Here is a 57,671-nt window from a genome sequence, read left to right on the forward strand (position 1 = left end):
TGCTGCGGTAAAATTCAAAGTTGAAGGTGACCCTTTAGTAGAGCAAATCGACGAAATTTTACCGCAAACACAATGTGGTCAATGTGGGTATCCCGGCTGTAAACCATATGCTGAAGCCATTGCCAATGGCGACGATATTAATAAATGTCCTCCTGGCGGCGATGCTACCATTAAAAAATTAGCCGATTTAATGGGTGTAGAAGCTACCTCCCTTGATTCTGCTCATGGTCAAGAAGAAGGCAAAAAAGTAGCCTACATTCGTGAAGCCGAATGCATTGGTTGCACCAAATGTATCCAAGCCTGTCCGGTAGACGCCATTATAGGGGCGGCCAAACAAATGCATACCGTTATAACCGACGAATGTACCGGATGCGACTTATGTGTAGAGCCTTGTCCAGTAGATTGCATTGATATGCTGCCCGTTGCCACTAACACCAGCTCTTGGCAATGGAAGTTAGAACCCATAGCAATAAAACAAGTGAATTAGCAGACCTTATGCAAACTAACTTCGACGATATCATTCAAAAAATAGACAGTGAGCAGCTATGGGATTTTACTGGTGGAATTCACCCTAAAGGGCATAAACAACTCTCTAATCGACAACCTATTGCGCCATTACCAATTGCAGATCATCTGTATGTCCCGATAAAACAGCACATAGGTGTTGAAGGGCATATTATTGTAAAAGTTGGTCAGCACGTGTTAAAAGGTCAGCCCCTAACACAAAGTAGTAATCCCTATGCTGTGCCTATCCATGCACCTACGTCGGGTACCATTAGCGCAATTGATGATCATGTATCTTCTCACCCTTCTGGTTTACCTGAAGTCACTATTAAGATAGACACCGACCAAAAAGACACCTGGATAGAATTAACACCTCTTGTTGATTATCAGAATCACCCGAAAATGGATGTTCTCAGTAAGATATGTGACGCCGGTATTAGCGGTATGGGCGGAGCTGGGTTTCCCTCACATATAAAATTGTCGACCCATAAAGAAGTCGAGTTTTTAATTATTAACGGAGTCGAGTGCGAACCTTATATAACTGCTGATGATAGACTGATGCGTGAACATGCATGGCAAATACGTCAAGGTATTGATGTATTAACCCATCTACTTTCGCCGAAAAAAGTCATTATTGCCATTGAAGATAATAAACCTGAAGCCATCGAGGCTATGCAGATAGCCTGTCGCGAAAACTCTCTTTACAGTGTATGTCAGGTCCCTACGAAATATCCTTCAGGCGGCGAGAAGCAACTCATTCAAATTCTGACCAACCGCGAAGTCCCGGCCAAAGGATTACCTATTGATATTGGCGTAATTAGCCAAAATGTCGGCACCTGTTATGCGATATCCGACGCCATATTTTCAGGAAAGCCACTAATTCAAAGAGTGGTCACCGTCACTGGGCAAGCCGTCAATACGACGGGCAATTATTGGACTTTACTTGGTACTCCAATCAAACATTTGTTACAGCACTGTAATTATCAAAAAGATAAACAAAAACAAGCAAATGTGATTATGGGCGGGCCAATGATGGGCTTTACCGTGACCAGTGATTTAGTGCCTGTCGTAAAAATCACTAACTGTATTTTGGTTCCCACCCATAAAGAAATAGCCGAAACCCAAGAGCAAGCTTGTATTCGCTGCGGTGCCTGTGCTGATGTATGCCCAGCCAGTTTATTACCGCAGCAAATGTTTTGGCATGCGAAGGCCAAAGAGTTAGACAAAGTACAAGAATACAATTTATTTGATTGTATTGAATGTGGCGCTTGCGCTTATGTATGCCCCAGTGAAATTCCACTGGTTCATTACTATCGTGTGGCTAAAGCAGAGATAAAAGCAGAGAAACAAGAGAAACAATTAGCAGATAAGGCACGTGAACGCTTTGAAAAACGCGCAGCTAGGCTCGAAGCCGATCAAAAAGCCCGTGATGAAAAACATCGCTTAGCCGCTGAAGCTCGCAAGCAAGCTATGGCATCAAAGGGCAATGACGCAAAAGATAAAATAGCGGCGGCACTCGCCCGGGCTAAAGCTAAGAAAGAACAACTCGCCTCTAACAATCAAGCTACATCACCAGCACCGAATGAAGCGGCAAAGCCCGAGCAAGCCTCAGCCTCTGCAAATAATCAAGCACCAGAGGCAACACAGAAATCAGCGAGTTCTAATCAACGGGTTCAAGCTGCCATTGCCCGAGCCAAAGCTAAAAAAGCCGCCGCTCAGGCCAAAGCAGAACAAAATAGCCAAGATAAGCTCGATGACAGCAGCCAAAATCCAGTGCTCCAGGCCAATGCAACGCCAGAGAACAAACCGTCTGAGGTAGATACAAGCCAACCTGTCAGTGATGTTAGCGATTCAAAAGATGAGCACCATGCAGCGCAGAATACGGCTCTAGGCAATCAGCCTACAGCGGACAACGCTTCCCCCATTTCTGCTAAGATCCACGACGCCGACAACCTTGAAGGTAACAATAGCGAGCATGATTTAGCTAAACAAGCCGAACTCAAAGAGCAAGCCAAAAAGGCCCGCATTGCTTCAGCAGTAGCCAAAGCAAAAGCCAAACGAGACGCGCAAAAAAATGCTAAAGAGAACAGCTCAGCTGAGCGACAAGTACCTGCAGTTACCGAAGCCTTAAGCGAAAACGAACAAATAGAAAACAAAAAGCGCAGAATAGCCGCTGCAGTCGCCAAAGCTAAGGCCAAAAAATTGGCTGAAAAAACAAACGAAGACAATAGCGAAAATAACTCATGAATTTTAAATTAGCCAGCTCACCTCACCAACATGCAAGGCGGAATACGGGCCAAGTCATGAGATTGGTCATTCTGGCGCTAGTCCGGTATACTAATGCAAACTTGGTTCTTTGGATGGGGCACACTGATCCAAATAATGTTAGCAGTCATCACCGCCACCATTACCGAGGCGGCGATGCTCGAATTGCGTAAGCGTGACTTTGAACGAGCCTTAAAAGACTACAGTGCAATCGTCACTGCAATATTATTAGCAATTAGTATCCCGTCTTTTGCCCCTTGGTGGGTAGTAGTGATAGGCACCATCTTTGCCATAGGAATAGTCAAACAGCTTTATGGCGGACTAGGCTTTAATATCTTTAACCCCGCAATGGCCGCCTATGTGATGCTACTGGTGTCATTTCCTGTACATATGACCCAATGGCTACCACCCGCAAGTTTAGCCCAGTATTCCCACGGATTTATAGATGCTGTCTATGCCATATTTACCGATTATAGCCGTGAAGGTTTTAGCCTAGCGCAGTTGCGAACAGACTTCGACGGCGTCACCATGGCCACACCTATCGACACCGTCAAAACAGGGTTGCTGCAGGGCTTCACTTATTCTGAAGGGCTCGAACATAGCATTTTCAATAGTGTGATTAGTGGTGTTGGCGTTGCTTCAAGCTGGGTGAGTTTAGCTTACTTAGCCGGAGGGCTATTTTTAATCAAACAAAAAGTAATTAATTGGCATATTCCCGCCAGTATGATTGCTGGTTTGGTTATTTGCGCTCTATTTATGTCGCTGATTGACGGCGATCGATATCCTTCTTTTGTATTTCATTTGCTAAATGGCAGCATAATAGTCGGCGCATTTTTTATCGCCACCGATCCAGTGTCAGCTTCTACGACCAACAAAGGTCGGTTAATATTTGGCGCTGCTATTGGTATCTGGGTTTATATTATTCGTACTTGGGGCGGCTATCCCGACGCTATCGCTTTTGCTGTGGTCATTATGAATATGGCAGTACCTTTAATTGACTACTATACGCGACCTCGCACATACGGCCACACGGCTACACAATCCAAAAAGGGCCCATAACCCATGACCCAAACTATACAAAACAACATGCTCAAGAATGGACTTGTTCTAGCCGTTTTTGCTGTGGTTACCACCGGCCTTATTGCCCTAACCTACTTTGGTACCAAAGACCAAATAGAGCGTCAGCAACAACTAAAGCTACAATCAATTTTGCATGCTATTGTTGATGAATCTAGCTTCGACAACGAAATTCAGTTCGATTGCGCAATCGTCACCGAACCTGATTTATTGGGCAACAAAGCACCGCAGAAGGTGTACCGCGCCACCAAACAAGGCGAAGCGATTGCCGTAGCAATCGAAACCACCGCACCTGATGGTTATAGCGGTAAAATTCATTTAGTTGTTGGCATGTATTCCCCTGCTCCTGACAATGTCGTGGTGTCGGGTGTACGTGTTCTTCAGCACAAAGAAACACCCGGCCTAGGTGATAAAATCGAGCTCAGGATCAGTGATTGGGTGTTAGACTTTGAACAACAAAAATACCATCCAGATATCAGTGATATGTGGACAGTCAAAAAAGATGGTGGCAAGTTTGATCAATTTACCGGCGCCACCATTACCCCAAGAGCGGTAGTCAAAGCAGTTAGAAAAAGTATCGAGTACTACTTGGCCAATCAACAAAGCATTTTTACTGCAGACAATGCTTGCCAGCTTGATAGCGCAAACCAGTGAGCCAAATAAATGAATGACTTTAAAGAACTAACCTTGGCAAGGATTGTGGAAAAACAACCCTGCTTTAATCCAATTATTAGGCTTATGTCCATTACTTGCCGTTACTCAAACCTTAACAAACGGACTAGGTTTAGGTATAGCAACCACACTTGTACTGATTGGCTCAAACGCTACAGTCTCGTTAATTCGCAATTTGATCCCCAATGAAATTCGCATTCCAATTTTTGTGATGATCATTGCCGCTTTTGTGACCATTATTCAACTTTTAATGAATGCCTATACCTTCAAGCTATATCAAGCCCTAGGCATATTTATCCCACTGATTGTGACCAATTGCGCCATTATTGGCCGTGCCGAAGCATACGCCTCAAAAAACAGCTTAGGTAAATCGGCATTCGATGGCTTAATGATGGGACTGGGGTTTACCCTCGTATTGGTTCTTCTCGGCGCATTACGCGAACTGCTAGGCAACGGCACCTTATTCGACGGCGCAAACTTGCTAATGGGCAACTGGGCCACAGTATTAAAAATCACCGTATTTGAAACAGATAGTCCGTTTTTATTAGCAATTTTACCCCACAGGAGCCTTTATCTTTATGGGCTTTATTATTGCTTTTAAAAATATACTCGACGCCCATATGGAAAGCATATTTGCCGAGAAAAAGAACAAAAAATCGTGCAAAGAGCGCGAGTAACGAATGAAAGCTAGAGCTGTTAAGCGCTAACTTCTAAAACAATAAAACGATAGCAAAATGAATAAATCCAAACGTTTAGAAATATTAACTCGCTTACGAGATGACAATCCCCATCCCACTACCGAGCTTAATTTTAGTTCACCATTTGAGTTATTGATCGCTGTTTTACTATCCGCTCAAGCAACAGACGTAGGCGTAAATAAAGCCACAGCGAAACTTTACCCAGTGGCTAACACCCCCAAGCAATATTAGATTTAGGCTTAGAAGGGTTAAAATCATATATCAAAACCATAGGTTTATTTAACACCAAAGCCATCAACACCATGAAAACCTGCCAAATGTTGGTGGACTTACATGGTGGCGAAGTACCAGAAAATAGAGCCGCATTAGAAGCTTTACCTGTAGCGTTGGCCGTAAAACCGCTAACGTGGTGCTAAATACCGCTTTTGGCTGGCCCACCATAGCGGTAGACACCCATATATTCAGAGTGTCGAACCGCACCAAACTGGCCATGGGCAAGAATGTTGATTTAGTTGAACAAAAACTACTTAAAGTAGTACCGGCTGAATTTAAAGTGGATGTACACCATTGGTTAATTTTACATGGTCGTTACACCTGCGTGGCTCGTAAGCCACGTTGCGGTTCTTGTATTATTGAAGATTTATGTGAGTTTAAAGAAAAAACTGATTAAGTATCACACAAACGTTTGTTAGTGCTTAAATTCCCCTTGTTTTAAAAAGTGAATAGTTTGTTCTGCAACCTCCAAATCGTATCGCATTTGCGTATGAGTGACTTCTATCTCGATAAAGTCACTCATACTTTTTAGCTTTGTTGATTCTACCGACACCAATCCGTCATTTGGTCCGATAAAATATTCACTGGTTAGGCTAGAGGCTTTATTCCCTGCAATAATGCCTAAGTTGACGTCTATCTCTTCAAGGTGACTGCCTAAACTATTTTTACCTGTCATTAATGCAGTGCTTATTTCACCGCCTATTTTCATTAACCAAGAATCACTTATGTAATCAGCAAACTCGCTACCTGTATTGGGAGTTCCCATCAGTACAATTTCACCGATATTTTGATTAATTAGACTGTCTTTGTTTTTCATGCAAATAAGATCTAATTACCAATCCACCAAGAGAGTGTACAAAAAGCGCTTATCAGGACAGCCATGTTAATTTTAAACCGACAATGATACTTAGTTTTGAACATACCTGTTCCGCTGGGTTTACAATTGCCGTCAACGCTTGTCGTTCCCGCAAGCTGTTAGCAGGGATCCAGCATTTATCTCCCAAAAATATGAACAAACATTCATTTCATAGGGCATAACTCCTGAACGGCATAGAGTAAGCCATAAAATTGCAATGAAAATAATCACGCAGGTTTTCCCAGCTTCCAGATATCTATCGAAGCGACGCTGGTATCATGGGTGTCTCAATAGGAGCTTCTCAATAGGAGCTCTCAATAGGAGCTAGTATCATGGGGGTCTCAATAGCAGCTAACTCAATAAGATATTAAAAAGAATGGATTCCGGCTAAAAAGCACACCGGAATGACTAAGGTGGTATAAAAACGTTTGACAGCATTTATCTCCCAAAAATCTGAACAAACATTCATTTCATAGGGCATAACTCCTGAACGGCATAGAGTAAGCCATAAAAATGTATCTAATTTTGACAAAACGACAGACAAACTAAAGACCCCGATCGGGGGTATGGCCTGCCTGTCGATTTATCATATTAACCTTTAATCCCACTAATCCCCAAACTTAAAACGAACACCTGCGTTTACAGTGAAGCCGTCGTTCCGTGACCAAATATCTGTGGTCCAGCGGCCACTTGGGGCTTGTTGTGCTAGCAACAACGAATAGTCTTTAGTTTGACGCACATTGAGTAGGTTTTCGGCATTTAAGAAATAGCTCACTTTGCCAATGGTTATTTGGCCGAGTAAACCTAAGTACCAATAGGCCTCACTTTTACTATGCCCAGTGCTGGCCAGATAATCATCTTCTAAGTGCTGGGTCCCTGTGTAGTAAGCTTCGAATCCAACCAAGTGGCTGCCATGTTCTTCCCACATGATCACCGCCCCTGCTGAATGTTTTGGCGTGAGTGTTAATGGTTCGCGGCCTATGCCTGTCTCACTTTGTTTGGTGGCATCCGTATACAGATAACTGCCTGTGAGTTTGATGTCACGCCAGCGATAGCGCAGCAGTAATTCAGCGCCACGTATTTCGCTGGCCCCTAAAGCATTGACAATACGCACTTTTTTGTTTGAACTAGGTTGATTATCAAAGCCATCGACAGGGTCAATCACGACAAGCTCAGTGACATTATCTACGTCAGACGAAAATATTGTCAGGCTAGTTTCAATACTATCAAACAGGTAAGTAACGTCGATTGAAGCTGTGGTAGCTTGCTCTTCAATAACATTTTCAAAGGGTGCTAGGCGCGATAAACCCGCGTCTTCAATGTCTTCAATAAAAGGGGTGGGAGCAAAAAAGCCTTGGCCATATGAGCCGCGAATGGTCCAGTTGTCTGGATTATATAACACTGACACCCTTGGACTAAACTGGGTACCATATTCACTATGCCAATCGGCACGGGCGCTAAGCGAAAGCGATACATCGTCACTGGCTTCATAATCCACCTGAGAAAATAACTCAGGTACTTGATAGTGATAATTAAACTCGGCAAAGTCTTGGGATTCGAAACGCTCGACTTGGTAAGCAGCACCCACAACCCATGCAGTTTTATCACTATATCCCGATACGCTAGACTCAAGTAAGTAACTTTGATGAAGGTCGTTCTCTTCAATCACGCCATAAACATGGTCGTGCTCTTGGCGCATAGCAGAGCCACGTAAATTCAGGTTAAGATCATTCCCCAGAGGTTTGTCAAAAATAAAGCCACTGTCGAGCCTAAGTGAGTCTTGGTTTTGCACAAATGAAGTGCCGTCGGGCACAGTTGCACCTTCTGCAGTACCGCCGTTACGCTGCTCCTTCATGGCCCCCACTGTCACATACAAATTCTCGCCGTTTTCCCCTGCCAATATAAACGGGGGCGAATGGTCGCCCGCTGGAATTCGGCCATATCTAGCCAACCATCGTCATCTAAATCTTGTTGCTGTTGATTGTGTATACCTGCGGTTAACGAAGCACTGGTGTTTTTATTAATAGGTGCAGCAAGGTAAGAGGTAAAATCTTGGCCATTTTTTGAGGTGGCGTTTAATAACACCTCCCCTTCAAACTCATCTGACGGGGTACGAGAAATAAGATTAATCACACCGCCTAAGGCAGAACCGCCATAGAGCGACGATGCAGAGCCTTTAATAATTTCAACATTCGCCAGATCAGTAGGCGGGATTTGTAATAAACCAATTGATGCCGTTTGGCCGCCGTATAAAGGCAAACCATCACTGAGCAGTTGGGTATAGCGACCATACAAGCTTTGCAAACGAATATTGGCACTGCCCAAGGCTGGAGAGGTATTTTGCACCCGCACACCGCCTGTTTCGGCAACCAACATAGAAATATTACCTGGTCGCATCATGGCTTTTTCTTGAATTTCTTCGCCGTTGATAATTTCTGTGCGAGTAGCCGACTCGGTGACAATTCGCCCTAGGCGCGAAGCCGTGACTTGAATTTTTTCAATCTTAGGTTCGTCATGCCCATGATGATCATCTTTATGCTCATCATGGTGGCCAGCTTCATTGTGATGCTCTTTTTGCTCTTGATGTTCAGCTTCATGGCGCTCTTCGTGACCTTCTTCAAGGCCTTCGTTATAAGCTGCCTGATGCTGGCCGCCTTCATTTGCGTAAGATATTGCAGGCACCAACAGCATAGCTATAGCGACTTTAGAATATTTAGTAAGCATTTTTTACCTCAAGTAATGCCAAAAACTGCGAAGATTTCGCAATTCATAAAACGAGTTTTAGTGTTTTCTAGGGGGATACGATGAACTAAGAAGTAAAAATAGGCGGTCGATACAAAGAACTAACAATATACTGGGGGGATGCTTGCACGAATGACAAGGCTAACTCACTGTTGAGTATTAACTTTGACAGAGCAAGGGTGTTGTCTACATAAACCATAGAAGTACATGCGTTTGCAGGACAAAAGCAATCGCCTTCACAGCAGTCTATATCGCAACAATCATCAGTATCGTCTGATACTAATGACTTAACGCCATCGATACTATTGAGAAGACCATCATTGAGCTCGTGACTGAGTTTGTTACCTTTTATTTGTTCAGCGGCCTCACCCTCAACGGTTTGCGAGCGACCGCTATCATCAAACGCCACAAAATGGTACGCCATGGATTGCCCGACAAAGGCAAGCAACAGCGTTATCATGAACAGCAATTTTGACAATGGTTTACACATATAACTCTTAATAAAAATGAGGTGGTTAAGATCTAACAAAAACCCCGCTATTGTATGGATTTTTGCTAAATAAGTGAAGGCCAGTTACGAGTATGTACACTTGTTTTCTCATTAGAGCTAGAAGACTTGCAGCTGCGTGCTGTGCCACTACGGGTTAAAATGATGAATACGAATGCACGCCCTATCTAAGCTGTGTTTTTGGCTAATTTATAGGCTAAGCAATCCCCCAAAAACGTTTAGCTCTGTGGGGATTTTATCCACGACTGTTAAGGCTCCATTTTATCCACTACTTAGGAGGTTGCCTGTATAACCTTTTAAACTCGCGACAAAACGGCGAAGAGCTTTGGTAGCCACAAACTGCGAACAACTAGCAGATATCATTTAGCATATTGAGCACGATTAGATTGTAGAGTTTGCCGTGCTCAGCATTGCCCGGCGCAATAACTTGGCCTTTGGCAAGAGGGTCATTTGGTATTTTTCGCATGGGCAATAAAATCATTTAGGTAACCAATGTGTTGTTCATCTTTACGAATACCTACAAAGATTTGTTTGCTGATCCCTTCTCTCCAAAACGTAGGCTTTTAATTGGCATTGATTTTGAGTGTTCGTCCACTAACCAACCCGGTAAGGCACACACACCTCGTCCCGCTGCAACCATCTGTAGCATTATTTCCGTAGTTTCAATATTTTTGTGTTTCTTTACCGAGCACTTTGCTGGGTTAAGAAATTGATTAAAAATATCCAAGCGCATCGGTTCCACAGGGTAACTAAACAACACTTCTTCTGTTAACTGCTCGGGCAAAACAAAGTCTTGTTTAGCCAGAGGATGGCAAGTAGCCACAACTAGTCGGTGTTCATAATCAAAAACAGGGATATAGTCTATTTTCGGCTTAAACAGAGGATCGGGCGTGATAAGAACATCAATATCATAGCTCAGTAAAGCACCTAAGGCGCCAAACTGAAATTCCTGCATTACGTCCATATCAATATCAGGCCACTTATCCAAATAGGGTTGAATGACCCTAAGTAACCATTGATAACAAGGATGACATTCCATCCCAATTCGGAGCGAGCCCAATTCGCCTTTGGCTATTTGCTTGAGCAGCAACTCGGTGTGTGAAAATTGCGGCAATACTCTATTTGCAAGGGTTTGAACGCGCTCTCCGGCCGCTGTGAGACGCAAGTTTCGCCCTTCTTTTTTCCAAATTGACGTGCCAATTTGACCTTCCAGTTTTTTAATACTGTGGCTTAGTGCAGACTGAGATAGGTGCAAAACGTCAGCCGCTTTAGTTAACGTACCATGCTCTTTGATTGAGGTGAGTATTTCTAAATGGATCCTCTCTAACAACTGGAAACTCCTTCAGTTAAGCTTAATTGATGAGCAATTTTCATTATTTGACAATGTTATAGCATTTTTGCTCATCAATTAATTGCCTTATTCGCCATTAGTCATGGCATAGCTCTGTCATGACTTTACAGGCTAAGGTTTCAACTTAGCGATATTTTATCCCGCCGCAATAGATGACTGCCTGCCTGTTAAGTATTTTCCAACAACTCTCTGCGAACAATTTCCGCCCCGGCTCGTAAAGCATTTAACTTGCCCTTCGCCACATCTCGAGACAAAGGTGCCATGCCGCAATTGGTACAAGGGTAAAGCTTGTCTGCGTCGACATATTTAAGTGCTGCTCTTAGGGTATTGGCCACTTCTTCTGGCGTTTCAATGTTATTTGTGGCCACATCTATGGCCCCCACCATGACCTTTTTTCCTCGAATTAATTCCAGCAATTCAATTGGCACATGGGAGTTGTGACACTCTAGCGAGATGATATCGATATTAGATTTTTGTAATTTAGGGAAGGTTTCTTCATATTGACGCCACTGCGAACCCAATGTTTTTTTCCAATCGGTATTTGCCTGTATTCCATAACCATAACAAATATGTACCGCTGTTTCGCATTCAAGCCCTTGTATGGCTCTTTCTAAACAAGCAATGCCCCACTCATTTACCTCATCAAAAAACACGTTAAATGCGGGCTCATCAAATTGAATGATATCAACCCCCACGGCTTGCAACTCTTTGGCTTCTTGATTGAGAATTTTGGCAAATTCCCATGCTAATTTCTCACGGCTTTTGTAGTGCTCATCAAACAAAGTATCGATCATTGTCATCGGGCCGGGTAGTGCCCACTTTATAGGCTTATCAGTTTGCTGCCTTAATATTTTCGCATCTTCCACAAAAACTGATTTTGGTCGTGATACCGGCCCCACTACTGTCGGCACACTTGCATCATAACGATCACGAATTTTAACGGTTTTACGATTTTCAAAATCAACACCCGTTAGATGCTCAATAAAAGTAGTCACAAAGTGTTGCCGAGTTTGTTCACCGTCACTGACAATATCAATGCCTGCATGCTGTTGTTCTTGTAAAGACACGCGCAATGCATCATGTTTGCCGTCAATTAACTCTTGCCCTTGCAATTTCCATGGTGACCACAACGCTTCTGGCTCTGCCAGCCAAGAAGGTTTAGGTAAACTACCTGCCGTTGCTGTTGGCAATAAGTGTGTACAAATATTGGATTTCACGCTGTGTTTTTCTAAAGTCGATGTTTTCATAATATTTACTGCTGTACCTTTTATTCTGTATAGAGTGTTGCACTGATAACCAAACACCTAGCTTGGTTAAACCCCGTAATTAGCAGACCACTGTTCAAGCTCTGTTTGATAGGGTTTAATAAAATGCTGTTCCGCAAATTTACCCTGCTTGATCGCCAACTGACTGCGCTCTTCTCTGTCGTAAACAATTTTTGTAAGTGCATGATCTTGGTTGTGCAGATTGGGTTGATAACAATTGCCTGCCACAACATTTGCATTGTAAATCTCGGGGCGGTAAATTTTTTGAAAGGTCTCCATAGTACTGATGGTGCTAATCAATTCTAGGTTACTGTAGTCATTCAATAAGTCGCCAGAGAAGTAGAATGCTAAAGGAGCAACACTCTTTGAGGGCATAAAGTAACGAACCTGCAAACCCATTTTCTTGAAATATTGCTCAGTTAGTGAAGATTCGTTAGGAATATATTCATACCCTAAGACCGGATGTTGATTGTCAGCGCGCTGATAAGTTTTACTATCAGACACACTTAAGCAAATAACCGGCAACTTTTTGAAATGCTCTTTGTAAGCGCTAGAGTTGACGAAACATTTGAACAGCTTGCCGTGTAGTTCGCCAAAATCATCGGGAATGCTAAATTGAGCTCGTCCTTTATTGTGAGCGCCTAGCACAACACTAAAATCATAGTCCCGCACATAAGAAGAAAAATTATTTCCTACTATGCCTTCAATACGCTCATTTGTTTGATGATCGATAATATTGGTTTTTAACACTTCGATAGACGGAAAGCTGTAGCCGCTTTTCTGCATATCCATTTCCACGGAGATAATTTCAAGCTGCACAGAATAGCGATCTCCTTTGAGATTGTCCCAGTAAGCTAAGGCATTGAAACGATCATCGATCATCTTCAATGCATTGCGTAAATTCTGCTGCCTGCTGGCACCTCTAGCCAAATTAGCAAAGTTGGTGGTGATACGTGTATTGTCTGCAGGTTGATAGTTTTCATCGAGACAAATGTTTTTAATAGTAAATGTAAACGCTTTATTCATGATGCTGTAGTGTCCGATTTAAATTTATTTAACCAAGATTAATGCTTTACTCATTCTGGATTTCCATTCCCTTGTTAGAGGCACTGTTCCGGATCCAGGAAGTGCTATCTGGTCGCTCAGAGTAGGATGACTTTATACTGGGTTAGTAACATGAATAAAAATGGTCATATTTCATTGATAGATGAAATATATTCATAATAACTAGATACACTATCTAGCGCAGTATCAAATAAGCCTTCCCTGCTGAATATAAAATTGACTTGCACCGTTGGTTAATTTTGCCAAGCAGTTATACTTGCCAAAAAAGCGACATGCCTTAGATGATGCATGTGAACGCGAATAAGCTCAGAAAAAATAGGAACAAATAATGGACGGTAACAAAAGAGCCAATATTAAAATTGGTGCTGAGGTATCAATTGTGCTGAAACAAGATCAAAGAAGCGGTGATTTAACCGAAGGTGTGGTGGCTAAAATACTCACCAATTCAGCCAATCATCCCCATGGTATAAAAGTCATGTTAGATGATGGTAAGGTTGGTAGAGTCAAAGTAATTCACTGAGCGACATAGCGAAAATGACAAACAGCATGGTTATTTAAGGGAATTAGCATAATCATTCGCCTTAGAACTGCTTATCAATTCTTACCGAACCATCGGCCAAATAAATCATGCGAATTTTATCCCGCGGCTGGAAGATCATCTGTTGATCAAAATCTTGGATTACCATGTATTCCTCGCCACGCTCAGTAACTATCATCAACTCAACCAAATGCTTAAGGTAATTTGCTGTTGGCTCGCTGAGTCTTGACTGGCTACCGTGCTACCGATCAGAGCACCTAATATGGTTGTCACCACTCGCCCTCGGCCACTACCAAATTGGTTGCCTATGGTGCCACCTATTAAGGCACCACCAAAAGACTTCCAGCCATTATCTCGATCTTGGATCAATTCTGTTTCAGTGAGATTTCGTACCGTTTTCACTTTACCAAATAATACTTTTTCCACGGGTACCGCTTTGTTACGTTCATAATCTGCATAACTAGCAGACGTAAAGCCTAGAATTAAAATACAAAATATGAATGCTTTCATAATGTTGTCCTCACTTACCAACCTACCATTTCTTTCGTACGGGTTTTACGAATTTCGGTTTCATCTGCCCATTCAACTAAACCACTTTCTAAATCCATTAAACGCATAGTGAACTTGTAGTACAGATCAGCTTGGTCGGCGTTATTCTTAACAATACTCGACAAATTGCCGTACAACATGTACTCAGCCCCTACTTGTTTACCAAATTGCACCGCTTTACGAGTATCCACTAAACCACTTTCATATTGAAAATTAAACTGCTCTCGTACGGCGTCTACTTTACTCATATCAACAAACCGAAACTTACCTGATTGCAGCAATTTAGTGGTGATGGAATCGGTAATTGACTCAGTGTCTATATGTTCACTGGTTTTGTTTTTCACAGAATCCACAAACATAATTGGTCTTTTATTGGCGGTTAATGTGCCAACTACAGGAGAGGCCACAAGCGAATCTGCCATTTGATTCGCCACTTTTTGTAAGTCGGTAGAACCAAAATTGATATTGGTCGTTTCTACCGCCTCGGCATCACCATATCTAACGACAGGTTTGTTCGCACAACCCGCTAGCAGAGAGATCGACAAACCTGCGACTGTTACTAAAAGGTACTTTTTCATCTTACTTTTCCTGTTGTTCAAATGACTATATAAAAAATTGAAAACGCTGACCCATTTTGTTGCAGAGCCAATTTATAAATTCAAAATCTGATAATTTTGCTGTCTGCCAATGGTTGTCACATTAATCATAGTTAACCTTTTTGCATGCACATCCACTTCAACCTTTTGGGGGCTATCCCCATTATTAAGCTCCAACATATGCTGCCCTGCTGGTAACGATAAACGCACCATTTGTACATCGTCAGGCAAAGTTAACCAACTGCGAGTGTCTGCTTGCTCAGAAGACATATTGTAAATAAGGGCAAGTATGTTGCCTACATCTCCGCCTTTTCTACTTAAGGTACTACGTAACTTTTCTTTAGCGATTAAGCGTAAAGTTTGTCTAGTCACAAGCTCTGGGATCTGTTGTTGCAAGTCTATTGCAGCCAGCGAAGCCAGGTTCACAAGCTCTTGAGATTCATAGCTTTGCTGGCCAAAAGTTACTGTGTAAGGTTTATTACTCGCTAATCTATTCTGGTAAACTGGTAAAGCAAATCTAAAAAACCTAGGCTCATTCTGGCTAGTAAAAATTGGTAAATCTAGTGAAACTTCATTTTTGCTTGCCACCATACCTTGCTCTATCAAAATCACCACTTCTCCAGAATTATCAGGGGTTAAGCGGTACGCTCCAAATAACTCGGTATATTTTGCTAAGTCATCACTCATCCCCAATTTAGTTGCCAGTCGCAATACATCTTTTTGTATGTAGGTATTGTCTGGATATATATCTAACGCTTTTTTGTAATCAATATAAGCATCATTAAATTGTGAGGCTAACTCGTACATCAAAGCCGACAAGTAATAGGTATAAGCATTGTCTGCACTACTCTTTTGACGACCAATCACATTGCTCATCGAAGGGTAAAATCTGTTAAGGTCTTCTTTACTGTAACGCTTGGTTGTGCCAGCCAATGTACCAGTACTTTCTGGCAATTCATTTTGATGAACTAGGCTGGCTCTGCGGATCTCCACCAAGGCGCCCTCTACACTACCGAGATACAAATAATTCAACGCTTGGTAGGTATGCAGCATACTTTGCTCGTAAGCAGGTATTTGGTAAGCAATAGCATTGTCACTACTCAAAATAGACGCTACGTTATCCACACCTCGACTAATACGTATTCTAGCTTTGTCCCGCTCTGCTTCAATTACGGAGTAAGCATTTGCGAAGCTCTTGCGGCTCTCTTGCCAGTTACTGGCCAAAAACTGCAAACGTCCTTTTTCTAACATACTTAAAGCATAGTTATTGTTCGCCGTATCAAGGTCTGCCACCATATATGCAGCTTTGTTAAAATCACCTGCCTGTTGAGCCACTCGCACTGCCTGCATTTGCTTGGCATACCCTGAAAACAAATCGTTCAACTGCATACTAGTACAGCCTGATAAAACAAGACTTAGAAAGACTATGGCGCAAGTAGGTAAACGAGATTTATTCATTAATTTTTTGTATCGAGTCAATAAAGTTCTTAAGTTAAGTGGCCCAAACCTAGATGAATAAAGTAAATGGGCACGTAGACGAATATCTCTCAGTTCACTTCGGTATTAATATTATGGGGGCTAATTTAGCAAACTAAACTGAACAGATGCTGAAGGAATAGATGCGTAAATGTTACGTTATATTACCGTTGCTCTTGCCGCACAAATTGAATGCGGGATCTGGTGATTATGCTCCACTATATTCCATGCCCAAAGGCTTTCTTGGTTGTTCCAAGGGTAACCCCCTATAGAATAATACTGGATTATTTTATAGGGGGTGGCAAAAATACGGTGCCAGCCTCCCTAACTTCGATAATTATTTACTGGGCATTAGTGCTTTAGCCAAAGGAGCTCTGCGGCCAACATCTACCGGATGATAGTGCGCTTCTAGGTAGTCTAGAATGATAGGTTCTGCCTCACCTAAAGGCCATAAACCTTGTGTTTTTTGCATCCACCTAATAGCACTTAACCAGCCTTGACGAGACATTTTATTTTGACTGACTAATTTTCCAGAATGACAGGCTGTACAATGAGCTTTAACTAACTCAAAATTTTTGTCGATAATCAAACCTGTTACGGGATCTATCGGCAGGGCCACTGGCGACTTTTCTGTCGCTATTGCTAAACCACTAAATAACAGTGCTGTAAGTAACATTGCAACTTTGCCACTCTTGCTCATATAAGCTATCCACTTCATTACATTACACCACTTGGATCGCAACGCGATGACAGGCATTATTCAAGTACCCCTTCGGGTTCCAGCCAGGTAAAATCATTGGTTGGCTGATGCCATCACTATCTGTGGCTTTTGCCCATATTTCATAGTATCCGGTTTTATCGAAGCTGACTTCGCCTTGCCAGTGTTGCCATGCGTTTTTATTGACAGCTTTAGCGAGCGTCACGGTTTGCCATGTTTGGCCAAAGTCTTTTGATATTTTTACCTGCTGTATTTCTTTGTCACCTGCCCAAGCGTGTCCTCTTAATTTGAGAGGCTGTTTAATTTTCTGATGAATGCCTGATTTTGGAAAAGTAATTAACGACTTCACCGGCATAGCATGAATTATACACATGTCTTCATCAGCTACTTTTGTTCCTGGAGCCACTGGCTTGCATGGTACTCGATAGGCAGTGCCTAACATTTTTGCCCCGTCATGCACCTGATCTCTAATCACAATCCGTTCTAACCATTTTCCAGAAGTAGACGCCGGCCAGCCGCCTATAACTAAACGTAACGGGTGACCATTCATCAACGGGATTTGTTCATCATTCATAGCCCATGCAATTAAACACTCGTCTTCCAACGCCTTTTGAATAGGTACACCTCGAGAAATAGCCTGTTTACTCGGATCGCCACTTAAGTGAGAATCCTTGCCGTAATAACCGATATAAACCGCATCTGCTTTGATACCCACATCTTTTAGTACATCAGCCAACCTCACCCCCGTCCATTTAGGACAACCCACCGCTCCAGTAGTCCATTGATTACCTTTAGCTTGTGGTGAGAACTCGGCTCGGCCATTGCCGCCGCACTCTAAGGTTAATTGGTAGCTGTAATGAGTAAAGCGCGATTTTAGCTCGGCAATTGAATACACTTTCTTTTGCTCGGCAGACTCCCCTTCAACAGTGAGAGTCCAATTATCTAGGTCAATTTCAGTAGGAGGAATGCCATTATTTCTGACAAACAATTTATCACTAGGGGTTACTTTATCATCCAATAAATGGGCTGGCGTTTCGGCGTTAATGGGTCGATCATTAAGTACCACCAGCTCAGAATGTTTACCTGCAATCTTAAATGCTTGTTCGTTGTTGGCTAACGCAACAGGTACCATGCCCAAAGGTAAAGCACCTGCAAAAACAATGCGACTACCCAATAAAGCGCTCATAGATGCAATAAAATCACGTCGCGTGAAACCTTGCTTTTCAGCGGCATCAGCAGTGTGTTCAACAATTGTACCTAGTGTTTTTTTGGTCATAAATAATCGACTCCCTATGATGAAAGCGCCAGCAGGCTACCTTGAAATATTGCCAATAATTTTGTTCGTAGATTTAGAAAACGGACATGAAAAAACGAAATAGCCCAAGCCGAAGACAGTGTTGACACTTAAACTATGCCAACACACTGCTACTCACTTGTTGTTACAAACAAAGAAGGCATTTTTTAACATTTATGTGACAACTTAATCAAGGTGGATAAAGCAACAAAATGTAAATGAGTAATTTAATGACCAATCACAAATAAAAAAACGAACGATGTGAGCTAAAAATGATGGCGAGGGTCACGAATAAACCTCATACAAAATCACCTAGCAACCTTAGATGTATCCTAAGGCTGCTAGCCGATTGGCTTAGCGGTTTTCGAGGCGGTTATAATCTAACCATCCGCCTTCTATTGGATTTTGCTGCATAAAAAGTTGATTTAGTTTGTCGCTAAAAGCCCAAAAATCTTCCGTGGTTCTTCTGACCGCAAACAAATCCATGAATGCCGTATAATCTTGCTCCGTTTTAATTTGCTGCGCCTTCACCACTAGCTTGGCTAAGTCACTTTCTTTTACGCGCCAAAACGCATCAGGATAGCTACCCAACAACCCATGCACCAAAGTAACGGTGTCATTTTTTGGATCTCGGTTATCGCCTTCATTAAACAAACTATTCACATTGAAATGGGCACTATTGCGCACCAAAGTGAAAATTTCGGCTTGTCCACTGTCTTGTGGCTCAACCAAGATCATGCTTAGCTCCGGTAGAATCGCTGCCGAGAAACCTTTTATATTATTAAGTTGCTGTATCAAAGCTTGACTATTTGGGCTTAATTTACTGTCTTGCACATTAAACTTTGTGGGTTGCACCTTTTCAACTCGTTTAGCAAAAATTTCGAACAGCTCTTTTTTGTGCGCTGAGGTTTTAAATGTCAGTCCACTGGGTTGATCAAACGGACTAATGTCACCTTCAACGAAAGAAGTTAATTCGGGACTCGCTTTTTGATACCAAGAGGCACGTTCTTGACGACGACTTTCGGCGGGCATAAAGGCTAAAAAGTTAGACTCGCCTTCCATACGTAAAAAATCCATATATAAACGCGTCATTAACTGGTGCCCATAATTACCATAGACATCAAAGCCTGCGACCAATAGATAATGAATTCGTTCAAGCAAGGCATAATCAATGACCCATGCAGTCTTAGGCGGTTTTCCAACCAACCCTTTTATCACTGTGGCGTTATCGAAATGGCGGAAAATAGTCAACGTAGCGTTATCATTCTCTCCGTCCCCGTCCCAAATATCATCGGCGGTAAAATGTTGGCCGTCTTCAAGAGTTTGCCCCATGAATTTATGCCTAGCCCGCATGTAATCACCTTGCCGCGCCGCGTACTCAAGCCAAGTTACCGCCAAAGCAGTACTTTGCTTTTCTGCTGGTAATCGCAAATTACCTTTTTGTGACTCGTAAAATGCATTCACTTTAGATGAGGCCGCCACTTCGGGTTTTATGAAATAGACCCAAAATCGATCGTTGATCACGTTTAAAGCAACTTGCCCTCGACACACAGGCCCCTTGATGTAACCCATGATGGTATTTTGCGCGCGCTCTAACATAAAACGGTAACGAGCATTAACCGGCAATTGGGTAAAAGCGGTCAATGGGTTTGCGGCAATAACGGGGTCATAACTAGGCAATTGGCTCACGCTATATTCAGCGTCCACAAACCATTTTTGCCATTTATCGGTTAGGGCCTTATGAATAGCATAAGGTTGGTGGGCTTTAGTGACTATTGTCGACGTGACCGGCTGTAAGCGGTAATACACGCGATCAACTTTAGGTGGGTCAAAAGGTCGGCGGCTAGGTATAACCTCAATGTCTTGACCCATAGGCGTTTTTGAACGAACCAAATTAAAAAATTGCGGCTGAGTATCAACATCAGTCAATTCGCTGAAATATAAATGGGAACTAAACAAATGTTCATAAATATAGCGAGCGCTTAACTGCATTTTTAAATTATCAGCGTTTAAAAAGACTTCTAAATTGTTAACTGCATTCTGAATATTCTGTGCAATGGGCCTAGGGGCTGGCATGAATGCCCCACTTTCTATCCAGCGCATTAAGGTATTATGCTCCTGCTGTGTTAGCTCAGGTAAGGCATATGGCATCCCAGCAAATGGCTGGCTTTTCACATACCCTGGATATTCCTCCATAGTAGGACAGGTCTGACTACGATCAATGCTCACATCGAATCGTTCATCCAGTAATTTGCTCTTTGGTTGAGGATATTGCTGCTTTTGGGTCAACATTTTAGCCAACACAGAAGCTTGAGTATTTGCCTCAGCGTCTTGTGTGCGTTCATTTAGCACAGGATAGAAGTCACGCTGACGCCATGATTTTGTATCGAGTGCATCGATAAACAATCGATTTGGAGTGGCCGCTAATATGCGATCGCCATGGTAAACCTTTTCTTTATTTGCCCCTCTATCAATGCCCTCAGGCGAAGACATTTTGAGCTGACACGGCGCGTCGTAACAGGCGTGACAAACCACACATCGGCTTGCAATTATCGGTTCCACATCCTTTTCGTAAAAGATAGCCGCCGGACTGGCTGAGTTGATGGCGGCAACTCGGTTGCTAGTATCTTGTTGCCCATATAGTTTATTTAAATCTAAATTAACTATTGCCGCGCAGCCAGTCAAAACCAGCATGACGCCAATGCATATTTTTATCCAGCCTAAATTTTTATTTCGCATAAATGTCCAGTAGCAAAGTTGTATCAAAAGAGGGTTCTAAAAAGTGTGGATGTAAGAAGATAAGGTAACCAGCGACAAAATCAAATTAAATGCTAGTTTACCTTGAGAGACCTGCTGACTCAAGCCGAAGCAACCCAAAATGGGTTTAAATGCGGACCTAACATTATAGCCATTTTGCACTAGGCTTTGAATATTCACCGACATGGAAAGCACTGAATATGAACTCACCTATTTATCTAGTGATCCTACAAATAGTTTTATTGCTGTTATTCTCTAAGGCATTCTGTTTTGCTCAAGGTGGTGACACACCTATCAATCCCCCAACAATGCTCTCTCAACAACTTGCCACCACTTATCAAGATGACATTGATGTAAAAGACTATTGGGTCAGTGAAAAGCTTGATGGCATAAGGGCCCGCTGGACGGGCACTGCGCTAGTCACCCGCAATGGCAATATGATTCACGCCCCACTTTGGTTTGTGAAACATTTTCCCGCCCAAGTTTTAGATGGAGAGCTGTGGCTGGCTCGTAACAGTTTTCAACAAACAGCTTCAATAGTTTTACGTGATACACCCAGCGCTGATTGGCAAAAAATAACCTTCATGTTGTTTGACTTACCCACCCATAAAGGTCATTTTAGCCAGCGTAACAGCGCTATGCAGGATCTCGTAGCTGCCACGAATAGTCCTTACTTACAGGTTATCCCTCAGTTTAGTCTAAGCAATCAACAACAATTGATGCAAAAGCTAGACGCACTTGTCGAACAAAACGCTGAAGGACTCATGTTACACCATAAAAATGCCTATTATCAGAATGGTCGTAGTACACAACTTCTCAAGCTAAAAAAACATCAAGACGCCGAAGCTATAGTCATCGCGTATATAGCGGGCAAAGGAAAATACCGCAATATGTTAGGCTCATTATTAGTCGAACTAGTGGATCCGACGAATAAAAATAACAACCCACAATTTAAAATAGGTTCGGGCTTTACAGACGCAGAACGTCAACAGCCACCAGCCATTGGCAGCACGATCACCTTCAAATACTACGGTTTAACCACCAGAGGCATTCCCCGTTTCGCTAGCTTTTTGCGGATAAAGCCCACTAAATAGCACAGAGTATTGATCTACAGCGATGACTAGTAATGGTTTGAAGATTTTACATCTTGCATTACCACTATTAAAAATGTCGCTATCGGCCCCAGCAGCAATGAAATTAAAAACCAAATCAATCCTTTTCTGCCCTTCCCTTGCGCTAGACCAGCGTTAATCAATGCGAGCGTTCCCCAGCCCACAAAATACGAACCTGAAGTGATAATACTTTCCATACCTTTTGATTTCCTTAAACTAATTAATCGAACGAAACAGCCTTTTTTACCTGCTAACGTTAGATGCTAACGATAACCTGACGCATATATCTATTTAACCTGAATCCTAGATAAGCCGAACCTCTCGATAACGCTCTTTATGTGTCTAGCGACGCTGGATTATTTAGCAATAACACGATATTACGTACAACAATCCGTCTTGCTATACAGCAAAAATTTCGTTACCGAGTAACATTTAGCTGAGGTTATTTAAATAAACTGCGCAAAGCCTCAACTACATCAGATGGCTCAGAACGAGTGCGATAATCTACATCCACATAGCGCCAAGTGACAATACCATCTTGATTAATGACAAAGGTCGCTGGAATAGGCAAAATATTTCCATTGCCATTATTGATCGCATTTAGATCTAACTTTCTGTCTACGCGCATATGCTCTAACAATACCTCTGGTACTTGCCACGCCACACCATACTGCTGAGCTATACTTGCACTTTGGTCAGACAACACCTCAAAGCCTAAATCATGTATTTCACGCTTACTCAACGAATCGTCAGGCACTTCTGGACTAATAGCAACCAATTCGGCACCTAAAGCATGAATTTCTGCTAACGTTGCCTGCAATGCTCTAAGCTGCAAATTACAATATGGGCACCAACTCCCGCGATAAAACGTCAGCACCACAGGGCCGTTAGCTAATAGTTGCTGTAAAGATATTAGTTCTTTTGTTTGATTAGGTAGACAAAAACGAGGAACTTGCTTGCCCACTGCAATGGCATCAGCACCATGTTCGAATGCCTTAGATTGCAGAATAAGCTCGTCAACATTTTGCATAAACGTTGGATTACCCTGTCGGGTCTCGGCGATTTTCGCCTCTGTTTGCTGCTTTAAACTTGTCATTATTCTCTCTGGCTTAAGGATGAATCGTTAAACATACACTATTCATCTTTTTTGCTGGTTATTGGTTAAGTGACTGGTGTGTTTTGCCTGCTCTTCTAACGCCGCCATGTCATTGATGATCAATTGATTGCGCTTTTTGTCCAGGGTACCGTCTTGTTTCCACAACTGTAATTGTTTGTTTACAATTTGTCGGACTGTGCCAGACATACGCGCTAGGGTTTCATCACTTAGTCCATTGACTACATGTGGCTGCTCATCTTCTTTGCCGGTTATAAAGAACTTAATCTTGTTGATGTGCTTTAAAATAATACGGCTTAATCGTGTCGGCACAGTGTGTAACACTAAGCTACTCGCTAGCTCTTCTTTTTCTCGCATTTTTTGCGCTAAATAAGGCATGAATTGCTGATTAAAGGCTGGGTAATTCCACAACCACTGGCGCATTGTATCCAGTTTCACCGACAACAGCTTTATTGTGGTTAAGGGCGACACTATGACATCGTGCGGTTGATTGTCTAACAACACTACTAAGTCAAAACAATCTCCAGCATATAGCATATCAAGGGTAGCTTCTCGGCCTGTTTCAGCATTACATTGTTTGATTTCTACCTGACCTTCTAACACCACAAAAAAACGCTCGGTCAATAATGCCGAGTTAAAATAGTCACCTTTATGCCATTCATTCAGTTGAAACTCTTGCTGAAAATCTTCAATTAACGTAGCCGGTAAGTCAGCAAATAAATTGGCTTGTTTAACCAATACGGGACTAGCTTTGTGCGGGAGGTGTGGAGCTGGTTTGTGCATAGTAAAAGTGAATTAGCTTCTAGCCTATCGAGTAGTGGCATTTTACCTAGATGTCACCACATAGCAAAAATTTAGCGCAACTGTCACTTTTGTGACAGAAGCAAATTTTGCTCCTCCGTATTATTGCCCCACTAACTGAGCAACCTAATTTAAACCATTCATGTTAGTCGGTTTCTAGGTTGTTTTAATAGTCGAGATGTTGACTGGGCATTAACCATGAAAACGCCATAAAGCAACAGACTTTTTATAATACTTTTAACGAATTAACAGGTGATTATTATGACTAAGATTATTGGAATCGATTTAGGTACAACCAACTCATGTGTAGCAGTGATGGAAGGCGGCATAGCAAAAATCATTGAAAACGCGGAAGGCAACCGCACCACCCCATCTATTGTTGCCTATGCAAATAGCGAAACACTGGTCGGTCAACCCGCAAAACGACAAGCGGTGACCAACTCTAGCAATACATTATTTGCAATCAAGCGCTTAATAGGTCGCAAGTTTGACGACCAAGAAGTGCAGAAAGATATTAAACTGGCCCCCTACAAAATTGTCAAAGCTGACAATGGCGATGCATGGGTTGAAGTAAACGGTAAAGCGCTATCGCCGCAAGAAGTGTCGGCGCAAATTCTACGTAAACTGAAAAAAGACGCAGAAGCCTATCTAGGCGAAACCGTCACCGACGCGGTTATTACGGTCCCAGCGTATTTTAATGACTCACAACGTCAAGCCACCAAAGACGCTGGTAAAATCGCTGGCTTAAACGTAAAACGAATTATCAACGAGCCTACAGCCGCTGCCTTGGCTTATGGCGTAGACAAAAACAGCAAAGTCGACCAAAAAGTGGTGGTGTACGATTTAGGTGGTGGTACTTTTGATGTATCCATTATCGAAATATCAAACGTAGACGGCGAAAAACAATTTGAAGTACTGGCCACGAACGGCGATACCTTTTTAGGTGGTGAAGACTTTGACTTACGTTTAATTAATTACCTTACTGATGAGTTCAAAAAGGAAACGGGGATAAATTTACATCAAGACTCTCTAGCCTTACAACGCATTAAAGAGGCTGCTGAAAAAGCTAAAATTGAGTTATCTTCAGCCATGCAAACCGAGGTGAACTTACCTTACATTACGGCCGATGCAAGTGGCCCAAAACATTTAAACGTTAAAGTCACGCGAGCAAAGCTAGAGTCTTTAGTCGATGACTTAGTCACTAGCACGATCGCCCCCTGTAAACAGGCCTTAAAAGATGCTGGCGTAAGTAGTAGTGATATTAGTGACGTTATTTTAGTGGGCGGTCAAACCCGCATGCCTAAAGTGCAAGACGCGGTAAAAAGCTTCTTCGGCACAGAGCCTCGAAAGGACGTAAACCCAGATGAAGCAGTAGCAATGGGCGCAGCGATTCAGTCAGGCGTCTTGTCAGGAACAGTAGATGATGTATTGCTGCTTGATGTCACGCCATTGTCCCTAGGTATTGAAACATTGGGTGGTGTAATGACCAAGCTAATTGAGAAAAACACCACTATACCTACACGTGCTTCAGAAGTGTTTTCTACGGCAGAAGATAACCAAGCTGCGGTAACAGTACATGTGTTACAAGGTCAACGTGAAATGGCGGCAGACAACAAGTCTCTTGGGCAATTTAACTTAGCAGATATTCAGCAAGGTCCTAGAGGTTCAGTGCAAATCGAGGTCACCTTTGATATTGACGCAAACGGTATTTTAAATGTATCGGCCAAAGACAAAGCCACTGGCAAAGAACAAAGCATTCAAATTACTGCGTCAAGTGGTTTAACCGAAGACGAAATTAACCGTCTGGTGAAGGATGGTGAGCTCCATGCTTCTGAAGACAAGCGCAAACGAGAGCTAGTGGAGCAGCGCAATCAGGCGGACCAGTTAATTCATACTGTACAAACCTCGATGGCCACCTTAAACGATGAGCAACAAGCTGAGCTTAAAACACTCATTGAGCAACTAAAGATGTCTGTAAACCAAGATGACAAATCAGCGATTGAAATGCGTCAAAATGCCCTGCAACAGGCTTACACTAACATCATGCAAGCTCAACAAGCGGGACAGTCTCAAACGGGTCATCAACAACAGGCATATAATACTGACGCAAGCGCCCAAAAAAGCGCGAATGACGATATCATTGATGCAGACTTTGAAGATGTCAGTAATGGCTAATTAACAGCACTCATTATCTCGAATCGAGTCTAGACTAGATAGTTATTGACAATCTAGCGATGAGCCATCAAATCTCAAACCTCTAATAGCCACTATTAGAGGTTTTTTTATGCGCGATTAACCCCTAGGCAATACAGCAAACCCAACACCTTATACACTGCAGATTAATACCAACTTCAATAAACCAATGTTCATTCAGTGCAAACACGTCTGGTTCGCTCTAATTGCATAGTTAACCTTAATCCTAGATAAGCCGAACCTCTCAATAACGCTCTTTTACTGTCTAGCGGCGTTGGATTATTTAGCTTAAATAATACTTTCTATCCAGAACTCGGGTTAGCTATTTAATGAGATTAGCATTATTTGATCATCAAACTGTCATAACAATTACGCAATTCACTCGTACACTGCTGTAGTTAAATAACTATTGGAATGCATTTATGAGTGAATTAACTAGCGCGATCGGATCAAATAATTCAGATCGAACTTCGAATAATATTTCGCAGTGGCTAACGGTGGCGATGCTGGTTTACTTGCTTATATGTGCAGTAAGCATTATTGGTGGCGGTTTCAAAATGGCCACGGGTGGACATGCTAAGGAGCTATTTGAATTTGCCAGTAACCCCTTCGCTGGCTTAGTTATAGGCACTGTCGCAACAGCATTGATTCAATCTTCATCTACTGTTACCGCTATAATAGTTGGGCTAGTAGCTGGCGGATTACCGGTATCAGTCGCAGTACCTATGGTGATGGGCGCCAACATCGGCACTTCTATTACCAACACTATTGTCTCTTTAGGTCACGTAAAAGCTAAACAAGAGTTTTCTCGCGCCTTCTCAGCCGCAACCGTGCACGACTTTTTTAATTTGTTTTCTGTTTTAGTATTTTTACCGCTAGAAATTGCCTTTGGCTTGCTCGAAAAATTAGGCTCGATGTTGGCCAATGTAGTGTATGGCGGCAATCAAGTGTCAATCGATGGATTTAATTTTGTTAAAGCGGCTACCGCTCCAGTGGTCAATAACGTTAAATATACATTTCAATCTTTTGGCGAGCAAACGGGTGGGGTTATTTGCATCGTGTTTGGCATTGTCTTGATTTTTGTGTCTATCACCATAATGGGTAAATTACTGAAGAAACTGATGGTCGGCAAGGCAAAAAACATCATGCATTCTGCCATCGGCCGTAACCCCTTATCGGGCATATTTTCGGGGGCTATGGTCACAGTGTTAGTGCAATCGTCGTCTACTACAACCTCACTTATGGTGCCTCTTGCCGGTTCTGGGGCATTCAGTTTAAAGCAAATTTACCCCTTCACTCTAGGCGCAAATATAGGCACTTGTGTGACAGCCGTTCTCGCGGCTACAGCAGTAACAGGCAATAGCGAAGCGGCATTACAAATTGCGTTTATCCATCTGACATACAATATTCTAGGCGTAGTATTAATATATGGTTTACCATTTTTGCGCTACATTCCAGTTAATTGCGCACTTTGGATGGGGCGCAAAGCCTCTGAGAATAAAGTGTTAGCTTTGGTTTATATCTTAAGTGTTTTCTTCATTATCCCAGCTTTATGCATATTTATTTCCAACCAGTTTAATTAGCGAGCGCATAATATGACAGACGTCAAAGTGCTAAGTACAGAACGCCTGCAGGCTTTAATTGTAGACACGGAGTCCACGCTTAAGCAGCTTACAGTAGAACTAGAAAGGCGAGAGTTTTTACAACAGGCTAACGAAATTGGGCGCTTAGAAAAGCATATAACTGACGCTGAATTAAGTTTAGTTACTATACGTCAGTTTTTGGCTTACTTAATCGATGATTTGAAAGAAAAAGCCAATGACGAAAAACGAAAGTAAGGAAACAGAGGAGTGTTTCCTTATTTTTACTGAATAGTCAGTTAGTCAGTGACAAACTCTAGGCTTTAACAGACTTATGTTTGCTATGCATCAATAGCAACAACAGTAACCCCAGCAACACGACAACCGAGCCAATTGGCCAGCCATAGTCGGCAGGCAGATTGAAGCCAATAGCAGCGGTCATAATATATGAAATAGTCACACTCGTGGCGATAACCGCAGGAATACTGGTAATCCAATGAAATGCCCCGCGATCAAATAAGTATTTAGTAGCCAGCCACAAAACACTGGTTGACAGCAACATATTGGAAAACGCAAAGTAACGCCAAATAACCGAGAAATCTAACTTAGTCATGAAATATGCTATGGCCAAAATAGGCACAGCCAGTAATAAACGATTGCGAATACTCTGGCGAATACTGAAAGCATCAACTAGCGTTAATCGAAGGGATCTAAACGCGGTATCTCCAGAGGTAATTGGAAAGACGGCCACTGCAATGATGGCCATAATGCCGCCAAGTACACCTAAGTAACTACTGGCAATATGATTAACCACTAAACCTGGGCCACCAGTATCAAGCATGGCCTTAAGACCAGCATAACCTTCAGGAAATGCTGCAATCCCCGCTAAAGCCCAAACACAAGCCACCACACCTTCACAAACCATAGCACCATAATAAACGGGTCGAACATATTTTTCGTTGGTTAAACAACGCGCCATGATCGGGGCTTGCGTTGAATGAAAACCACTAATTGCCCCACAGGTAATAGTAATAAACAACAACGGCCAAGTAGGTAACCCATCTGGATTAGGCGCTAAAATATCGTGACTATGGCTGTCCTTAAAGTAAGCAAGAAAGTCATCGGCCATGGGTAAATGCGGCGCATCTATCAGCAGTGCAATTGCGATCATAGCGGTCATCACTATCATCAGTAATCCAAAAAGGGGATAAAACCGAGTAATTATTTTATCAATCGGTAACAAAGTGGCGAGAAAATAGTAACCTAATATGACCAATACCCAAAAAGTATTGTCTGCTAAAAAAGTTCCTGCAAAAACATCGAGGTGGCTTAATAAACCAGCCGGGCTCATAATAAAAACCACGCCAACAAAAAACAGCAACATAGCGGTAAACAGCAGCATAAAGCCTTTAAAAACAATATTATAATAATGGCCGGCTATTTCGGGTAAACTCTTACCGTCTTCTTTAATGCTCATGACACCCGAGAAAAAATCGTGTACCGCACCACCCAAAACATTACCAATCACTATCCAGACTAAAGCCACTGGCCCATAAAGCGCCCCTAAAATCGGACCAAAAATAGGGCCAACACCGGCAATATTTAAAAACTGAATTAAGAATGCTCTTACAGGGTGAATCGGCACATAGTCTACCCCTTCGCTAAAACGCGCTTGTGGCGTGGTGATATTCGGATCCAAGCCAGCTTGTTTTGCCACAAACGGGCTGTAAAATTTGTAACCTAAGATCAGTACGGTGATACAGATAAAAAAGATGAGCATTGATTGACTTGCCTTTCGTTAATGTATTCGTTGTGAAACAAAAAAACACCCGATTAGGATGAATATGAAATTATCGGTAACATTGCATCAGATAATAACAAAGTTACCAGTAACAAAAAATGAAAAGCAGAAAAGACTTCAAACCACTCAGTTAACTGAAATAAATGCTCGTTAACAGCAACCAATACACCTGTCTCTATTCGCCACTCGTTACTTGTTAACATAGAACGACGTTACCTACTGATGTATTGCTTTGTCCCCCCAAATTTCTTTCAAGCGTTGATCTCTACCACAGTTCCAACGGTAAAATTTATATCGTACTGGACTTTTCTTGTAAAAATCCTGATGTGCAATTTCACTGCCCTTAATTGGATAGAAAGGCGTAGCTGACAAAATAGGCGTGACGACATGTTGCTCTGGAAACTCAGCCTGCACCGCACGTTTTGATTGCTCAGCAATGGCTCGTTCTTGTTCGTTAGCCACAAAAATCGCGCTTAAGTAACTTTGACCTTTGTCACAGAATTGCCCTTGCTCATCGAACGGGTCAATATTAACCCAGTAATAATCGAGAATCTGTTGGTAACTTACTACGTCTGCATCATATGTGATTTTTACAACTTCGTAATGTCCACTGTGATCACCGTAGTAAGTCGGGTTCGTCGTTAACCCGCCGCTAAAACCTGATACCACATCGGTTACCCCTTCTAACTTTTCAAAATCAGACTCCATGCACCAAAAGCAACCGCCAGCCAACACTGTTTCGTCGGCCGACACATGGCTTGTCAGAAAAATAGCAGCGCCTAGCAATAATGACCCAAAAGACTTCATAAATATCCTTGCATAAGTAAACTAAACGACCATACAAACTGGCCGCCCTTGGTAACAGAAGAACTGAAATGCAACTTTATAATTTCAAATACTCGTTATTTAGATCCACAAGCTATAATTATCAAGAATCAATAGTTACGACTTTTTACTCATGCTGAAAATGTGCTATAAGTCTCTATATAATTGAGTCTAAGCACTTCTAGCTCGAGAGTGAGTAACACCTTCTTCTTCATTGCTCCCATTTTATAATAGGCCTAGACATACAATGAATTTAAAAAATAGTGGGATTAAAAAAGCCTTACCTATGTTAACTGTGATTTTCGTTTTATTCTCTCTGATCATGTTTTGGAGCTTTTTTACACTTAAACACATTAATTACTATCATCAACTCAACATGCGACACTTTAAGCATACGAACGAGTTGAGTGCGTTTATTTTGCCCTCTATTGATATGTTCAGCGTAAATTCCCCATACGACTTAAAGCACCTTCGACAAACTATAATTAATATTCGCAATCAACCACAAGAATGCCTATCGATAACCAATATGACTGATAGGTTGCTAATGTATTTACTTGATACGAGAGAAATTATGACTATTTGTGCTCGTGATGTACAAACTGCCAACGACACTTTAGCTGTATTAACTCAATACGAGAATGGCAATATTAGTTGGCAAGCCTTGCAAAATACACTGACTGACGCCCTTGCCAACTTTCAAAACAATTCCAATGAATTTGAATATCCGCTGGAAAAAACATCAAACTTTGTTGCCAACATAACCATCTGGTTAATTATCTTCAGCTCAATAATTGTTTTGACTGTAACAATGATGATTTCCCGCGCAGTATCGATAGTGCTGACGAAAAGAGAAGAGGCGATGGTTGCCCTTGCACAGAGCGAGGAACGCAATAGACAACTTGCTTACGTCGATACCTTAACGGGCTTACCCAATCGAAATATGCTAGAGCATACAATCAATGCTGCAATGGCCAAATCAGCGCCACAGTCTAAACAATTTGCAGTCATGTTTATTGACCTTGATCAGTTTAAAGACGTAAATGATACCCTTGGTCATACAACGGGCGACAAACTTTTGGTTGAAATAGCCAGCCGAATTTCTGCTACGGTACAAGACAAAGACTCAGTGATACGGTTTGGAGGGGATGAATTTATTGCGGTGACAGATTGCTTTGATTCAGTTGAAAAAGCCGAGCATGTCGCACGAAAAATCATTAATGCGGTCAGTAAGCCAGTTAAATTAGCCCGCTCTGAAACGTACATTACTACCAGCATTGGCATCGCTTATTATCCACAACATGGTAACAATTCGACTTTGTTATTGAAACACGCCGATACGGCTATGTACCAAGCAAAAAATGCGGGCAAAAATCAATTTCAAGTGTACGACAAGCTCCATGCCAGCATACAAAATCGAAAACTCAATTTGGTCAAACAGTTGCATCACGCCATCCGCAATGAGGAGTTTCGCTTAGTTTACCAACCGATTGTTAAACTTTCCGATGGCACGACTGTAGGAAGTGAAGCGCTTATACGCTGGACAAATAACATCAATGAAGTCATTACACCGGACGAATTTATACCTATTGCGGAAAAGTCGGGACAAATTATTGAAATTGGTAATTGGGTACTTCAACAAGCTTGTCAGCAGTGTAAAAATTGGCACGATGCAGGGGCAACGAACCACGTAATGGCCATTAACGTCTCGTCTCAACAGCTTAGAACTTGTGATTTTTCTAACAAGCTAGCAGATATTTTACAGCAGTTATCATTACCAGCCGGATGTATCCATATTGAGATTACCGAGAACATTGCCATTACCGAAGATCCTCGCAGTGTAGCAACGCTGCACGAACTATCAAAGCTAGGCGTTAAATTACTACTCGATGATTTTGGTACTGGATATTCTTGTTTAAGCTATCTTAAAGACTTGCCGTTTGACATATTAAAAATCGATAGAAGTTTTATGCCTGCTAATAATACGATTACATCAACCATTATCGCTATGGGGCACGAGTTAAATATGGAAATTATTGCTGAAGGAATAGAAAGCGATTTATGCCAGACGTTTCTGAACAATCTTGATTGTCAGTATGGTCAAGGTTACCTATTCCAAAAACCAGTACCAGCCGATGAGTTTGATATTTTTAAAACCTTCCACACCTAGCCAACAAATTATACAAAAACCAATAAATGTACACTCAGCGAGAGTTTAAGAGCACATAATCAAGACACCAACGTGAAGAAATAGTAGTGCGCTTATGAGTCTAAGCAACACCAATTATATTCGTTTAGAACTCTCCAAACCAAGTGCGCTCTAACCTCTCAAATACACCATTACTTTTAAGTGTGGCTAACGCTAAACGAATTTTCCGAATAGTGTTTGCATCGGTATTTTTGTTAGCCGCTATACCCATTTCTGTTTGCCCAGTCACAAATACTTGTTTGAAGTGACTTGATTCATATCCCAACATTTTTGCTGCGACAAAGAAACCGGTATTGTTGTTAAAGTTCAAATCGACCCGACCTAGAGTTAACATTTTAATACACTGTTCTTGTTGTTCAACAATGTAGGTTTTGTCTAGCAAAGTATCCCGCGGCGGTTTCTCGTCTAGCTTCAATCTCTTTAATGCAACATCCCCTCTTGGCAATGCGATAGAATATTGATAAACATCTTCTAAATTATTAATCACGATGTCTTCTCGATCTTTAAGCGAGAACACTCCTTCGCTAACCTCGTGAATAGTATCAACCCAGGTAAATAATTTTTCTCGTTCAGGCGTTCTGGCCATAGTAAACACTATGCTATTGGCTTCTTGGGCGACTAAATCGAGTGCTCTAACCCAAGGTACAGCAATATATTCAACCTCTAGATCGGTAAGTTTGACTATTTCTTTAAACAGCTCGACAGAAAATCCTGTATGTCCATTATTCTCGTCTAGGATTTGAAAAGGCGGATACTCTGCTATATACACGTCTAGCTCAGCTCCCTTTGCGGAGAAAGCATACAAACATACAATACAGAACAGAATAATTCTCAAAGTGCTACTTCACGTGTAACAGTTGTTGGCAGTTTATTTAAGCACATTATATATTTAAATACACATAACTATAAACGCTAAATTAAATTTGCCACACCGAACAATCAGCATAAAAAACTGAGTTGGTATCGTGTAAACTTATCAGAGTATATCCTTAAATACCGTTATTGCGGGCGTCCCAGCTTTCAGAGGAAGATAAACATGCCAAACTTTGTAATTGAATATAGTGAATCACTCACCCAACAAGTCGATCCAAACATTCTCATGGATAAAGTATTTGAAGGGGCAAAAGCCAGTGGTCATTTCCCACCCGAAGCAATTAAAGTTCGCATAGAACCTCGGCCAAATTTTCGTTTGCACGATATTTATCAAGATTTCCTACACGTGTCAGCGCACATATTAAGTGGCCGCACAGATGAGCAAAAAATAGAGATATCAAATGCAGTACTCGAACCGCTAAAAACCTTGAACTTAAGCAGCGCATTTGTGTCGGTTGAAGTGGTAGATATTCATCGCCCAAGCTTTGTCGACTTTAGTTTTAGGCCATAATCCAATAATGATTTGTTAGTTAACCTGAATCCTGGCTAAGCCGAACCTCTCGATAACGACACTTCTTATCCGAAATTCTGGTTATCTAACAACAGGCTCCATTGCATTTCTGCCTTCACGAGCCATTAAAAGACAGAACTTGATTGAAATTCCTCTGGCGCAATCGCCCGAGGCATTTGATGTAGTGGCCGCTTGGCACCCTCGCTACAATAACAACGCTTTGCAAAAATGGGTTTTATCTACACTCCAAGCCACTGACGGTATGTCTTAACAAAGTGAGATATGCAAAAAAATTTACTCACATTTCTGCGCTATATCTGGAAGCTCTAGTCCACAGTTAGCTGTATGACGCCCTATTGCAATATTAGCGGCATTGATTTCAAGCAAAGATCCCACAAGTGGTGGCTATTTTTGATTTTCAACAGTACCGAAAATCTCATCGATATCCGGCTAACAACCGTTAAACCTTCTATACTTTAGGCTTGATCAAACCTGATCAATAAAACCACTCATTGGAGAATAATCATGGAGAATTCAAATAAATTGTTATTCGTCATTGGTATGTTAACTTTGCTAGCAGTTGCTTTTTCACACCTTAGCCTAAAAACTGCAATTGAAGCCCAAACCGGAGGTGAGTTACTGACAGCAAGCGGCCCTACTATTACCATGTCTGGCAGAGGGGATGAAATAACCTTTACATCTGGGGGCGGTAATTGCACTTCAACCTCACCTATTATTAAGGCCGAAGCGAGTATAGTCGGCGGAGCAGCAGGAAGTAGTATTACAGTAAAAGCAAAGTGTGCTTTAAGTGACTGGTCTGCAACGACTACCTCTACAGATACCGGCGGTGCTGCAGTCTATTCATCAAATACGGCAGTAGGGGGTAACGGTGCAGCGAGCTGTACCCCCAAATACGCTGGCCGAGGGGCGCCAGATTCTGTGTGGACAGCAGTTTGTAGTTTCTGAATCGGTCAATAATGACGCAGAGCACAATCCAAACCTATGGTGTCTAAACCAGATTGCTAGAATAAAAAAATGCCAGTCAACTTAGCTGACTGGCATTTTTTATTGATGACTGTACAAAACGAGTAAAACCGATACTCGTTCTAGAGTCTAAGCTTTACTTAGAACTTATAGCTGACACCCATTTCAAATGAACGTTCTGGCCCTACATATATACCTTGACGTAAGCCCGTAATATAACGTTTGTCAGTCAAGTTTTTAACCGCGCCAAATAAACGTAAATTTTTAGCTAGCGTATATTCGGCGGTCAAATCAAGTAGCGTATAAGCAGGTATTATCCCACCCCAAATTCCACCTGCGGCGCCTGTTGGGATCACCTCAGTATTACCCGCATCACCAAATTGTTCTCCTTGGTGATGAATGGTAAACGCAGTATTTAAACTCTCATGTTGATAGTTTAGAGAGACGTTAGCAATAATTTTAGGCGCGTAAGGCAAGCGGTTACCTACGTTATCACCGCTTTTAAATTCTGAAATAGGTACCCAAGTGGCGTTGCTGTCAATTCTAACATCACCGCTAAGCTGGTAACCCAACATAAACTCCATGCCTCGATGCTCTGTTCTACCTGCATTTGACTGCGACAGATTTGGATCACTATTACCCGTTACTACCTGATTGCTAAAGTTCATTGCAAAAGCCGCGACTTCGTAATTGACGTCACCTTTATGACTACGTACACCAAATTCAAAGTTTGTTGAGTTTTCACCTTCGAGTTGTTGATCTGTCAATCCATCCAACGCAACCCCATTGCTGGCCGGAGAAAATGCACGATACACACCACCATAAACTTGTGTGGTTGGATCTAGGGTGTAGGTAGCACCCACACCTGCAGTAACAACTCGGTATTGCTCGTTTTAGCGGTATTATTGTTATCCGTTAATATCACACGAGTTTGTTCGTAAGACTCAACACGTAAACCCGGTGTAATCGCAAATTTATTTGTTAATTCAATACGGGTTTGGCCATGGGCTGCATAACTATCTGCAGAATCAACACGATGGCGATCGTTGGCACCGGTGCGATCAGCACTACGTGTTGCACGAATACGCGTATCGTTTGACTCTTCTTGCATGAAGCGCACACCAAATTCACTATTTGCAGACAACCCAAACAACTGATGGTCTAGCGTTAATCGAGTCTCTATGCCAACTCGATCAAAAGTACGGTTATTGCCCGTTAGAGAATCGGTGTAAACCCATCGCCCTGCGTCATTTGAAGCATCGGTATCAACACTATAACGCCAATAATCACGGGTAACTTCACTCCAATATACTAGGGTTTTTAAGGTAGCTTGGTTAGAAAACGTGACCTCATGATTAATATCAAATGCGGTACGATCCGTTAAGAATTTATCGTCTGGTGCTGGATTGTAATCGGCACCTGCCAAATAATCATCATGTAATAAGCCACGATAAGAAATATTTGCGTCATTTTCATAACGAGATATTTTAATTCCCAGTTTTTGGTCGTTACTCAAAATGACGCCGGCTTTCGCCATAACATCAGTCATTTCGTAGCCTTTATCCATAAAACCATCGCTTTTAGCATGTGTGGCAACGACACCAGCAAAAGCATCGCCCGAGGTGTTTTTACCACCAGCTTCGAGACTAACTTCTTGCATGTTGAACGAGCCAACTCGACCGGTGAGCATTACCCCATCGTCTGGCGTTTTAGTTTGATAGTTGACCACGCCGCCAATAGTAGAAGGTCCATAACGCAATGAAGATGAGCCTTTTAGCACTTCAACTCGCTCGATACGCTGAATGCGAGGGTTAAAGTAACGGTCGTTCCCGATAAATAAACCAGACGCCACTGGCACACCATCTTCTAGCATCAAAGACTTTGATTCGCTAGCCGACAAACCACGAATACCAAAGTTTGCCACAATAGCAGTTTCTTCTTCGCTTTTGGTATTCACACCAGTAATACGACGTAGAATATCTTCGGTCGACAAAGGTTGAATCTTTTCGATTTGTTGGCGTTCGATAACAACAACAGAGCCTGTGTGCTCTAAAATCACCGAATTGGCATCACCGACTACCTGAATAACCTCCATAGTAGGCATGATTTTTTTATCGTTATTCTCAACCGATTCGATCGGCTGCTGGGCTGCACTATTTAGTGATACTAAGGCTAACGTAATCGCTATCGATAGAGAAGATTGTCTCATTCGCATTTTAAAAACTCACATCAAATTAGGTTAATTTTAGAAGTGGCGGGATTAAAGCATTAATTCTAATGAGAATCAATCTTGTTAAGGTTTGATATTATACTTATCTTGAATAAAGGATTATTGCTTAGTGTGTTGTCAATCCCCTTATTGTCTTGCCAAAAACTATCTTAATATACCTACCGAACTTTCAGTCATCGAGCATGCCTTCCTCTAAACAAAATTCAATGTATATTTATAAGTAATTGAATTTTTATGGGAATTTAGGCACAGCAGCTAGTTCAAAGCTAAAATCCGCTAAAAATGAGCATTTTATATATCACTGATAAATAGTAGGGTGCAGCATGCAAAGAGATTTCCTAGATCCAGAAGGATATTTTAGCAATCTTGGAAAGGATATAAGCCATCTACAACGCACTATAGTCCCAGCCAAAAAACTTCTAGAGGCAGTACGAAAACAGAGCTTTCTGGTATTGCATACACGTGAAAGTCATCGACCGGAACTCGTTGACCTCAATACGAATAAACGCTTGAAGGCCGAACGTGAAGGTGCAGCAATTGGTAAACAAGGTCCCTTGGGTCGCCTACTTGTTCGAGGAGAAGCCGGCTCTGACTTTTACGCCGGTTTCATGCCTGCCGCCGGAGAAATAACCATTGATAAGCCTGGGAATAGCGCTTTTTACGCAACCGATTTAGAACATATTTTAAGAGCTCAGCAAATTCGCAATTTAGTTATTCTTGGCGTTACGACCGATGTTTGTGTGTCGGCAACCATGCGAGAAGCCAATGACCGTGGCTTTGATTGCCTATTACTGGAAGATTGTTGCGGTGCTGCCACCAGTGACTTACACAAAACATTGATTGATAGTCTTGCCCATGAAGGGGGGATATTTGGCGCTCACGTTGACAGTAGTGCATTTATAGAATCGATTAAGCGCTAGCAACTTATCATAATCCTATTTTGAAGAGGAGTAGCCATCCAAAATATACCAGCGAACAACAGGCAGAATACAAAGCAGTCAATCAACCCGCTACTATTTTTGCTATCATCAACGATAAACCAAACCGCTAAACGGTTTACTTTATGGCCACTCCAATCATTATGTCTACTCTCTACGAGCATTTACTGGTGTTGTACACCCACCTCGAGAGATGGAGTGGCTGCGTATAGATGAGAAGATATTAAACATGTTTAGGCAAAAACAAGATACAAAACCAACAGAAATAACCTTTGAGCGAGTAAAAGGTTATTACTTGTGGCTAATTGGCAAGTATGGTGATTACACTGCAAAAACGCTGATGCAAAAAGCCAACACATTATTCAAGGAAGACACTTCATTTAATGAAAAAGCCCTGAGCCATTTAATAGAACGCGGCATTGTGGATGATCGTCGCTACGCACAACGCTTGACCCAGAATTACTCGGAAAAAAATATTGGCCCCAATAAAATAAAACAAAAGCTCTACACTAAAGGCTTCTCTTCACACATAATCAATGAATGCGTGACAGCCATAGAAACCACAGATGAAGGCTATCTCGATAAAGCACTACAGATCAAAATTAAGAAATTCGGTAACCTGCCAATCGAAGATGAAAAACTTAAGCAAAAAGCACTACGACACTTGATTGGCCAAGGGTTCTCATACTCGGTTGCCAACAAAGCGATTCGCCACTCGTCTTACGAAGATTAGTAGCCCGACAAATTGGTAGTAGAGTTGGTAAAACCAGTGACGAGAAAAAGCTAGGAATAAGGTCATCCCCCTAATCACATGCTGTTAGTTTTGCGAGTTTCCTAGGCTATGTCAGGTAAGGGGCAGCTCTATATAACCTTAATCGCTGGATAAGCCGAACCTCTGGATAACGCTCTTTTTGTATCTAGCAGCGTTGGGGTGTTTAGCTTAAACGATACTTATTATCCAGAACTCAGGTTATATACTAATATTCGCCGTGTATGGTAAATCTATTTTTGCCGGAGTTTTTTGCATGGTACATGGCTGAATCAGACAAATCGATCAATTCGTCTAGGCGCTTGCCATCAACTGGAAAGCGGGATACCCCGATACTTACGCCGATGATACAGCTTTTACCCTGTCCTAGATCTATTGGTTGACCGACTCGCGCTAGAATTTTCTCGCATATCACTTCAATTGATCTAGACCCTCCCTTTTCTATTTTATCAAGGGCGATCACGAACTCATCTCCTCCCCAGCGTGCAACAATATCACTGGAGCGCACCACGTCTGTCAAACGATTCGCTATTTGTACTAGCACTTCATCACCAGCATCATGCCCATAGTTGTCATTTACGGGTTTAAAGCCATCTAAATCAATCAACAACATTGCCATGGTTGAATCGAGTGCCTGTGCAGTGTGGATTATTTGATTAATGTTTCTTTCACCCGAACGCCGATTATACAGACCCGTTAACGTGTCATGGTCTGCTTCAAAACGCGTATCCTGTTCGCGAGTTATGCGCTGAGTCACATCGTACAGGATCCCTTCTACTAGGCTTTCACCGGCTTCATCGACGACTTTAGTAAATAGGCAGTGTACCCAATGTGGAGAGTCTAGGTTTAGACTCAAATCACCATTAGTGGTCATATGATCTTCACTGTCTCTCAGGCTTATCAACATCTGTTGAACCTGTTCTCGATCGTCAAAAAAATCGCAAAAATCAAACTGCTCGATAGGCTTTCCATTCAGCTGTTTAGCAGTATGCAAGATATTGTGAAATGCTGGATTCGCGGTAATGACATTGCCAGCTTTGTTGATCAAAAATATTCCCGCACTTGCTTTTTCGTAAATGAGCCTAAACTGGCGCTCTAAGGCTTCCGATTCCTGACGCATTGTCCGCTCTCGATCAATATGATCTTCAACCGAACCTAACAATGAGTTGATGTCCTCTACTAATTTACCAATTTCATCTCGATCATGACCGCTTGGGCAATCTAGTTTTTTGGGTTCTGCTGGATTGACTCTATGCAACATACCAGCAACCTTTATTAACGGTCGCGTAAGCGTTCTATTGACTAGCAACCACACTAAAAGCGCAATTACGATTGACTGAAATATGGTCAGTAGCGCTTGTTTTTCGGCAATTTTAGTTGCGTTTCGCTCGATCGCTTTTTGATCTGGCTGAACAGATAATGTACCTACCGTTTGATCTTCAAAGAAGGGGTGGACTAATTGATACTCGATAAGCGCCGCTTTGGTATGACTTAAGGCTCGTTTATCTTCAGTTTTGCCAGCTTGATCCGTCACGCGCAGGCCAGTTTTGCTTACTATGACGGCGAATAGCACCAGATCATTGTTGGCAAGACCACCCACTACTTCCTGAGCAAGCACTTCATTGTCTAGATAAACCGCAGCAGACGCGGTATTTTCAACCGTTCTAAATACCTGTTCTATATCATGCTCGGCATCATAAAGCGCATTCTTAAAGGCTGATTGATAGAAAAAAACAGACGACAGTAGTGCGATAACAGTCGCACCAATAGCTATCGCTAATGCAACACGTACGTGTATTCTCTGCTTTACATGGTTCAAGTTATTTCAGCCAAAATATCAAAGGTCTGTATACCAATTTGTCTAAATTCATTGTGCAGATCCCTTCCTGTTTTGACGTATTTCCTACTAAAATATGAAATTAAGCGTCATAGAATAGTTATTCATTACAATGTCCGTATCTAGATTTATAGACTCTGAGACGTAGAGCCCTGGACTACCTTCTCCTACATGCACACGATCCCACTCTAGCTTTATATTGAGCTTGGGCATGATATTCCAACGAAGCCCTAAAGCGTGACTATACTGGTCAATTGTGTTTGAGTTCATCAAATAATCAACATAGCCATACAAGCCCCATAAATTTTCATCTTCGATAACAGGAGGCGCCACATTAACTCGCTCTGCAGATGTCAGTGCTCGCGCATACTTACCATAAACCGTTACACTTGGTGTTATACGCTTACCTACAGTGAAGTAGCCTGCATTATTTGATGCTGCTAAGGTAGCGGTAGAATTAATATGAGATAGCTCGCCATGTAATATCCAATCAGAATAGTCATATGCAACGCCCAATGATGTATAGACAATCTCTGAGCCATTAATGTCTAAATGATCTCTAGCCATGTCTACTCCAGGCCAAATAACAGCAGGGATAGTATCAAACTCAGCTAATAACATATTGGTATTAACATTCCCTCTCACATCAGTAAACTTAACCTTAGTCATGGTGAATCGCGTTTTCCAAGCACCTTTTTGGAAGTTAAAATTCATGCCATAGGTTGGGTTAAAGTTGATGTCGTAATAATCGCCCTCGAAAAAAGTGATATCTCGGGCTTGCCCAGCAAAGAACTTACTCTGCAGAATACCGCCAGCAACACGATGACTAAACATGACATCAGCACCGTCAAAATTCGACAACGGAACAGGGCCGTAAAACTCAACAGGTGGACGGATTTCTAAGTAAGCAAAACCAACATTGCGATACTCCGATAGATTGAACAAGTCTAATGCCATTCTCCCCACTCTAATATCAATTGAGGATGTGGGTCGGTAGCGTAAAAAGCCCACTCAATCGAGCGTTCTAGCGTATTAGAGACCTGATCTCTAGCCAATACTTGTACCACAGCATCAAATTTTTCGTTGAAATCAGCGCTCACTTGCAGCCCAAGCATAGAATCGGTTTTAAACTGCCAACCTCCGTACTCGCCACGCTGCGAGTATGTTTGTCGAATGCCCAATACGTCATTACCGCCTTTGGTCAAACCTATAGTGCCAAAGCCAGTAAACTGAAACATTGACGAATCTTTTGCTGTCGCAGTGTGAGAAATGGCGAATAGTGCCAATAACTGGGCAAAAAGCATTGCTCTGCCAGAAGTATTGAGTTTGGGCATGAACTTGTAATCAGATATCGTCTGACCAATTAAACATAGTGTCTTTAATATATTCATCTCAGCGCCTCGAAATCCGATAAACTACTTTCATGCTGGCTTGCATATCGCTTTCGTTGATATAACCAATTGCCTGCATATCATCATTCAAGACCTCGAGCAAAGAAGCCGTAGTATCCAAGGCTTCGGGCGGCTTTGCTCTACCTGTAAACAATAGTCTCGCCCAAAAGGCGTTTACTTCTGAAACAGATTTATCAATTAGTTGTCGGTAAAACTCGTTGCGCAAATCACTACGATCATAAAGACGTGCAGGCTTGCTATTAGGGAAAGTTCTAAAACGGCCCATATACAAATCAATCAACTCATTTTTCGACAGTTTTGTCGTCTCACTATGCTTATTCACCACCACTAAAATGTCTGCGGACGCATGCCCTGCCGACATTAAAACGGTTAACGTTGTTATAGAAATTATCTTTTTAATATCCATCCGAATACTATATCCAGCGTAAAAGGTTTTGCATTACCCGAGAATAATTCATCCATCATTATGCTCAGTAATTGTTACGGTATGAGAATCAAGTATAAGGCTACAATATTCTAATACTAATCCTTTATCAATCATAAATTTACCCCGTCATTGAAACCGGTAGAATCAAACTTTACTGCTGACTTTCTTAACCATTATGGAAAGACTAGATTACAGAATACAACCTGTAGTCGTTGATATGGTGCATGAATAGGTCTAATCGAGGAGCCAACAAATTATAGCAAAATAATACCCCAGACCAAGGCAAGAGATGAACTCGCCCAGCGACAGTTAGCGCCTTCCGCTAGAGCCAAAAAAGATAAAAATATGACCTATGCTTAATTTAACCTTGCAGTTTCCTTTCATTCGAAAAAGCAGCGAGTAGCAATACAGACACAACTATCGCCCTCGTCAATATCGACTAGACATGACCACTAATTCAATATTGAATAATACAAATATTCCCATGCCAGTTGTACGCTATACATAGGTGGATATGAATAATCTTCTACCTCTGCCACCATATATTTGGGTAATGGAAAATCAGGGTGATGAAATAACCTAAGCCAATCAATTTTGCCGCTGGCGCCTAATTCTTTATAGTCTTTTATATGCCAACTCAAAAAACGAGCGGGGTATTTTTTAAAATATTCGATGGGAGCAACGCCTGCAACATCCATCCAATATATGTCGGCCTGAAAATGAACATATTCAGGCTCGGTATGTTGCAGAAAATAATCATAGATTCGAGTACCTTCAACTAACTTAAACTCGTCGGCATGATTATGAAAGGCAAAAGTAATGCCCTTTTCACGGCATAACTTACCTATGGCGTTATAGTAATCGGTATAACGTTTTAACTCTGCCTTGGTTTTAACAGTCTTGAGTTGGTTGTTTGAAGTGGTTAAATATTTCACATCGGCTAACACATGATCATCTATGGTTTTGGCCCACCATTTCAAAGCCGATTGCCAGTTGTCATCTGTAGGCAAATCATGAAAGGTCATCGACCCCAAAAACTGCATACCGTTTGCTTGTACTAGATCACGAAACTCAACAGGCGACATGCCATAAAATGCCCCGTCATCATAAACAAAGGTTTCGACATAGCTATAACCCATTCGGCCTAATTCCGTCAGAGTGTTTTTTGGATCCTTGAGCATCTCTTGATGAACAGACACTAACTGGATCCCTATATTTTTGTCCTTGGGATTAGATTTAATATAACGAGTTTTCCAAAGGCTTTTGCCTGACTCATCCAGCCCTTCGAGTAATACATTGGTAAGACTTTGAAAATCGAATGCTACACTTAGGTAAAAATTTCCTAGCATATCCACATCGCGCATTTTCCATTTAGTATCCGAAGAAAAACGCCCTACCCCTTTAAAAATAACACCTTGCTGATTTTGTCCTAAGGCGATAATTTGCTCACTCTTAGCGTCATAACCAATTAATTCCGTAAGCAAGGTTTTGTATTCACCGTCTTGATATTGAAGTACTTCAACTTGCATGGACTGCTTGTCCATGACTGAAATATTATTCATTTTAATAGCTGGGTATGTGTTTATCTCTGCTGTGCCAGCATGTTTACTACTCACCCAATGGCCAGCGTATTGATGCAGTCTGTCTGCTTGGGACTTAATAGCCCCCTGTGCTATCAGGTTTTTATTGCACAGAAAAATAAGTACCAATGAAACGATAACTCTCATATTGGTAACCTCTAATTTGGTATGACGGTTAAAATAATGGTTTGCAAATCTGCTACTTTTCAGCAAGTTAACGGGTATTAAACCCGTTAAAAGATACAAAACCAAAGGCACAACACCCTAAGTGTTAGTGTAAAAGCCACAAGTAATCATAAAGTAATGTAAATATTTTTAGATTCTGGTTTTTACTTTTCCAATTTTGTTTTTAGGTTTTGCTGTCCCCCCAAAAACCACAGGTCACTCCTACATGCTCTTAGCAGAAATCCCAATGCCCCAAATCCGTCATTCCTGCATGTTGTTAGCAGGAAGCCAAATGCCTCAACTCCGTCATTCCTGCATGCTGTTAGCAGGAATCCAAATACCCCAAAATCCGTCATTCCTGCATGCCGTTAGCAGAGAATCCCAATGCCTTAACTCCGTCATTCCTGCATGCCGTTAGCAGGAATCCATTGCCCCAAATCCGTCATTCCTGCATGTTGTTAGCAGGGATCCAATGCCCCAAATCCGACATTCCTGCATGTTGTTAGCAGAAATCCCAATGCCCCAAATCCGTCATTCCTGCATGTTGTTAGCAGGGATCCAAATGCCGAATAAGTGACTGTAGCGCCCCAAAAAAACAAACCGATTTAGGTTCAAAACAGGAGCTAGCCCCTATACAAGTAACAGATTACTGATTTGATCCAACGATAAGCATTTAACCTTGTACTGGCATTGATAGTTCTTTCTTTATTTGACGGCTACTTGTGTACCAGAAGTAACCGTTCAGTTTTGATGCTATTAACACCCCTAACGTCACTATTCAATTGAAACAACACAACTAAATCGACCCTGTAATTTACTTGTGGGGGAGCATCACTGTCGCTAAAAATAAAAATGTTATATACCAAACGATAGAAGCCGCAAATATCGCGAACCCACTACATTTATTTATAGTTCTTAACCAAAGTAGGCAAGAAATTGTATAAATATATGTTACGTAAGCCATAATTATTGTTGCAAAAATCTCCAGCACAACATGGGGCTCTGTTCTATCAATGATCGGAGCGAGAATAAAAATGGGTAAAACTATTCCTGCTGCATAATTGAAAGCTGCGAGGCTTTTTTTGTACAAAATGACTCCCCTCGAAAAAAAACGCAGAAAAACAAGAAACAAAGAGGAGTAGACTAAAATATACAGACAATATGCCAAGGCCAGTAATTCGATCGGCAAAAATGATGGCAAAGAAACATTGTGTGAAATGCTAAATACTGTAATGACAAGTACAAGCATTTCAGTTGCATAGAGAAGTGAAGTTTGCGTGGAATTAGGATCGTCCAATATTTGTTTCCCATAAGAATGGGGAAAACACAGGATTTTATAACTTACCGTAAATATAACGAGGTATTTGTTGAAAAAGACCTTTAACCATTCTGACATGTTACCTTCCCGAATATTAGTAGCACTGAAGTAACGAGCTTGTATGTTTCTTCAAAATTAGAAAAGTTGTAACCAGTTTATCGAAGTAATCCAAATAGTCTATTTTCTAAATACATGCGTACAAATATTCAAGAGTAACGGAAAACATTGGGGCCAGAACAAGGTTCAGTAAAATTAGCGTTAACGACACACACCGTCACTCCTGCATGTTGTTAGCCGGGATCCCAATGCCCCAAATCCGACATTCCTGCATGTTGTTAGCAGGAATCCAAATTCCGAATAAGTGACTGTAGTGACACCCCCAAAAACAAACCGATTCCGGCTCAAAACACTACCGGAATGACGGAAATTACTAACAACGGCATGACCGCTTAAAAACACCAGCCTGACACATCGTCATTCCTGCATGTTGTTAGCAGGAATCCAAATTCCGAATAAGTGATGTTGAGACAACAGCCAAAAACAAACCGATTCCGGCTCAAAACACTACCGGAATGACGGGAGTAACTAACAACGGCATGACCGCTTAAAAACACCAGCCTGACACATCGTCATTCCTGCATGCCGTCTCCAATTGAGACACCCATAACTAAAATTGATGACAACCTTCGTGAGATTTATTTTTATGGGTGTCTAGATAAAGGTGCTTGAGATTTATTTTTATGGGTGTCTAGATAAAGGTGCTGTTCGCAACCAACACTTGGGTTAACGATTAATAGCCATCTTTAATCCCCACTAAGTTTCTATGCCGCATGTAAACCGACTCACCACCTTCAATCACAGGTAAAAATGTAATTTGCAGTAGTTCATTGTTTATTTCGGTAAAAAAAGTGCCATCACCGATTGCTGCCATTGCCTGTTCATAGGGGGCATTCTGTGCATCCAACTCGGGAATGGTAATATGCAGTTCATCATTTTGTTGCTCAACTATGATGGTAAACTGCCCCGTATCATAGATTCCCTCATGCTTTGCGTATTCATCTGGGTTTGGTGCTACAACCGGTATTTCTGCGGGAGAGGGTAACTCAGTAACAGAGTTTAACGCTGCTACCATGCTCGCATCAAAATTGGTATAACCGCCGCTACTCATCACTGAGACCGCAATGTTTTTTTCTGGCAATATCCAAAATAAATGTGTGTACGAGCTAGTATTTCCGCCATGTTGCCAAACCTTTTCTGCGTACCATTGGTCGTTATACATAAAGCCATCATCTACATATATTCCGTAACCGTAATGCAAAGGCAAACCTGCAAACTCAGTACTCACATGAGGCGTTGTAATCTGTGCTCGCCATTGATTAGATAACACATCCGCGTCACCATTCAGTAAAAAGTCAGCTACTTTTAACAGTTCTGTAGGCGTAGACCAAGGTTTCTGTTCCAGCTGGTGATGCGCTGGGTAGGGCTGGAATTTGATTAATGCCAGTCAGGTACTCGTCATTCCCATCTAACCTTTGAAAACCCAGTGCATAATCACCATCAGCAATAACACGGCTGCGATCCAGCGACGTACGCTGCATGCCCAATGGTTCAAACACATTCTGCTGCATATACTCGGTAAAAGGCTGGTTACTTAGGTGCTCCACAATGGCTCCCAGATACGACCAGTTAGGGTTACTGTAATTATGAAAACGTCCTAGGGGTTCATCTGCCTGTTTTGTTGCGGGTAACTCGTTGTCATATACTCAACCAAGTGACGACTTTCGTCACTGCCAATGTAACGATCAAACAAACCACTTTGATGGGTTAACAAATGATGGATATTGATGTCTTGCCACGTTAACGCTTGAGACGCCGGATATTGAATATCGGGCAGTGTATTAACAAGCTTATCGTGGGTACCTAACAAACTCTGTTGGACCAATTGCATGGTCGCTATTCCGGTAAACATTTTAGTAGTGGAGCCCATCTGAAAAAGGGTATCAGGCGTTACAGCTTGCCCACCACCTCGTACCTTTTCGCCGAATGCTTCTGCAAACACAACATTACCGTCTTGATAAATAGCAATCGAAACGGCTGCAGCATTATTCGCGGCCATAGGTCACGTTCAATGGTAGCGCGCAATTGCTTAAATTGATTGGTGCCCGCCGGCGTATCTTTATCTGATTTAGAATCGCCACAGGCTGCCAAGCCTAAAGCTACAACAGCCATACATAAAATCTTTTGCATTATTATTCCTTCAAGTTTCGTGAAAGCAAAACTATATAATTTGATACACGCTGAAGTTGTTTATAAATGCATTAAAAAATGTACAAAAGTTGTAATCCAACCTAAGTATCCGTTTTTAGACAGACACAAAATTACAGGAAGGAAGATATTTTGCCCCCGATATTTATGTTCTGCCCCCGATATTTTTATGACAAGTTTAAAAAAGAAACGGAAGCCTTAATTGGGAAGAAACTAAAAAACTGGGAAGATGGGCAGGCCTCCGAAGCAATAAGTAACACTGCCCCCTTTTTACTCTACAAAGGAAAATGCCAGTCAGTTGTTAACTGACTGGCATTACGCCAATAGGCGTTTTTTTTGTTTGGGAGGTTAGATTAAAAGCGTGCCCCTTTACTCTGGTAAAATGGGGTCGCTTCCATTGATTGGATCGTAACTTTCGTTGACAGGCTTCACGTAATGTTCTGTTACTTTCTCCTTGAAGAGTGTGCAAGAAACCAGTTTGTCGATGTTTGACTCCTCATTGCCCAGCGTAGTAGTCGTCTTTACGCCTCTGCCATCTTTTTTACTATGATGATCTTCACCGATAAATAAAGCAGCTTGACGTGGCGTCATTATTTTATAGGTACCAAATTCTTCGTCTGGGGTATCCCCTTTGATAGAATGACTAACGGAATTCGCATTAAAGCCGGTGAACAGCACGGTGCGGTTTACCCTTTGACGTGGTGAATTGGCATGATCGCTTACTGGCCATATTTCAAACCAGGTTATGTCACTGCCCAGTACCATACGAAAATAAAAATCTTCACTTTTAATTTCTTTCTTTGTGTAATTGGCAGCGAGGTTATCCAGAGATGCAGCGCGAGTGGCTGTTTTTTCGTTATAGAACTTATAAACACTAAAAGTACCACCTGTGTCAGGATCAAGATCTAACGCGTAACTGCTAATTTTTTCATCATTAGATCGATTACCGACCCTAAAACCGTTAATTTTAAAGCTACCGTCTAACGTCTCCACCGTTTTGGGATTTCCTACCGCGAAAATGATTCTCTTTTTGTTATTCAACAAGGGCTTTAGTTTTATTGGTTTAGTCACTACACATAGGTCTTGAAAACTTTGTAGATCGAATGGCTCAAACAAGAAGTCGCCGGCTTTTTTAACTCCCACGGGAAAATCACTGAATCTGGCGTTATAATCGTAATATTCAGCTAAGCTAAACGCATCAAGTGGTTCCACATCCAACTCATAAAACCCCTTGTTATTAAGGCGGACGTCGGCGTTAGCCGCAAACCCCAGCGTAAGTCCCACCGCGAGGGCGATTGACTGTAGTTTGTTTACATTTCTCATTATTAATCCTTATATCCAAACGGGATAGCTTTGTCGACTTTTTCGGAAATTGTAGCGCGATAGAAAATAGGCATATCTGTGTTCATTGCAGCGTATTGCACACCTTGAATAGATGACATCCAGAGTTGATTGCCTCTCATGTCTTGCTCTTTACCTGCTGCTGTTTCATTACCAAAGAATTTCCAATTGTATTCGCGACCAAATGTGCCTTTGTCACCCATGGGGTCAATACTCCACATCGCAGGTCGAACAGGGATTTTACTTCTTCCTTTTAATCCGGTTAACACATACGTCAACAGGTTCATGCTGTCCGACACAATTTGGGACGTCCAGTGGTACGGTGAGTACAAAGCGACTTCATAGGTGGCTATGCCCCTGCTATTGTTTGTTTTTTTGTGCCAGGCTTTTATTTCTTTGAGGGTATCCTTCTTAGATATACTTGCAGATTTGTTGGGAATAGGGCTCCAGAGAAACTTTTTCATAAACTTCTCTCTGGCGGTTTTGCTTTCCCATGGCTGTGTTTCTAAACCACTGTCTAGTGAGACTGCAGTGGAAAATGAAAGCATTAATGACACTTTGTCCCATATTTCGTTTAGCGGACTAGCTGTTTTCAGTACAACGTGATGCTCTGCATCACGTTCATATGCCAGCACCATTGCACGAGCCAGAAGGCGTGCTTCATGCAAATATCCTTCTTGTTCTAGTGTTTTTTTTGAAGCGCCATAGGAAAGTAATCCTGTAATCCGGGTACTTTGGGGTCAACCATGAGTACAGTGTTGGTGTCTATGGCATGCTTTAAAATATCATCGAATCGGACATAACTGTCTTTGTCCAGCTTTCCTCTGCCTGATGAAGGTCGCCAGGTTTCTTTGTCTTTCTGTATGGTTTGGTCCCGCAGCCGCATGTGTGCTGAAGACAAATCTGAAGTAGCCTCTCTTCCTTGAAATGTGACCATCATATTCATAGGTCTTAGCTTGAAACTATCGCTGATCTCGATACCATCAAGATCGGAATAAGGAATCGAAGTATCAGATATTTCAAAGTCAGTAGAATGAAGTCTGAAGTAATGACCAAGGAAGAGTTGCTAAGGTTCTACCAGCATTAATTGCGTGTGAATGTTCATAGTTATCTTTTTTAATATCGCCCATCATCGCTACGTCAATTTCTACAAACTGGCATTTTGAGTCAACTGTTGCAGCTTCAATAGCGCCGAAGGTATTTTCAGCTTGCTGTTTGGAGTGGTCTAATATTATCTCTGTCTTAGTTTGTATACGCTTAGGGCCCCATATACCTCGGTGGGGTATGCCGATAAAGTCGGCTTTGTTTTGGTACATTTGCGGCACTTTTAAGTGGTCGAGAGCGAGGCAGACTGTTGGGCGACTGGAGAATAAGCCCCACCAATTTTCGTGGCAAAAATGTTCTTCGTTATAAATTCGACTTAGATCAATTTTATAACCATCGATGTCACGAATAAAATCGTTTGGCGTTTTAATGGTTTGACAATCACTGTCGGCTATCGCCGGTAGTGACTGCGAGGCAATCAGCCCTACTGAAAAGGCTAATATCATTTTAGGTATTTTCATAATTATCCCGTTTTAAAGTAAATGTGAAACGACGTGGTGTTGCTTCTGTACTACTTAATTTGCGAGAGTTACCGGCTTTCGTTTTTGCTTGTCTTGTAAATAGTGGATAAGAAATTTAGGTTCGTCGGTTTGAATAATGGTGGCACCATGAGCTATCCAGAAATCAAACACCTGCGCCGGGTATTTAAGGCCCAGGATATCGTGACGACCGCCATTCCATTGCAGGGCATCTAAACGACCTCGCAGTGCATCGATGTACAGGGTGTTCATCCACAAGTGGCTGTTAAACTGTTGGTTAAGGGCGCGGGTTTTTGATGAAAATAGAATGCCGCCGTCTTTGGTTAAATAGCTGCCATCGTCGTAATCCGGAATACCTACCACCATCTCAACGGCAGAGGGGGTTAGCTGCGTGTACGTCGCTTTGATATCGTCAAATGACGAGATTTTTTTGTCCCGTAGCATGGGCATAAAATCCACAGAAAAAGGCAGGGAGGCCATAAGCTCCTCAATGGCCTTTCGCTGTTCGGGCGTGTCTGCTTTTCCTTTCAATATAATGTGGTTTAACACACCCATCTTATGGGCTATAGTCAGGGTTTCGCTTAACTCGCTTAGTGCGAGTTTTGGGTCAAGATTTACCATAATGTTGCCCCGAACGAGGTCGTAGACTTGTTCAAGAGTAGGTATCTGGTGTTCCGTCACTTCGCCGGTGACTTCTTCTATCAGGCGCAATTGTTGCACTTGCTGATAAGTGAGCTCGGCAATTTTTCCCGTGCCATTGGTCGTACGGTCTACAGTGGCATCGTGCAAAATAACAAACCGGCCGTCTTTGGTTGCTCTAACATCCAGCTCAACCATATCCACGCCTAACTCAATGGCATATTCAATGGCCGGCAGTGAATTTTCTGGCAGTACAATCTGGCCGTCTTCCATAAACGCCGCTCGGTGCGCGACAACAAAAATGTAGTCTTCAGACGGGGAATGCCACTGGGTTAAAATTGTTTCGATGTTGTTGGCAAATGCTGGATTAGCCATGTGTAAAACAATGAATAAAATAAAATTGCGTAGTGTAAACATAATGCTGGTTACTTCCTTTTTAGCGAGTTTAAAACTAAATAAAAAATGCGGTGCCCTGAGCACCGCTTTAGCCATCAGAAACGGTAAGCCGCGCCTAACCAGAATGATTTTCCGTAATCACGAGTCCAGTGAATGCGCCCAGAGTTTAAGAGTCGGTCTTCAGCTTCATCGGACAAGTTGCGTCCTTCGAGTGATACATTAATGCCGTTGTGAAACTTGTATCGCACACGTAAGTCGACAAAAGTTTGTGCATCAATAAATTCGTCATAACTGGGGGATGAGGCGCTAGATGATACCTGTCGCTTGCCCTTATATCGCACAGCGAAACGCATATCGAAGCGAGACGGCGTCCAAAACAGGCTAAGGTTAGCGATATTCTTGGGTTGGTGAATCTGTCCATATAATTCACGCTGACTGTCATCTGATGTTTCAATAGCGAAATCGCTGGCGATGCGAGAATAGTTAAGTGATATGCCCACGTCGTCGAGTTGCTCACTTAACCCACTAAAGCTATTTATTAGCATTCCTGCCTCAAGTCCTTTTAAGGTAGTGCTAGTGGCGTTGGTCGGTTGAGTAGTATTTTGGGTATACTCTATACCATTGATGATGACGCTTTCAGTGGTTTTGCGGTTATAGATTTCGTTGTCGATGTTCTTGTAAAACAGGCCTACAGACATAGCAATGCCGGCTTCGGGGTAAGAATAATCTAGTGCAAGGTCAATATTTTGTGCCTCTCGGGGTGAAAGGTTAGTATTACCAGAGCTGATAGAAATACTTTGATTTGCATCATCAATGTTGCGACTGCCGCGTACGGCGAGATCATCGTATTCCGCTCTGCCCAAGGTCTCACTGTAGGCTGCTCGAAGTTTTGCGTGGTCACTTAAATAATAGTTGGCCGTAAATGAAGGTAACAGGTGGTTATAGGATCCTTTTTGAGACCGCAAAACATAATCAGGGGTAGTTGGATCGTCATCGTTTAAGCGTTGGCCACCCGTAGAATCAACACTTGTGCTTTCATAACGCAAACCACCAATTAGCGTGAGCTTATCTGTCGCATAGCGTCCCATTAGGTATGCGGCATCTATACTTTCTTCTACAATAAATTGGCTACTTAATCCTTCCGAAACCTGATTTTTTCTATCTTCCCATTCGGCCTGGTTGTTATCGAAATAGCTCAAAAATGAAGCTGGGTCAATGAACTGTTGTGGCTGTCCGGGCAACAGGTTTGGTTCGAAATAGTTAAATTCATCAGATAATACATTGGTAAGTGTATAAGCTTTTGCTGCATCGCTGTTTGGGCGATAGTCGTGGTCGAAGACTTGATCTTGGAAACGCTCATCGGTACGACGGCTTATTCCAGCTTTCACGCCAAGTTTATTAGTAAGGGTCCAGTTTTGGATGAAATCAAGTTTTAGTTGAGACGCATCTTGCTCGTTTATATCAAGGCGAGGACGATAAAATTCAGGGGTAAAGAGTTCAGTATCAGTCCAATTTTCGGCATTAACCAAATTGATTGCAGGGTAGTCACCGCTGCTATCATAGTTATATGCAAACGCTGTGCGGTCATCAGCTTCAAAGCGTATTTGGTAGAATGGATTTTCTCTTTCTCCGGTAGCTTTTGATGCCAAAAAGGCAATGTGTTGGTTATCGTCGAACTGATATTGGCCTCGAAAAGTTATACTTTTTAATGTGTTCTCATCGCCTTGTAAAAAATATTGGCGCTGTGTTCTGGCGCTGTCTACCAAGCCAGTTGTGGCGGTTAAGTTGTCAGGAATTGGGTTTTCATTCGCACGGAAAATTAAGCTATCCCAGCGTTGTTCAGTATCGTCCTCAGTGAAAAGGTAAGACGATAAACTAAGGTGCATGGCTTCGTCATCACTAAGGTATTCTAGTTTTAGCAGCGCGCCCTTTCGCTCAATTTCGTTATTATACTGGTACGTTTGATTACCGTGGGGAATCTCAACACTGTTCTCAATACCGTCTTCATAAAGTCGGGTAGTATATTGCTCTGTTTCTCCCGCATCGTTTAGCCGTTCACCTAGTACGCGGTATTCATTATAAGCAACACCGGGCAGCCAAGTATCGCCGTTAGATTTTAAATAGCCTGCAGACGCAACCACACCAAATTGACCATTTCCACCGAAAGTATTAGCAAAAGTGAAATTGGCGCGAGAACTTAAGTCGCCACCTGCAGGCGTTTCGTCATGGTCGTATTTGCCTAATGAACCGCGAGCGAAAAAGTAAGCTGCGTTGTAATCAAAGGCACTGCGTGTGCGCACATTGATGTTCCCGCCAATCGCATTGGCATCCATCTCTGCGGTGAAGCTTTTTGCTACAGTGGTGGTATCAATAACACTTGAGGGAATAACGCTCAGTTGTGTCGCACGCCCATTTTTCCGTGTAGAAGGCACAATAGCGCCATCAATAGATAGATAGTTAAAATCCGATCGCATACCGCGAACCACAACAAATTCCGCGTCACCATTTCTATCTTCTGTTGATACACCGGTAATACGAGATATAGCTTCTGCCACCGAGAAATCTGGCAGTGCGCCAATTTCATCTGCGGATATCGCATCAACAATGTTTTCAGATGCGTATTTAATCGCTGCCGCGCGTTGGTTCTGCAAGCGAGTGCCTGTTACATTGATAACTTCAGTTTCTTGGCTTGCTTGTGTCGCTTGAATTTCATCAGCAAAGGCTGGCTGATGCGTAAAAGCGATCCCCATAGCTAATGATATTGTACTTATTTTAAATACCGCTTGCATAAATCGTCTCCGTGAATTGCTGTAATCTGGTTAAAATCAAATCAATTTTGATGCGAGCATCGTAGATAAGATTTATGACAGTAATATTAAATTAAGTTAACTTAATTTATAAAAATAGCATTTCTATAAATAATAAATTGCTCTACACTTCGCAGTAATACAATTAAACTAAGTACAAGATGCCAAATATCGAATTAAGCAATAGCGAACGATTGATTCTAGAAATAGTGAGACGTGAAAGAACCAGTACTCGGGTGGCGATAGCATCACGTCTTAACTTTTCAAAAGTACAAGCAACCAACCTAACCAAGGCTTTGTTAGATAAAAAACTAGTCATTGACCAAGGCTGAACCCACAGGGGCCCGGGGGCAACCGGTTAAAACCATTCGTCTAAACTCAGATGCGCTGTATTCGGTGGGGGTTACGTTCACTGGGTCATATATGGAGATTGCATTGGTGGATTGGACAGGAGGCATTAAAGTTTCCGAGTCAGTAAAATTACAAAGCCAGCATTCCTTGGATGCCCTATGTCAGTCTATTTCATCGTTTATCGAACAACAGCTGAAGCCTAATTCGGTTGCGAGGAGAAAATTCTGTGGCGTAGGTATTTCTATTCCTAGTGATTTTACTTACGAGCGCAGAAAAATGAATGCGGTGTATTTTCCTGAGCTTGAAGATGTGGATTTACTGTCAGCTTTTTCATCACGCTTAGATTTTCCAGTTTACATTGAAAATGATGGTACTTGTGCTGCGTGGGGCGAATCGGTTGCAGGTGCCGGTAATAGCTTTGATCACTTTGTGTTTGTGCATATTGGTCACGGTATTGGCGGAGGGATTATTATTGATCGGCGCATTTACCGTGGCAGAAATGGCAATGCCGGTGCGTTTGGCGCACCTTTTCCACATTTAGAAAAGTCACGACCATCAGGAGCGGATTTGCTTAAAACGCTTAACTCACAAAATATTGCAATAGATGATTTTGCTGATTTACGCACTCTATCAGTAGACTCATGCGAACCACTTAAAACATGGCTGCAAACTGCAGCCTCACAGCTAGTGCAGCCATTAACGGTGTTAGCTCGCGCATTAGATCCGCAAGCCATCATTATTGGAGGACGTCTTCCGCTGGATATTCTACAAGCATGGCTTCCTTACATTAACAGCGACGATTTTTGCCAGTTTGATAAGCATAAACTGCCAGTGCCAGAACTTATTGCGAGTAAATTAGGGGATTTAGGCGGCGTGGTCGGGGCCTCTCAGTTGTGTTTTGAGCATAGTATTTTTGCTAAACAAACTTTTTAAATTTTTAAATAAGGTGTTCATAAAACTGTTATCCCTTGTTGCTAAGATAAGCGCTTAAGTGTGATGATCAACTCGCAGCAAGAAGTGCGGGTGACAACTGGTAAATTGGAATTGCCGTGACTTTTAGCCCTTTATCTCGTGTTCAATCCCTTGGTTACGCCGGTGGTAACTTTGGTAAAAATATTGTTGCCAATACCCTAGGATATTTTGTTTTAATCTATATTACTGACGTTTTGAATATAGACCCCATAATGGCTGGTATAATTGTGCTGATAGCCCTCGTGGTAGATGCGATATTAGATCCACTCGTTGGTTGTTTGTCAGATCGAAAGCACAGCAAGCACTTTGGTAAATACGGGGGTTACATTGTATTTGGTGCGCCACTGTGTTCACTGAGTTTTGTCGGTATTTTTTATTTGCCTTTAGTAAGTGAAAACCCAGTCACTACCTTACTGACGTGCCTTTTACTTTTCAGAGCAAGTTATACATTAATTGATTTACCTCACAATGCATTGCTGTCGCGAATAAGTGAGGACAGTCGCGAGCGTGCTCATTTAGCTACACTTCGCTTTTTCTTTAGTTCTTTAGGCTCGTTATGTGTCACTGTGGCGGCTTTTCAATTGTTCGATAGCGCTTCAAACCAAGCGCAAGCAGCGCTATTTCAAAAGTTTTCAATTTTTGCCGCTTGTTGCTCGTTAATCGCCGTATGGTTGTCGTGGTTCGCAGTGCGCCAGCGCGATGTGCATGCAAGGCAATGTGTTCTTAGTTGGTCACAGCAAGTACAAGGGCTCAAATGTATTATTGTTGATAAGCACGCCATCATTATTCTGGTCGCAAGTTTTTTTTGCGCACTCACTGTGCCCATTTTTACTAAGAGTTTTAGTTATTTTTGTAAGTACAATCTTAATGACCAGACCCTAATTGCAAAGGGGCTAACTCTCATGGTTATCGCGCAAACGACTTCCACGCCAATTTGGTCTTATTTATCAACCCGATATGAAAAGCACCATGCATTAATTGCCGCCCATGGGCTGAGTATCTTGTCGGTTGTGTATTTTTCGTTTTTAGTTACCGATAGCAGTGCCATCTTTATTTTGGGATGTTTATTAGTGGGCGCTGCTGCAGGCGGATTATGGTCGGTAATTTGGGGAATGGCCCCTGACGTTATAGATAAGGTGAATCACGACTCAGGCATTCGTTCTGAAGCCGTCTTTATTGCGCTAGTTGTAGTGCTCATGAAAGTTGGTCATGGTCTTAGTGCGTCCTTACTGGGTAATGTACTTACCCATAACGGCTACGTCGCTAATTCGGTGCAAAATGACGCAGTATTGGCGGCCATTCGCTGGGTAATGTGTGGCTTTCCTGTAATGGGCGCGCTGATTTGCATGGCCTGTTTGTATAAGTATCGGCTAGGCCATGCACAGCACAAAGCTATTCAAGCCGCATTAAAGGACCTGCGCACAAGGTAAATAC

At 42.1% G+C, this 57,671-nt stretch carries 49 protein-coding genes and 7 pseudogenes (1 of these 56 cut by a window edge); 20 read left to right on the top strand and 36 right to left on the bottom strand.

What is annotated here, in order from left to right:
* The 6 genes and pseudogenes from rsxB to nth all read left to right on the top strand — a co-directional run.
* Positions 1–487: the 3' portion of an electron transport complex subunit RsxB gene (gene rsxB, locus RS130_RS21850; protein WP_316027675.1), read on the top strand. Its footprint begins 80 nt before the window's first position; the window shows 487 of its 567 coding nt (coding positions 81–567); its start codon lies off the left edge, out of view; its stop codon occupies positions 485–487.
* Positions 488–495: 8 nt separating this feature from the next.
* Entirely contained in the window at positions 496–2,751 is a 2,256-nt protein-coding gene (rsxC, locus tag RS130_RS21855) for an electron transport complex subunit RsxC (RefSeq protein WP_316027676.1), read from the top strand.
* Positions 2,748–3,828: pseudogene (rsxD, locus tag RS130_RS21860) on the top strand (electron transport complex subunit RsxD). The gene rsxC and the pseudogene rsxD overlap by 4 nt, the downstream one beginning before the upstream one ends.
* A gap of 3 nt (positions 3,829–3,831) precedes the next feature.
* Positions 3,832–4,500, top strand: coding sequence for an electron transport complex subunit RsxG (gene rsxG, locus RS130_RS21865; protein ID WP_316027677.1), 669 nt, complete (start codon positions 3,832–3,834; stop codon positions 4,498–4,500).
* A 9-nt stretch (positions 4,501–4,509) separates the two neighbouring features.
* Positions 4,510–5,209: pseudogene (locus tag RS130_RS21870) on the top strand (electron transport complex subunit E).
* A gap of 43 nt (positions 5,210–5,252) precedes the next feature.
* Positions 5,253–5,886 (top strand): annotated as a pseudogene (gene nth / locus RS130_RS21875) (endonuclease III).
* Between the two features lie 18 nt (positions 5,887–5,904).
* On the opposite strand, the gene RS130_RS21880 reads toward nth, so the two are convergent.
* From RS130_RS21880 to RS130_RS21905, 6 genes and pseudogenes are all read right to left on the bottom strand, one after another.
* Positions 5,905–6,306, bottom strand: a complete 402-nt coding sequence (locus RS130_RS21880; RefSeq protein ID WP_316027678.1) for a hypothetical protein — start codon at positions 6,304–6,306, stop codon at positions 5,905–5,907.
* A 646-nt stretch (positions 6,307–6,952) separates the two neighbouring features.
* Positions 6,953–9,036, bottom strand: a pseudogene (locus RS130_RS21885) (TonB-dependent receptor plug domain-containing protein).
* Between the two features lie 118 nt (positions 9,037–9,154).
* On the bottom strand, positions 9,155–9,511 hold the full coding sequence (locus RS130_RS21890; protein WP_316027679.1) for a hypothetical protein: 357 nt from the start codon (positions 9,509–9,511) through the stop codon (positions 9,155–9,157).
* A gap of 530 nt (positions 9,512–10,041) precedes the next feature.
* Positions 10,042–10,925 (bottom strand): annotated as a pseudogene (locus RS130_RS21895) (LysR family transcriptional regulator).
* Positions 10,926–11,113: 188 nt separating this feature from the next.
* Positions 11,114–12,193: a methionine synthase gene (locus RS130_RS21900; RefSeq protein WP_316027680.1), complete on the bottom strand. Its 1,080-nt coding sequence runs from the start codon at positions 12,191–12,193 to the stop codon at positions 11,114–11,116.
* Positions 12,194–12,259: 66 nt separating this feature from the next.
* Positions 12,260–13,237, bottom strand: coding sequence for a DUF1852 domain-containing protein (locus tag RS130_RS21905; protein WP_316027681.1), 978 nt, complete (start codon positions 13,235–13,237; stop codon positions 12,260–12,262).
* Between the two features lie 367 nt (positions 13,238–13,604).
* Here RS130_RS21905 and RS130_RS21910 point away from each other — a divergent pair, with 367 nt between their 5' ends.
* A complete protein-coding gene (locus RS130_RS21910; RefSeq protein ID WP_316027682.1) occupies positions 13,605–13,796 on the top strand; it encodes a YwbE family protein in 192 nt (63 codons plus the stop codon).
* Positions 13,797–13,857: 61 nt separating this feature from the next.
* On the opposite strand, the pseudogene RS130_RS21915 reads toward RS130_RS21910, so the two are convergent.
* The 6 genes and pseudogenes from RS130_RS21915 to RS130_RS21940 all read right to left on the bottom strand — a co-directional run bounded on the left by RS130_RS21915 (position 13,858) and on the right by RS130_RS21940 (position 21,186).
* Positions 13,858–14,324, bottom strand: a pseudogene (locus tag RS130_RS21915) (outer membrane lipoprotein).
* A 14-nt stretch (positions 14,325–14,338) separates the two neighbouring features.
* A complete protein-coding gene (gene lpoB / locus RS130_RS21920; RefSeq protein ID WP_316027683.1) occupies positions 14,339–14,941 on the bottom strand; it encodes a penicillin-binding protein activator LpoB in 603 nt (200 codons plus the stop codon).
* A 72-nt stretch (positions 14,942–15,013) separates the two neighbouring features.
* Positions 15,014–16,417, bottom strand: coding sequence for a COG3014 family protein (locus RS130_RS21925; protein WP_316027684.1), 1,404 nt, complete (start codon positions 16,415–16,417; stop codon positions 15,014–15,016).
* Between the two features lie 355 nt (positions 16,418–16,772).
* A complete protein-coding gene (locus RS130_RS21930) occupies positions 16,773–17,153 on the bottom strand; it encodes a hypothetical protein (protein WP_316027685.1) in 381 nt (126 codons plus the stop codon).
* A 4-nt stretch (positions 17,154–17,157) separates the two neighbouring features.
* Positions 17,158–18,429: a sulfite oxidase gene (locus RS130_RS21935; protein ID WP_316027686.1), complete on the bottom strand. Its 1,272-nt coding sequence runs from the start codon at positions 18,427–18,429 to the stop codon at positions 17,158–17,160.
* Between the two features lie 372 nt (positions 18,430–18,801).
* Positions 18,802–21,186 carry a fatty acid cis/trans isomerase gene (locus RS130_RS21940; protein WP_316027687.1) on the bottom strand — a complete coding sequence of 795 codons (2,385 nt, stop codon included), beginning with the start codon at positions 21,184–21,186 and terminating at the stop codon, positions 18,802–18,804.
* A gap of 218 nt (positions 21,187–21,404) precedes the next feature.
* Between RS130_RS21940 and RS130_RS21945 the strand changes: the two genes are divergently transcribed.
* Complete coding sequence (locus RS130_RS21945; RefSeq protein WP_316027688.1) at positions 21,405–22,298, top strand: DNA ligase; 894 nt, start codon at positions 21,405–21,407, stop codon at positions 22,296–22,298.
* 26 nt (positions 22,299–22,324) lie between these two features.
* Here the strand turns inward: RS130_RS21945 and RS130_RS21950 are convergent, their stop codons facing one another.
* The 3 genes from RS130_RS21950 to RS130_RS21960 all read right to left on the bottom strand — a co-directional run bounded on the left by RS130_RS21950 (position 22,325) and on the right by RS130_RS21960 (position 24,213).
* Positions 22,325–22,513 (bottom strand): antitermination protein NusB, encoded by a 189-nt coding sequence (locus tag RS130_RS21950; protein WP_316027689.1) that lies wholly within the window; start codon positions 22,511–22,513, stop codon positions 22,325–22,327.
* A gap of 245 nt (positions 22,514–22,758) precedes the next feature.
* Positions 22,759–23,412 (bottom strand): peroxiredoxin-like family protein, encoded by a 654-nt coding sequence (locus RS130_RS21955; protein WP_316027690.1) that lies wholly within the window; start codon positions 23,410–23,412, stop codon positions 22,759–22,761.
* Positions 23,413–23,454: 42 nt separating this feature from the next.
* Entirely contained in the window at positions 23,455–24,213 is a 759-nt protein-coding gene (locus RS130_RS21960) for a Crp/Fnr family transcriptional regulator (protein ID WP_316027691.1), read from the bottom strand.
* A gap of 279 nt (positions 24,214–24,492) precedes the next feature.
* Here RS130_RS21960 and dnaK point away from each other — a divergent pair, with 279 nt between their 5' ends.
* The 3 genes from dnaK to RS130_RS21975 all read left to right on the top strand — a co-directional run bounded on the left by dnaK (position 24,493) and on the right by RS130_RS21975 (position 28,262).
* On the top strand, positions 24,493–26,406 hold the full coding sequence (gene dnaK / locus RS130_RS21965) for a molecular chaperone DnaK (protein ID WP_316027692.1): 1,914 nt from the start codon (positions 24,493–24,495) through the stop codon (positions 26,404–26,406).
* Positions 26,407–26,846: 440 nt separating this feature from the next.
* Entirely contained in the window at positions 26,847–28,007 is a 1,161-nt protein-coding gene (locus RS130_RS21970; protein ID WP_316027693.1) for a Na/Pi symporter, read from the top strand.
* A gap of 12 nt (positions 28,008–28,019) precedes the next feature.
* Positions 28,020–28,262, top strand: coding sequence for a hypothetical protein (locus RS130_RS21975; RefSeq protein ID WP_316027694.1), 243 nt, complete (start codon positions 28,020–28,022; stop codon positions 28,260–28,262).
* Between the two features lie 58 nt (positions 28,263–28,320).
* Here RS130_RS21975 and RS130_RS21980 read toward each other — a convergent pair whose 3' ends face one another.
* From RS130_RS21980 to msrA, 3 genes are read right to left on the bottom strand one after another with little or no spacing between them, the layout of a single operon-like run.
* The gene (locus tag RS130_RS21980; protein ID WP_316027695.1) at positions 28,321–29,784 is read right to left on the bottom strand and encodes a carbon starvation CstA family protein; all 1,464 of its coding nucleotides are present in this window, start codon (positions 29,782–29,784) and stop codon (positions 28,321–28,323) included.
* Between the two features lie 53 nt (positions 29,785–29,837).
* The gene (locus tag RS130_RS21985; protein WP_316027696.1) at positions 29,838–30,008 is read right to left on the bottom strand and encodes a hypothetical protein; all 171 of its coding nucleotides are present in this window, start codon (positions 30,006–30,008) and stop codon (positions 29,838–29,840) included.
* A gap of 13 nt (positions 30,009–30,021) precedes the next feature.
* Complete coding sequence (msrA, locus tag RS130_RS21990) at positions 30,022–30,612, bottom strand: peptide-methionine (S)-S-oxide reductase MsrA (protein WP_316027697.1); 591 nt, start codon at positions 30,610–30,612, stop codon at positions 30,022–30,024.
* 265 nt (positions 30,613–30,877) lie between these two features.
* Here msrA and RS130_RS21995 point away from each other — a divergent pair, with 265 nt between their 5' ends.
* On the top strand, positions 30,878–32,800 hold the full coding sequence (locus RS130_RS21995; RefSeq protein WP_316027698.1) for a putative bifunctional diguanylate cyclase/phosphodiesterase: 1,923 nt from the start codon (positions 30,878–30,880) through the stop codon (positions 32,798–32,800).
* Positions 32,801–32,924: 124 nt separating this feature from the next.
* On the opposite strand, the gene RS130_RS22000 is transcribed toward RS130_RS21995, so the two are convergent.
* Complete coding sequence (locus tag RS130_RS22000) at positions 32,925–33,674, bottom strand: substrate-binding periplasmic protein (RefSeq protein ID WP_316027699.1); 750 nt, start codon at positions 33,672–33,674, stop codon at positions 32,925–32,927.
* A gap of 201 nt (positions 33,675–33,875) precedes the next feature.
* On the opposite strand from RS130_RS22000, the gene RS130_RS22005 reads away from it, so the two are divergent.
* From RS130_RS22005 to RS130_RS22015, 3 genes are all read left to right on the top strand, one after another.
* On the top strand, positions 33,876–34,223 hold the full coding sequence (locus RS130_RS22005; RefSeq protein ID WP_316027700.1) for a 5-carboxymethyl-2-hydroxymuconate Delta-isomerase: 348 nt from the start codon (positions 33,876–33,878) through the stop codon (positions 34,221–34,223).
* Between the two features lie 139 nt (positions 34,224–34,362).
* Positions 34,363–34,494, top strand: a complete 132-nt coding sequence (locus tag RS130_RS22010; protein ID WP_316027701.1) for a hypothetical protein — start codon at positions 34,363–34,365, stop codon at positions 34,492–34,494.
* A 254-nt stretch (positions 34,495–34,748) separates the two neighbouring features.
* Positions 34,749–35,189: a hypothetical protein gene (locus RS130_RS22015; protein ID WP_316027702.1), complete on the top strand. Its 441-nt coding sequence runs from the start codon at positions 34,749–34,751 to the stop codon at positions 35,187–35,189.
* Between the two features lie 158 nt (positions 35,190–35,347).
* On the opposite strand, the gene RS130_RS22020 is transcribed toward RS130_RS22015, so the two are convergent.
* Both RS130_RS22020 and RS130_RS22025 read right to left on the bottom strand, forming a co-directional pair.
* On the bottom strand, positions 35,348–36,070 hold the full coding sequence (locus RS130_RS22020; protein ID WP_316027703.1) for a TonB-dependent receptor domain-containing protein: 723 nt from the start codon (positions 36,068–36,070) through the stop codon (positions 35,348–35,350).
* Complete coding sequence (locus RS130_RS22025) at positions 36,049–37,416, bottom strand: TonB-dependent receptor family protein (RefSeq protein ID WP_316027704.1); 1,368 nt, start codon at positions 37,414–37,416, stop codon at positions 36,049–36,051. Before RS130_RS22025 ends, RS130_RS22020 begins: the two co-directional genes overlap by 22 nt.
* Positions 37,417–37,760: 344 nt before the next feature.
* Between RS130_RS22025 and RS130_RS22030 the strand changes: the two genes are divergently transcribed.
* On the top strand, positions 37,761–38,357 hold the full coding sequence (locus RS130_RS22030; protein ID WP_316027705.1) for a cysteine hydrolase family protein: 597 nt from the start codon (positions 37,761–37,763) through the stop codon (positions 38,355–38,357).
* 247 nt (positions 38,358–38,604) lie between these two features.
* The gene (locus tag RS130_RS22035) at positions 38,605–39,108 is read left to right on the top strand and encodes a regulatory protein RecX (protein ID WP_316027706.1); all 504 of its coding nucleotides are present in this window, start codon (positions 38,605–38,607) and stop codon (positions 39,106–39,108) included.
* Positions 39,109–39,352: 244 nt separating this feature from the next.
* Here the strand turns inward: RS130_RS22035 and RS130_RS22040 are convergent, their stop codons facing one another.
* From RS130_RS22040 to RS130_RS22110, 15 genes and pseudogenes are all read right to left on the bottom strand, one after another.
* Positions 39,353–40,963 carry a diguanylate cyclase domain-containing protein gene (locus RS130_RS22040; protein WP_316027707.1) on the bottom strand — a complete coding sequence of 537 codons (1,611 nt, stop codon included), beginning with the start codon at positions 40,961–40,963 and terminating at the stop codon, positions 39,353–39,355.
* An 87-nt stretch (positions 40,964–41,050) separates the two neighbouring features.
* Entirely contained in the window at positions 41,051–41,938 is an 888-nt protein-coding gene (locus RS130_RS22045) for a hypothetical protein (RefSeq protein ID WP_316027708.1), read from the bottom strand.
* Positions 41,929–42,372: a hypothetical protein gene (locus tag RS130_RS22050; protein WP_316027709.1), complete on the bottom strand. Its 444-nt coding sequence runs from the start codon at positions 42,370–42,372 to the stop codon at positions 41,929–41,931. The genes RS130_RS22045 and RS130_RS22050 overlap by 10 nt, the downstream gene beginning before the upstream one ends.
* A gap of 1 nt (position 42,373) precedes the next feature.
* Positions 42,374–42,799, bottom strand: a complete 426-nt coding sequence (locus RS130_RS22055; protein WP_316027710.1) for a hypothetical protein — start codon at positions 42,797–42,799, stop codon at positions 42,374–42,376.
* Positions 42,800–43,272: 473 nt separating this feature from the next.
* Entirely contained in the window at positions 43,273–44,547 is a 1,275-nt protein-coding gene (locus tag RS130_RS22060; protein WP_316027711.1) for a sugar phosphate isomerase/epimerase family protein, read from the bottom strand.
* 832 nt (positions 44,548–45,379) lie between these two features.
* Complete coding sequence (locus RS130_RS22065; protein WP_316027712.1) at positions 45,380–45,961, bottom strand: hypothetical protein; 582 nt, start codon at positions 45,959–45,961, stop codon at positions 45,380–45,382.
* Between the two features lie 712 nt (positions 45,962–46,673).
* A complete protein-coding gene (locus RS130_RS22070; RefSeq protein ID WP_316027713.1) occupies positions 46,674–47,270 on the bottom strand; it encodes a serine hydrolase in 597 nt (198 codons plus the stop codon).
* Positions 47,271–47,295: 25 nt separating this feature from the next.
* Positions 47,296–47,565, bottom strand: a pseudogene (locus tag RS130_RS22075) (serine hydrolase); the annotation flags it as partial.
* Between the two features lie 32 nt (positions 47,566–47,597).
* Positions 47,598–47,999: a serine hydrolase domain-containing protein gene (locus RS130_RS22080; RefSeq protein WP_316027714.1), complete on the bottom strand. Its 402-nt coding sequence runs from the start codon at positions 47,997–47,999 to the stop codon at positions 47,598–47,600.
* A gap of 518 nt (positions 48,000–48,517) precedes the next feature.
* Positions 48,518–49,471 (bottom strand): hypothetical protein, encoded by a 954-nt coding sequence (locus RS130_RS22085; RefSeq protein WP_316027715.1) that lies wholly within the window; start codon positions 49,469–49,471, stop codon positions 48,518–48,520.
* Positions 49,472–49,473: 2 nt separating this feature from the next.
* Positions 49,474–50,157 (bottom strand): hypothetical protein, encoded by a 684-nt coding sequence (locus RS130_RS22090; RefSeq protein WP_316027716.1) that lies wholly within the window; start codon positions 50,155–50,157, stop codon positions 49,474–49,476.
* 14 nt (positions 50,158–50,171) lie between these two features.
* Positions 50,172–50,429 (bottom strand): hypothetical protein, encoded by a 258-nt coding sequence (locus RS130_RS22095; RefSeq protein WP_316027717.1) that lies wholly within the window; start codon positions 50,427–50,429, stop codon positions 50,172–50,174.
* 85 nt (positions 50,430–50,514) lie between these two features.
* On the bottom strand, positions 50,515–51,054 hold the full coding sequence (locus RS130_RS22100) for a hypothetical protein (RefSeq protein WP_316027718.1): 540 nt from the start codon (positions 51,052–51,054) through the stop codon (positions 50,515–50,517).
* Positions 51,055–51,108: 54 nt separating this feature from the next.
* The gene (locus RS130_RS22105; RefSeq protein WP_316027719.1) at positions 51,109–52,128 is read right to left on the bottom strand and encodes a glycerophosphodiester phosphodiesterase family protein; all 1,020 of its coding nucleotides are present in this window, start codon (positions 52,126–52,128) and stop codon (positions 51,109–51,111) included.
* Between the two features lie 74 nt (positions 52,129–52,202).
* The gene (locus RS130_RS22110) at positions 52,203–54,896 is read right to left on the bottom strand and encodes a TonB-dependent receptor (RefSeq protein ID WP_316027720.1); all 2,694 of its coding nucleotides are present in this window, start codon (positions 54,894–54,896) and stop codon (positions 52,203–52,205) included.
* A 179-nt stretch (positions 54,897–55,075) separates the two neighbouring features.
* On the opposite strand from RS130_RS22110, the gene RS130_RS22115 reads away from it, so the two are divergent.
* The 3 genes from RS130_RS22115 (at position 55,076) to RS130_RS22125 (ending at position 57,667) form a co-directional block, all read left to right on the top strand.
* Positions 55,076–55,246: a hypothetical protein gene (locus RS130_RS22115; RefSeq protein WP_316027721.1), complete on the top strand. Its 171-nt coding sequence runs from the start codon at positions 55,076–55,078 to the stop codon at positions 55,244–55,246.
* Positions 55,247–55,310: 64 nt separating this feature from the next.
* A complete protein-coding gene (locus tag RS130_RS22120; protein WP_316027722.1) occupies positions 55,311–56,198 on the top strand; it encodes an ROK family protein in 888 nt (295 codons plus the stop codon).
* Positions 56,199–56,314: 116 nt separating this feature from the next.
* Positions 56,315–57,667 carry an MFS transporter gene (locus tag RS130_RS22125; RefSeq protein ID WP_316027723.1) on the top strand — a complete coding sequence of 451 codons (1,353 nt, stop codon included), beginning with the start codon at positions 56,315–56,317 and terminating at the stop codon, positions 57,665–57,667.
* Positions 57,668–57,671 lie beyond the last annotated feature (4 nt).

The sequence above is a fragment of the Paraglaciecola aquimarina genome (assembly GCF_032464635.1).
Taxonomy (GTDB): domain Bacteria; phylum Pseudomonadota; class Gammaproteobacteria; order Enterobacterales; family Alteromonadaceae; genus Paraglaciecola; species Paraglaciecola aquimarina.

Excerpts from the sequence above, each read along its gene's own strand:
- rsxC (WP_316027676.1), top strand. The coding sequence starts at position 496 with ATGCAAACTAACTTCGACGATATCATTCAAAAAATAGACAGTGAGCAG.
- rsxG (WP_316027677.1), top strand. The coding sequence starts at position 3,832 with ATGACCCAAACTATACAAAACAACATGCTCAAGAATGGACTTGTTCTA.
- RS130_RS21880 (WP_316027678.1), bottom strand. The coding sequence starts at position 6,306 with ATGAAAAACAAAGACAGTCTAATTAATCAAAATATCGGTGAAATTGTA.
- RS130_RS21890 (WP_316027679.1), bottom strand. The coding sequence starts at position 9,511 with ATGGCGTACCATTTTGTGGCGTTTGATGATAGCGGTCGCTCGCAAACC.
- RS130_RS21900 (WP_316027680.1), bottom strand. The coding sequence starts at position 12,193 with ATGAAAACATCGACTTTAGAAAAACACAGCGTGAAATCCAATATTTGT.
- RS130_RS21905 (WP_316027681.1), bottom strand. The coding sequence starts at position 13,237 with ATGAATAAAGCGTTTACATTTACTATTAAAAACATTTGTCTCGATGAA.
- RS130_RS21910 (WP_316027682.1), top strand. The coding sequence starts at position 13,605 with ATGGACGGTAACAAAAGAGCCAATATTAAAATTGGTGCTGAGGTATCA.
- lpoB (WP_316027683.1), bottom strand. The coding sequence starts at position 14,941 with ATGAAAAAGTACCTTTTAGTAACAGTCGCAGGTTTGTCGATCTCTCTG.
- RS130_RS21925 (WP_316027684.1), bottom strand. The coding sequence starts at position 16,417 with ATGAATAAATCTCGTTTACCTACTTGCGCCATAGTCTTTCTAAGTCTT.
- RS130_RS21930 (WP_316027685.1), bottom strand. The coding sequence starts at position 17,153 with ATGAAGTGGATAGCTTATATGAGCAAGAGTGGCAAAGTTGCAATGTTA.
- RS130_RS21935 (WP_316027686.1), bottom strand. The coding sequence starts at position 18,429 with ATGACCAAAAAAACACTAGGTACAATTGTTGAACACACTGCTGATGCC.
- RS130_RS21940 (WP_316027687.1), bottom strand. The coding sequence starts at position 21,186 with ATGCGAAATAAAAATTTAGGCTGGATAAAAATATGCATTGGCGTCATG.
- RS130_RS21945 (WP_316027688.1), top strand. The coding sequence starts at position 21,405 with ATGAACTCACCTATTTATCTAGTGATCCTACAAATAGTTTTATTGCTG.
- RS130_RS21950 (WP_316027689.1), bottom strand. The coding sequence starts at position 22,513 with ATGGAAAGTATTATCACTTCAGGTTCGTATTTTGTGGGCTGGGGAACG.
- RS130_RS21955 (WP_316027690.1), bottom strand. The coding sequence starts at position 23,412 with ATGACAAGTTTAAAGCAGCAAACAGAGGCGAAAATCGCCGAGACCCGA.
- RS130_RS21960 (WP_316027691.1), bottom strand. The coding sequence starts at position 24,213 with ATGCACAAACCAGCTCCACACCTCCCGCACAAAGCTAGTCCCGTATTG.
- dnaK (WP_316027692.1), top strand. The coding sequence starts at position 24,493 with ATGACTAAGATTATTGGAATCGATTTAGGTACAACCAACTCATGTGTA.
- RS130_RS21970 (WP_316027693.1), top strand. The coding sequence starts at position 26,847 with ATGAGTGAATTAACTAGCGCGATCGGATCAAATAATTCAGATCGAACT.
- RS130_RS21975 (WP_316027694.1), top strand. The coding sequence starts at position 28,020 with ATGACAGACGTCAAAGTGCTAAGTACAGAACGCCTGCAGGCTTTAATT.
- RS130_RS21980 (WP_316027695.1), bottom strand. The coding sequence starts at position 29,784 with ATGCTCATCTTTTTTATCTGTATCACCGTACTGATCTTAGGTTACAAA.
- RS130_RS21985 (WP_316027696.1), bottom strand. The coding sequence starts at position 30,008 with ATGTTAACAAGTAACGAGTGGCGAATAGAGACAGGTGTATTGGTTGCT.
- msrA (WP_316027697.1), bottom strand. The coding sequence starts at position 30,612 with ATGAAGTCTTTTGGGTCATTATTGCTAGGCGCTGCTATTTTTCTGACA.
- RS130_RS21995 (WP_316027698.1), top strand. The coding sequence starts at position 30,878 with ATGAATTTAAAAAATAGTGGGATTAAAAAAGCCTTACCTATGTTAACT.
- RS130_RS22005 (WP_316027700.1), top strand. The coding sequence starts at position 33,876 with ATGCCAAACTTTGTAATTGAATATAGTGAATCACTCACCCAACAAGTC.
- RS130_RS22015 (WP_316027702.1), top strand. The coding sequence starts at position 34,749 with ATGGAGAATTCAAATAAATTGTTATTCGTCATTGGTATGTTAACTTTG.
- RS130_RS22025 (WP_316027704.1), bottom strand. The coding sequence starts at position 37,416 with ATGAGACAATCTTCTCTATCGATAGCGATTACGTTAGCCTTAGTATCA.
- RS130_RS22030 (WP_316027705.1), top strand. The coding sequence starts at position 37,761 with ATGCAAAGAGATTTCCTAGATCCAGAAGGATATTTTAGCAATCTTGGA.
- RS130_RS22035 (WP_316027706.1), top strand. The coding sequence starts at position 38,605 with ATGTTTAGGCAAAAACAAGATACAAAACCAACAGAAATAACCTTTGAG.
- RS130_RS22045 (WP_316027708.1), bottom strand. The coding sequence starts at position 41,938 with ATGGCATTAGACTTGTTCAATCTATCGGAGTATCGCAATGTTGGTTTT.
- RS130_RS22050 (WP_316027709.1), bottom strand. The coding sequence starts at position 42,372 with ATGAATATATTAAAGACACTATGTTTAATTGGTCAGACGATATCTGAT.
- RS130_RS22055 (WP_316027710.1), bottom strand. The coding sequence starts at position 42,799 with ATGGATATTAAAAAGATAATTTCTATAACAACGTTAACCGTTTTAATG.
- RS130_RS22060 (WP_316027711.1), bottom strand. The coding sequence starts at position 44,547 with ATGAGAGTTATCGTTTCATTGGTACTTATTTTTCTGTGCAATAAAAAC.
- RS130_RS22065 (WP_316027712.1), bottom strand. The coding sequence starts at position 45,961 with ATGTCAGAATGGTTAAAGGTCTTTTTCAACAAATACCTCGTTATATTT.
- RS130_RS22080 (WP_316027714.1), bottom strand. The coding sequence starts at position 47,999 with ATGGCCGCGAATAATGCTGCAGCCGTTTCGATTGCTATTTATCAAGAC.
- RS130_RS22085 (WP_316027715.1), bottom strand. The coding sequence starts at position 49,471 with ATGAGAAATGTAAACAAACTACAGTCAATCGCCCTCGCGGTGGGACTT.
- RS130_RS22095 (WP_316027717.1), bottom strand. The coding sequence starts at position 50,429 with ATGATGGTCACATTTCAAGGAAGAGAGGCTACTTCAGATTTGTCTTCA.
- RS130_RS22100 (WP_316027718.1), bottom strand. The coding sequence starts at position 51,054 with ATGAAAATACCTAAAATGATATTAGCCTTTTCAGTAGGGCTGATTGCC.
- RS130_RS22105 (WP_316027719.1), bottom strand. The coding sequence starts at position 52,128 with ATGTTTACACTACGCAATTTTATTTTATTCATTGTTTTACACATGGCT.
- RS130_RS22110 (WP_316027720.1), bottom strand. The coding sequence starts at position 54,896 with ATGCAAGCGGTATTTAAAATAAGTACAATATCATTAGCTATGGGGATC.
- RS130_RS22115 (WP_316027721.1), top strand. The coding sequence starts at position 55,076 with ATGCCAAATATCGAATTAAGCAATAGCGAACGATTGATTCTAGAAATA.